General features: G+C 54.4%; 53 protein-coding genes. 22 read left to right on the top strand and 31 right to left on the bottom strand.

Features of this window, described 5'->3' with window-relative positions; translation table 11 throughout:
* The first annotated feature begins 8 nt into the window (after positions 1 to 8).
* Positions 9 to 341, top strand: a complete 333-nt coding sequence (locus tag CWM52_RS13650) for a YceK/YidQ family lipoprotein (protein WP_100684628.1) — start codon at positions 9 to 11, stop codon at positions 339 to 341.
* 1 nt (position 342) lies between these two features.
* On the opposite strand, the gene CWM52_RS13645 is transcribed toward CWM52_RS13650, so the two are convergent.
* From CWM52_RS13645 to dnaA, 6 genes are all read right to left on the bottom strand, one after another.
* Positions 343 to 1,569, bottom strand: a complete 1,227-nt coding sequence (locus CWM52_RS13645; RefSeq protein WP_100684598.1) for a DUF3748 domain-containing protein — start codon at positions 1,567 to 1,569, stop codon at positions 343 to 345.
* 240 nt (positions 1,570 to 1,809) lie between these two features.
* Positions 1,810 to 2,622 (bottom strand): sugar-phosphatase, encoded by an 813-nt coding sequence (gene yidA, locus CWM52_RS13640; RefSeq protein ID WP_100684597.1) that lies wholly within the window; start codon positions 2,620 to 2,622, stop codon positions 1,810 to 1,812.
* Between the two features lie 213 nt (positions 2,623 to 2,835).
* A complete protein-coding gene (gyrB, locus tag CWM52_RS13635) occupies positions 2,836 to 5,250 on the bottom strand; it encodes a DNA topoisomerase (ATP-hydrolyzing) subunit B (protein WP_100684596.1) in 2,415 nt (804 codons plus the stop codon).
* Positions 5,251 to 5,278: 28 nt separating this feature from the next.
* On the bottom strand, positions 5,279 to 6,352 hold the full coding sequence (gene recF / locus CWM52_RS13630; protein ID WP_100684595.1) for a DNA replication/repair protein RecF: 1,074 nt from the start codon (positions 6,350 to 6,352) through the stop codon (positions 5,279 to 5,281).
* Positions 6,353 to 6,496: 144 nt separating this feature from the next.
* Positions 6,497 to 7,597 (bottom strand): DNA polymerase III subunit beta, encoded by a 1,101-nt coding sequence (dnaN, locus tag CWM52_RS13620; RefSeq protein WP_100684593.1) that lies wholly within the window; start codon positions 7,595 to 7,597, stop codon positions 6,497 to 6,499.
* 4 nt (positions 7,598 to 7,601) lie between these two features.
* Positions 7,602 to 9,008: a chromosomal replication initiator protein DnaA gene (gene dnaA / locus CWM52_RS13615; RefSeq protein WP_100684592.1), complete on the bottom strand. Its 1,407-nt coding sequence runs from the start codon at positions 9,006 to 9,008 to the stop codon at positions 7,602 to 7,604.
* A 621-nt stretch (positions 9,009 to 9,629) separates the two neighbouring features.
* On the opposite strand from dnaA, the gene rpmH reads away from it, so the two are divergent.
* The 10 genes from rpmH to CWM52_RS13565 all read left to right on the top strand — a co-directional run bounded on the left by rpmH (position 9,630) and on the right by CWM52_RS13565 (position 17,835).
* Positions 9,630 to 9,770, top strand: a complete 141-nt coding sequence (rpmH, locus tag CWM52_RS13610; RefSeq protein ID WP_004871828.1) for a 50S ribosomal protein L34 — start codon at positions 9,630 to 9,632, stop codon at positions 9,768 to 9,770.
* A 15-nt stretch (positions 9,771 to 9,785) separates the two neighbouring features.
* On the top strand, positions 9,786 to 10,145 hold the full coding sequence (gene rnpA / locus CWM52_RS13605) for a ribonuclease P protein component (protein ID WP_049264554.1): 360 nt from the start codon (positions 9,786 to 9,788) through the stop codon (positions 10,143 to 10,145).
* The gene (yidD, locus tag CWM52_RS13600) at positions 10,109 to 10,366 is read left to right on the top strand and encodes a membrane protein insertion efficiency factor YidD (protein WP_100684591.1); all 258 of its coding nucleotides are present in this window, start codon (positions 10,109 to 10,111) and stop codon (positions 10,364 to 10,366) included. The genes rnpA and yidD overlap by 37 nt, the downstream gene beginning before the upstream one ends.
* 2 nt (positions 10,367 to 10,368) lie before the next feature.
* Positions 10,369 to 12,015 (top strand): membrane protein insertase YidC, encoded by a 1,647-nt coding sequence (gene yidC, locus CWM52_RS13595; protein ID WP_100684590.1) that lies wholly within the window; start codon positions 10,369 to 10,371, stop codon positions 12,013 to 12,015.
* 140 nt (positions 12,016 to 12,155) lie between these two features.
* The gene (gene mnmE, locus CWM52_RS13590) at positions 12,156 to 13,520 is read left to right on the top strand and encodes a tRNA uridine-5-carboxymethylaminomethyl(34) synthesis GTPase MnmE (RefSeq protein ID WP_100684627.1); all 1,365 of its coding nucleotides are present in this window, start codon (positions 12,156 to 12,158) and stop codon (positions 13,518 to 13,520) included.
* Positions 13,521 to 13,700: 180 nt separating this feature from the next.
* On the top strand, positions 13,701 to 14,105 hold the full coding sequence (locus CWM52_RS13585; protein WP_100684589.1) for a GNAT family N-acetyltransferase: 405 nt from the start codon (positions 13,701 to 13,703) through the stop codon (positions 14,103 to 14,105).
* A 118-nt stretch (positions 14,106 to 14,223) separates the two neighbouring features.
* Positions 14,224 to 15,408, top strand: a complete 1,185-nt coding sequence (locus tag CWM52_RS13580) for an MFS transporter (protein ID WP_100684588.1) — start codon at positions 14,224 to 14,226, stop codon at positions 15,406 to 15,408.
* A complete protein-coding gene (gene yidZ, locus CWM52_RS13575; protein WP_100684587.1) occupies positions 15,377 to 16,336 on the top strand; it encodes an HTH-type transcriptional regulator YidZ in 960 nt (319 codons plus the stop codon). The genes CWM52_RS13580 and yidZ overlap by 32 nt, the downstream gene beginning before the upstream one ends.
* Before the next feature lie 157 nt (positions 16,337 to 16,493).
* Complete coding sequence (locus tag CWM52_RS13570) at positions 16,494 to 17,231, top strand: 4'-phosphopantetheinyl transferase family protein (RefSeq protein ID WP_100684586.1); 738 nt, start codon at positions 16,494 to 16,496, stop codon at positions 17,229 to 17,231.
* Positions 17,232 to 17,268: 37 nt separating this feature from the next.
* On the top strand, positions 17,269 to 17,835 hold the full coding sequence (locus tag CWM52_RS13565; protein WP_100684585.1) for an NADPH-dependent FMN reductase: 567 nt from the start codon (positions 17,269 to 17,271) through the stop codon (positions 17,833 to 17,835).
* A 51-nt stretch (positions 17,836 to 17,886) separates the two neighbouring features.
* On the opposite strand, the gene CWM52_RS13560 is transcribed toward CWM52_RS13565, so the two are convergent.
* Positions 17,887 to 19,224: an NCS2 family permease gene (locus CWM52_RS13560; RefSeq protein ID WP_100684584.1), complete on the bottom strand. Its 1,338-nt coding sequence runs from the start codon at positions 19,222 to 19,224 to the stop codon at positions 17,887 to 17,889.
* A gap of 168 nt (positions 19,225 to 19,392) precedes the next feature.
* Between CWM52_RS13560 and yieH the strand changes: the two genes are divergently transcribed.
* Positions 19,393 to 20,058, top strand: coding sequence for a 6-phosphogluconate phosphatase (gene yieH / locus CWM52_RS13550; RefSeq protein WP_100684583.1), 666 nt, complete (start codon positions 19,393 to 19,395; stop codon positions 20,056 to 20,058).
* Between the two features lie 76 nt (positions 20,059 to 20,134).
* Here the strand turns inward: yieH and phoU are convergent, their stop codons facing one another.
* The 7 genes from phoU to glmU form a co-directional block, all read right to left on the bottom strand.
* Positions 20,135 to 20,860, bottom strand: a complete 726-nt coding sequence (gene phoU, locus CWM52_RS13545; protein WP_004869199.1) for a phosphate signaling complex protein PhoU — start codon at positions 20,858 to 20,860, stop codon at positions 20,135 to 20,137.
* Between the two features lie 51 nt (positions 20,861 to 20,911).
* Positions 20,912 to 21,685, bottom strand: a complete 774-nt coding sequence (gene pstB, locus CWM52_RS13540) for a phosphate ABC transporter ATP-binding protein PstB (protein WP_004869200.1) — start codon at positions 21,683 to 21,685, stop codon at positions 20,912 to 20,914.
* A 45-nt stretch (positions 21,686 to 21,730) separates the two neighbouring features.
* Positions 21,731 to 22,621 (bottom strand): phosphate ABC transporter permease PstA, encoded by an 891-nt coding sequence (gene pstA / locus CWM52_RS13535; protein ID WP_100684582.1) that lies wholly within the window; start codon positions 22,619 to 22,621, stop codon positions 21,731 to 21,733.
* Positions 22,621 to 23,580, bottom strand: a complete 960-nt coding sequence (gene pstC / locus CWM52_RS13530; RefSeq protein WP_100684581.1) for a phosphate ABC transporter permease PstC — start codon at positions 23,578 to 23,580, stop codon at positions 22,621 to 22,623. The genes pstA and pstC overlap by 1 nt, the downstream gene beginning before the upstream one ends.
* Before the next feature lie 185 nt (positions 23,581 to 23,765).
* Positions 23,766 to 24,806 (bottom strand): phosphate ABC transporter substrate-binding protein PstS, encoded by a 1,041-nt coding sequence (gene pstS / locus CWM52_RS13525; RefSeq protein ID WP_100684580.1) that lies wholly within the window; start codon positions 24,804 to 24,806, stop codon positions 23,766 to 23,768.
* A gap of 328 nt (positions 24,807 to 25,134) precedes the next feature.
* Positions 25,135 to 26,964 carry a glutamine--fructose-6-phosphate transaminase (isomerizing) gene (glmS, locus tag CWM52_RS13520; protein WP_100684579.1) on the bottom strand — a complete coding sequence of 610 codons (1,830 nt, stop codon included), beginning with the start codon at positions 26,962 to 26,964 and terminating at the stop codon, positions 25,135 to 25,137.
* A gap of 186 nt (positions 26,965 to 27,150) precedes the next feature.
* Positions 27,151 to 28,521 carry a bifunctional UDP-N-acetylglucosamine diphosphorylase/glucosamine-1-phosphate N-acetyltransferase GlmU gene (gene glmU, locus CWM52_RS13515; RefSeq protein WP_100684578.1) on the bottom strand — a complete coding sequence of 457 codons (1,371 nt, stop codon included), beginning with the start codon at positions 28,519 to 28,521 and terminating at the stop codon, positions 27,151 to 27,153.
* Positions 28,522 to 28,866: 345 nt separating this feature from the next.
* Here glmU and CWM52_RS13505 point away from each other — a divergent pair, with 345 nt between their 5' ends.
* Positions 28,867 to 31,038, top strand: coding sequence for a right-handed parallel beta-helix repeat-containing protein (locus tag CWM52_RS13505; RefSeq protein WP_100684576.1), 2,172 nt, complete (start codon positions 28,867 to 28,869; stop codon positions 31,036 to 31,038).
* Positions 30,992 to 31,348 (top strand): hypothetical protein, encoded by a 357-nt coding sequence (locus CWM52_RS26350; RefSeq protein WP_165785391.1) that lies wholly within the window; start codon positions 30,992 to 30,994, stop codon positions 31,346 to 31,348. Before CWM52_RS13505 ends, CWM52_RS26350 begins: the two co-directional genes overlap by 47 nt.
* Before the next feature lie 113 nt (positions 31,349 to 31,461).
* Here CWM52_RS26350 and CWM52_RS13500 read toward each other — a convergent pair whose 3' ends face one another.
* The 13 genes from CWM52_RS13500 to asnC all read right to left on the bottom strand — a co-directional run bounded on the left by CWM52_RS13500 (position 31,462) and on the right by asnC (position 42,958).
* Entirely contained in the window at positions 31,462 to 31,881 is a 420-nt protein-coding gene (locus tag CWM52_RS13500; RefSeq protein WP_004869216.1) for a F0F1 ATP synthase subunit epsilon, read from the bottom strand.
* A 20-nt stretch (positions 31,882 to 31,901) separates the two neighbouring features.
* Positions 31,902 to 33,284 carry a F0F1 ATP synthase subunit beta gene (atpD, locus tag CWM52_RS13495; protein ID WP_004869217.1) on the bottom strand — a complete coding sequence of 461 codons (1,383 nt, stop codon included), beginning with the start codon at positions 33,282 to 33,284 and terminating at the stop codon, positions 31,902 to 31,904.
* A 26-nt stretch (positions 33,285 to 33,310) separates the two neighbouring features.
* On the bottom strand, positions 33,311 to 34,174 hold the full coding sequence (gene atpG, locus CWM52_RS13490; protein ID WP_004869218.1) for a F0F1 ATP synthase subunit gamma: 864 nt from the start codon (positions 34,172 to 34,174) through the stop codon (positions 33,311 to 33,313).
* 50 nt (positions 34,175 to 34,224) lie between these two features.
* The gene (atpA, locus tag CWM52_RS13485) at positions 34,225 to 35,766 is read right to left on the bottom strand and encodes a F0F1 ATP synthase subunit alpha (RefSeq protein ID WP_100684575.1); all 1,542 of its coding nucleotides are present in this window, start codon (positions 35,764 to 35,766) and stop codon (positions 34,225 to 34,227) included.
* 12 nt (positions 35,767 to 35,778) lie between these two features.
* Positions 35,779 to 36,312, bottom strand: a complete 534-nt coding sequence (atpH, locus tag CWM52_RS13480; RefSeq protein WP_100684574.1) for a F0F1 ATP synthase subunit delta — start codon at positions 36,310 to 36,312, stop codon at positions 35,779 to 35,781.
* A gap of 14 nt (positions 36,313 to 36,326) precedes the next feature.
* The gene (gene atpF / locus CWM52_RS13475; protein WP_100684573.1) at positions 36,327 to 36,797 is read right to left on the bottom strand and encodes a F0F1 ATP synthase subunit B; all 471 of its coding nucleotides are present in this window, start codon (positions 36,795 to 36,797) and stop codon (positions 36,327 to 36,329) included.
* Positions 36,798 to 36,851: 54 nt separating this feature from the next.
* Positions 36,852 to 37,091 carry a F0F1 ATP synthase subunit C gene (gene atpE / locus CWM52_RS13470; protein WP_000429386.1) on the bottom strand — a complete coding sequence of 80 codons (240 nt, stop codon included), beginning with the start codon at positions 37,089 to 37,091 and terminating at the stop codon, positions 36,852 to 36,854.
* 47 nt (positions 37,092 to 37,138) lie between these two features.
* On the bottom strand, positions 37,139 to 37,954 hold the full coding sequence (gene atpB / locus CWM52_RS13465) for a F0F1 ATP synthase subunit A (RefSeq protein WP_100684572.1): 816 nt from the start codon (positions 37,952 to 37,954) through the stop codon (positions 37,139 to 37,141).
* Between the two features lie 8 nt (positions 37,955 to 37,962).
* The gene (gene atpI, locus CWM52_RS13460; protein ID WP_100684571.1) at positions 37,963 to 38,343 is read right to left on the bottom strand and encodes a F0F1 ATP synthase subunit I; all 381 of its coding nucleotides are present in this window, start codon (positions 38,341 to 38,343) and stop codon (positions 37,963 to 37,965) included.
* Positions 38,344 to 38,957: 614 nt separating this feature from the next.
* Entirely contained in the window at positions 38,958 to 39,581 is a 624-nt protein-coding gene (gene rsmG, locus CWM52_RS13455) for a 16S rRNA (guanine(527)-N(7))-methyltransferase RsmG (protein WP_100684570.1), read from the bottom strand.
* Between the two features lie 115 nt (positions 39,582 to 39,696).
* A complete protein-coding gene (gene mnmG, locus CWM52_RS13450; protein ID WP_100684569.1) occupies positions 39,697 to 41,586 on the bottom strand; it encodes a tRNA uridine-5-carboxymethylaminomethyl(34) synthesis enzyme MnmG in 1,890 nt (629 codons plus the stop codon).
* 381 nt (positions 41,587 to 41,967) lie between these two features.
* Positions 41,968 to 42,408, bottom strand: a complete 441-nt coding sequence (gene mioC / locus CWM52_RS13440; protein WP_100684568.1) for an FMN-binding protein MioC — start codon at positions 42,406 to 42,408, stop codon at positions 41,968 to 41,970.
* Between the two features lie 91 nt (positions 42,409 to 42,499).
* Positions 42,500 to 42,958 (bottom strand): transcriptional regulator AsnC, encoded by a 459-nt coding sequence (gene asnC, locus CWM52_RS13435; RefSeq protein ID WP_100684567.1) that lies wholly within the window; start codon positions 42,956 to 42,958, stop codon positions 42,500 to 42,502.
* 152 nt (positions 42,959 to 43,110) lie between these two features.
* On the opposite strand from asnC, the gene asnA reads away from it, so the two are divergent.
* Positions 43,111 to 44,103 carry an aspartate--ammonia ligase gene (gene asnA / locus CWM52_RS13430; RefSeq protein ID WP_100684566.1) on the top strand — a complete coding sequence of 331 codons (993 nt, stop codon included), beginning with the start codon at positions 43,111 to 43,113 and terminating at the stop codon, positions 44,101 to 44,103.
* Between the two features lie 3 nt (positions 44,104 to 44,106).
* Here the strand turns inward: asnA and viaA are convergent, their stop codons facing one another.
* Together viaA and ravA are read right to left on the bottom strand one after the other, a co-directional pair.
* Positions 44,107 to 45,555, bottom strand: a complete 1,449-nt coding sequence (viaA, locus tag CWM52_RS13425; protein WP_100684565.1) for an ATPase RavA stimulator ViaA — start codon at positions 45,553 to 45,555, stop codon at positions 44,107 to 44,109.
* Positions 45,552 to 47,051, bottom strand: a complete 1,500-nt coding sequence (gene ravA / locus CWM52_RS13420) for an ATPase RavA (protein ID WP_100684564.1) — start codon at positions 47,049 to 47,051, stop codon at positions 45,552 to 45,554. Before ravA ends, viaA begins: the two co-directional genes overlap by 4 nt.
* 217 nt (positions 47,052 to 47,268) lie before the next feature.
* Here ravA and kup point away from each other — a divergent pair, with 217 nt between their 5' ends.
* From kup to rbsR, 7 genes are all read left to right on the top strand, one after another.
* On the top strand, positions 47,269 to 49,137 hold the full coding sequence (kup, locus tag CWM52_RS13415) for a low affinity potassium transporter Kup (RefSeq protein WP_100684563.1): 1,869 nt from the start codon (positions 47,269 to 47,271) through the stop codon (positions 49,135 to 49,137).
* Positions 49,138 to 49,322: 185 nt separating this feature from the next.
* A complete protein-coding gene (rbsD, locus tag CWM52_RS13410) occupies positions 49,323 to 49,742 on the top strand; it encodes a D-ribose pyranase (RefSeq protein WP_100684562.1) in 420 nt (139 codons plus the stop codon).
* A gap of 10 nt (positions 49,743 to 49,752) precedes the next feature.
* Complete coding sequence (gene rbsA, locus CWM52_RS13405; RefSeq protein ID WP_100684561.1) at positions 49,753 to 51,258, top strand: ribose ABC transporter ATP-binding protein RbsA; 1,506 nt, start codon at positions 49,753 to 49,755, stop codon at positions 51,256 to 51,258.
* Positions 51,259 to 51,263: 5 nt separating this feature from the next.
* The gene (rbsC, locus tag CWM52_RS13400; protein WP_004869245.1) at positions 51,264 to 52,229 is read left to right on the top strand and encodes a ribose ABC transporter permease; all 966 of its coding nucleotides are present in this window, start codon (positions 51,264 to 51,266) and stop codon (positions 52,227 to 52,229) included.
* Positions 52,230 to 52,256: 27 nt separating this feature from the next.
* A complete protein-coding gene (rbsB, locus tag CWM52_RS13395) occupies positions 52,257 to 53,147 on the top strand; it encodes a ribose ABC transporter substrate-binding protein RbsB (protein ID WP_100684560.1) in 891 nt (296 codons plus the stop codon).
* A gap of 98 nt (positions 53,148 to 53,245) precedes the next feature.
* The gene (gene rbsK / locus CWM52_RS13390; protein WP_165785393.1) at positions 53,246 to 54,178 is read left to right on the top strand and encodes a ribokinase; all 933 of its coding nucleotides are present in this window, start codon (positions 53,246 to 53,248) and stop codon (positions 54,176 to 54,178) included.
* 12 nt (positions 54,179 to 54,190) lie between these two features.
* Entirely contained in the window at positions 54,191 to 55,174 is a 984-nt protein-coding gene (gene rbsR, locus CWM52_RS13385) for a ribose operon transcriptional repressor RbsR (protein ID WP_004869251.1), read from the top strand.
* Here rbsR and mdtD read toward each other — a convergent pair.
* Together mdtD and CWM52_RS13375 are read right to left on the bottom strand one after the other, a co-directional pair.
* Positions 55,171 to 56,568, bottom strand: a complete 1,398-nt coding sequence (gene mdtD / locus CWM52_RS13380; protein WP_100684558.1) for a multidrug transporter subunit MdtD — start codon at positions 56,566 to 56,568, stop codon at positions 55,171 to 55,173. The two genes, rbsR and mdtD, sit on opposite strands and share 4 nt — an antisense overlap.
* A gap of 12 nt (positions 56,569 to 56,580) precedes the next feature.
* The gene (locus tag CWM52_RS13375) at positions 56,581 to 57,282 is read right to left on the bottom strand and encodes a FadR/GntR family transcriptional regulator (protein ID WP_100684557.1); all 702 of its coding nucleotides are present in this window, start codon (positions 57,280 to 57,282) and stop codon (positions 56,581 to 56,583) included.
* Positions 57,283 to 57,671 lie beyond the last annotated feature (389 nt).

Genomic DNA, 57,671 nt, shown 5'->3' with positions numbered 1-57,671 from the left:
ATGGAAAAATGATGAAAAGCGGTCTGTTAAAGCTAATCCTGTTCAGCGGGATGGTAAGTTTGGGCGGTTGCTCCAGCGTGATGTCACATACCGGCGGAAAGGAAGGAACCTATCCGGGAACTCGCGCCAGCGCGGAAATGCTGGGTAGCAGTGATGCCAACTGGGGAACAAAATCCCTGGCCGCACTTGATATGCCCTTCACCGCGGTGATGGACACGCTGCTGCTGCCGTGGGATATGTTCCGTACCGACAGCTCGATAAAATCGCGCGTCGAGAAAAGTGAGAAAAGCTCGCTGGCGACCAACGCCGTGATTCCACCGGCGGCAATGCCAGCGCCCTGATCTAAACCCCGACGCCGGTTATCCACAGCTGGCGATAGCCATTCACATCTTGCATCCAGGCAAGGTGTTTCCCGTCCGGAGAAAACACCACGGCATCCGCCGAAGGCGGGTTTTCATGATCGGCAGTCAAAAATGTAATTTCACCGCTCCGGGCATGACAGATAGCCATGCGGTTATCCAGCACAAATCCCAGCCACTCCCCTGACGGGTGCCAGTTAAACGCCGATTGAATATCGTTAACATTGTGAGTCAGCTGCCGCAGATCGCGCCCCTGGGGGGAAATCAGCCATAGCTGCACCACACCCGCCTCGTCGCGCATCAGGAAGGCAATCTGCGTCGCCTGCGGGTTGGTCCGTACCCAGTGCCGCGGCGTATTGACCAGCCCCGGATAGCGTCGATGGTGAGTGAATGTTAAACGCCGCTGCATGACTCCGGCCGGCGGTGCTGGCATGGTGGTCTCCGTACCGGCCAGCGGCGCCTCGCCCTGTTGCTTCCAGCCCTGCTCGCTCTGCGGCAACGCCACAATAAACAGCTCAGGGATTCTGGCGCCATTGCTCGACAGCGTATCGCCGATAAATGCCAGCGCATGGTTCCCCACCCAACCCTCTTCGTATGCGCGGTTTATCTCATCGCTACCCGGCACCGGCGTCGGCGTTGTCCGGCTGACCAGAACGCTCCAGTGGCTGCCGCCATATTCACGCGGATGCTGCCCGTCCGGCGTGACCGGGCCATAAGGGGTCGCAACGCCGACGTTTCGCAGGTCAAGGGAGGCCGCGCGTTGGTGCAGGACATGATCGTTATAGGTAAAGCTGACGAACTGCCCGTTTGGGCTATAGACATGAACATGACTGCCGCCGCGCAGCGCGCCCGGCGTATACGGCGCGGTGATATCCATCGCATCAAGGTTGTGCGCCACGCCCTGGTATGTCACCACGCCGCGACGATGGTGGAAATCATACTGCCAGTTTTCATCCGGGTGTTCCGGACCGTGTATAAAGACGTATTTATCCATCGCAGGATGAACGGTCACCACGCCGACATGAGCCCCGTGTTGCGCAGCATAGAGAATTTCGACGGCCCCGGTTTGCACATTGACCCGTTCAATCGTCTTCCCGGTAAAGGAGGCGCCCGACGGACGGACGTCAAAGGCCAGCCACTGGCTGTCCGCAGTCCAGGTTTGCGTATTGGTTAGCTGATGATGGCGGGGAGCAAAGGTGACTTGTTTCATAGAGATACCCTGATGCGCAACGTTCGCATCAGGGTATAGCATCGGACAGAATTAACCTACACGTTTAACATCGCCCACCGGCAGGATACAGGACAGCGCGCCCGGCAATGCGACCGCGGCGATAAAGAGAAAACGGATGTGCGGATCGGCGTGCGATGAGGCAAAACACGGCCTGAGGGGTTCATGTTATGCATCATCAAAGCGGAGTCAGGCCCGAGAACACCGGGCCTGAAGAGCAGGTCAGGATAAAACGTACTTCTCAATCGCCCAGGCCACACCATCTTCAAGGTTCGATTTGGTAATGAAGTTAGCGGCTTCCTTCACCGTCGGAATCGCGTTATCCATCGCCACGCCAACGCCGGCAAACTCAATCATCGCAATGTCGTTTTCCTGATCGCCAATCGCCATGATCTCGTCCTGCCTGATATTCAACGCATCGGCCAGGGACTTCACGCCGGTCCCTTTATTGACGCGTTTATCGAGGATTTCGAGGAAGTACGGCGCGCTTTTCAGCACGGTGTACTTCTCTTTGACTTCCGCCGGAATACGGGCGATAGCCTGGTCAAGGATGACCGGCTCATCGATCATCATCACCTTCAGCAGCTGGATATTCGGGTCCATATTTTCGGCTTCGCAGAAAACCAGCGGAATCGTCGCCACGTAGGACTCATGCACCGTGTAGTAGCTCACATCGCGGTTCGCGGTATACAGCGTATTACGATCGAGAGCATGGAAGTGAGAGCCGACATCGCGGGAAAGTTGTTCGAGATAGCGGTAGTCATCATAGCTCAGCGCGGTTTGCGCCACGGTGCTGCCGTCGCTTGCTTTCTGCACTAATGCGCCGTTGTAGGTGATGCAGTAGTCTCCCGGCTGCTCCATATGCAGCTCTTTCAGATAGCTGTGCACACCGGCATACGGACGGCCGGTGGTGAGCACGACGTTGACGCCGCGCGTGCGCGCCGCAGCAATCGCGGTTTTAACCGCAGGAGAGATGGTATGGTCTGGCAGCAGCAGCGTACCGTCCATATCAATTGCAATCAGTTTAATAGCCATGAGATCCCCAGGTAAGATGAGTCCTGGGCCATGCTAACGCGATTCCGCTCAAAAAACAGCAACAGAAGCAGGGGAAAACGAGGATAGGATCGCAATAAGGGATTCCTCTTTTAGACCCGAGGAATCCCCGCATAGTGAAGCCAGGCGCCCTGTCCGGGCAACATATTCCGCAGCCCCGGCCAGCATCGCGCCACCGGGGAGCAGCGGATGAGCTTAGATATCGATATTCGCCGCTTTCAGGGCGTTTTCTTCGATAAAGGCGCGGCGCGGTTCCACGGCATCGCCCATCAGGGTGGTGAACAGCTGATCGGCAGCAATCGCATCCTTCACCGTCACGCGCAGCATACGACGGCTATCCGGATCCATGGTGGTTTCCCACAGCTGATCCGGGTTCATCTCGCCCAGCCCTTTATAGCGCTGGATAGCGAGGCCACGACGGGACTCTTTCACCAGCCAGTCCAGCGCCTGCTCGAAGCTGGCCACCGGCTGACGGCGTTCACCACGTTCGATAAACGCGTCATCTTCGATAAGCCCACGCAGTTTCTCGCCCAGCGTGCAAATACGACGATACTCGCCGCCGGTGACAAACTCGTGATCCAGCGGATAGTCGGTGTCCACGCCGTGGGTACGCACGCGGATAACCGGTTCGAACAGATGCAGCCCGGCATTTTCGTGAACATCGAATTTCCACAGGCTGCCGTGCTGCTCTTTCTCATTGAGATCGGTCACCAGCGCATTCACCCAGCGGGTTACGGTCTGCTCATCAGACAGATCGGCTTCGTTCAACGTCGGTTGGTAAACCAGCTCTTTCAGCAGCGCTTTCGGGAAGCGACGTTCCATGCGAACAATCATTTTCTGCGTCGCATTGAACTCAGCAACCAGTTTCTCTAACGATTCGCCCGCCAGGGCCGGAGCGCTGGCGTTGGTGTGCAGCGTTGCGCCATCCAGGGCTATCGAGATCTGGTATTGATCCATCGCTTCATCGTCTTTGATGTACTGTTCCTGCTTGCCTTTCTTCACTTTGTACAGCGGCGGCTGTGCAATGTAGACATGGCCACGTTCAACAATTTCCGGCATCTGACGGTAGAAGAAGGTCAACAGCAGGGTACGAATGTGCGAGCCGTCGACGTCCGCATCGGTCATGATGATGATGCTGTGATAACGCAGTTTATCCGGGTTGTACTCGTCGCGCCCGATGCCGCAGCCAAGCGCGGTAATCAGCGTCGCCACTTCCTGAGAAGAGAGCATTTTATCGAAGCGGGCTTTCTCGACGTTGAGGATTTTACCCTTCAGCGGCAGGATTGCCTGGTTCTTACGGTTACGGCCCTGTTTCGCAGAACCGCCCGCCGAGTCCCCTTCCACGAGGTACAGTTCGGAGAGCGCCGGGTCGCGTTCCTGGCAGTCTGCCAGTTTGCCCGGCAGGCCAGCCAGGTCCAGCGCGCCTTTACGGCGGGTCATTTCACGCGCACGACGCGCGGCTTCACGCGCACGGGCCGCATCAATAATTTTGCCGACCACGATTTTGGCGTCAGACGGGTTTTCCAGCAGATATTCATTCAGCAGTTCGTTCATCTGCTGCTCTACCGCCGATTTCACCTCAGAAGAGACCAACTTGTCTTTGGTCTGTGAGGAGAACTTGGGATCCGGAACCTTCACGGAAACTACGGCAATCAGACCTTCACGCGCATCGTCACCGGTGGCGCTGACCTTCGCTTTTTTGCTGTAGCCTTCTTTATCCATGTAGGCGTTCAGGGTACGGGTCATCGCGGCACGGAAACCGGCCAGGTGCGTACCGCCGTCGCGCTGGGGAATGTTGTTGGTAAAGCAGTAGATGTTTTCCTGGAAACCATCGTTCCACTGCAGTGCGACTTCCACGCCAATACCGTCTTTTTCGGTGGAGAAGTAGAAGATATTCGGGTGGATCGGCGTTTTGTTCTTGTTGAGATACTCAACGAACGCCTTGATGCCGCCTTCGTAGTGGAAATGGTCTTCTTTACCGTCACGCTTGTCGCGCAGGCGGATAGACACCCCGGAGTTGAGGAATGACAGCTCACGCAGGCGTTTTGCCAGGATTTCGTATTCGAATTCGATGACGTTAGTGAAGGTTTCATAGCTCGGCCAGAAACGCACCATGGTACCGGTTTTTTCGGTATCACCGGTTACGGCCAGCGGCGCCTGTGGTACGCCGTGGGCGTAGAGCTGGCGGTGAATCTTGTTGTCGCGCTGAATCACCAGCTCCAGTTTCTGTGACAGGGCGTTAACCACCGAGACGCCCACGCCGTGCAGACCACCGGAGACTTTATAGGAGTTATCATCAAATTTACCGCCTGCGTGCAGCACGGTCATGATGACTTCCGCTGCCGATACGCCCTCTTCCGGGTGAATACCTGTCGGAATACCGCGGCCATCATCCTGTACGGAGACGGAGTTATCGCTATGGATAGTGACAACGATGTCTTTACAGTAACCTGCGAGCGCTTCGTCGATAGCGTTATCCACAACCTCGAATACCATGTGGTGCAGACCGGTGCCGTCATCCGTGTCGCCGATATACATACCCGGGCGCTTACGCACCGCATCCAGCCCTTTCAGGACTTTGATACTGGAGGAGTCATAAGAATTCGACATCAACGTTTCTCGCTCATTTAAACTTAAGTTAATCCGTTATTTTACCCTTTTCCACGGTGAACATCTTCGAATTTTTGTCCGACATGTCCATTACGTGCTCAGCGCTGATTGCGCTGACGAAAACCTGCGACTGCGTGGCTTTTAAGCGGCTGGCAAGCAGCCCGCGCCGCGCGTCATCAAGTTCCGAGGCAAAATCATCTATCAGATACAGACAGCGTCTCCCGCTTTCGCGGGTTAAAAACTCCCCCTGCGCCAGTCGTAGCGCGCACATCAGGAGTTTAAGCTGCCCGCGTGACAAAGTATCTTCGACCGGCGCGCCATCGGCACGAATGCGGAAATCCGCTTTGTGCGGGCCGTGGGCGGTGTAGGTCAGCATGCGGTCACGCTCAAAGTTTCTCTCCAGCACTTCGGAATAATCCGTTTCTTTCTCCCAGCCGCGCTGGAAGGAGAAGGTCAGAGAGAACTCAGGTAAAAACTGTTTACAGGTATCCGCCATGTCTTCGACGATAGCGGCGCTATATTCGGCACGCCAGCGACTGATTTGTTCCGCCAGCGGAATCAGTTCCAGATCCCAGGGGCGTATCTGCGCATAGCGGCTGACCTGGCGCAGCGCGGCATTACGCTGCTTCAACAGGCGCTTCAGATTGCTCCAGGCGGTAAAGAATCCAGCTTCATTGTGAAAGCATCCCCAGTCGAGGAACGCTCTTCTGTATTTGGGGCCGCCGTTGAGTAATGTAAACCCCTCCGGTGTAATCAGCTGCATCGGCATCAGGTGCGCCAGCTCCGCCACTTTGTGGCCATCGGTGCCGTCAATACGCACCTTGCTGTCGCCCTGCTTGTCTTTGGTCAGACCGATGGAGGTCTCACGCTCTTCGCCCTGCAGACGCCCGTGCAGCACAAACGACTGCTGCTCGTGGCGAATCACCCGGCCAATTTGCAGGCTGCGAAACGCCCTACCGTGGCCGAGCGTATAAATGGCCTCCAGCACGCTGGTTTTGCCGCTGCCGTTAGCGCCAACCAGGAAATTAAAGCCGGGGGATAAAGCGAGATCCGCATTCTCAATGTTACGGAAATCTTTGATTAGCAGGCGCGTTAGTGACATATCCGGGGTTCTTCAGGCCAGGGCGTAATCGGCGCAGCCAGTTTCAACGCGGACTGCGCACAGACCCTGGAGCGTACACGAAGTACGTGACAGGGGCGAGCACAGCCCAGGTTGAAAATGGCAAGTAAGATAGCCCGATATTCTTTACAAGCGCATAGGCATGACAACGTAGGCGGCCGATTGTGACGCCGCATCCTCAATCTGCACGCTCGATACCGAATCGGTCAGCAAAATACGCACATTTTCGCACTTCAGCGCATTAAGCACATCCAGCACGTAGCTGACGTTAAAGCCGATTTCCATCTCGCTGCCGGAGTAAGAAACGTCGAGAATCTCTTCCGCTTCTTCCTGTTCCGGGTTATTGGCGGTGATTTTCAGCTGATTTTCGCTGACGTACAGGCGCACGCCGCGGAATTTTTCGTTCGACAGAATCGCCGCGCGGGCAAAGGCCTGCTTGAGAATATCGCAGCCCGCATCCAGATGTTTATCCGGATTCTTCGGCAATACCCGGCGATAATCAGGGAAACGACCGTCAACCAGCTTCGATGTGAAGATAAAATCACCGACATGGGCGCGAATATTGTTGCTGCCAATCTGCACGCGCAGCGGCGTATCGCCGCCATCAAGCATGCGCATCAGCTCAATCACCCCTTTACGCGGCACGATCACCGAATGGTTCGGCAATGATTCACCCAGCGGCATTGAACAGACCGCCAGACGGTGGCCATCGGTAGCCACGGTACGCAGTTCGTCACCTTCGGTTTCAAACAGCATGCCGTTTAAGTAATAACGCACATCCTGATGGGCCATCGAAAACTGGGTGGCTTCAATCAGGCGCTTCATGGTCGCCTGCGGCAGGGTCAATTCGACTTCACTCTGCCAGTCATCAAGATTCGGGAAATCGGCAGCGGGCAGGGTCGACAGCGAAAAACGGCTGCGCCCGGAACGCACCAGCATCCGATCGCCTTCCAGCTGAACGGCAATCTCCGCGCCTTCGGGCAGGCCGCGGCAAATATCAAAGAATTTTCGCGCCGGAACGGTCGTTGCACCCGCCTCATGCGGATGAATCAGCGCAACGCGCGCCACCATTTCCATTTCGAGGTCCGTACCGGTCAGCGACAGCGCGCCATCCGAGACCTGAAGCAGCAGGTTACCGAGAATGGGCAGCGTCGGACGCCCCCCTAAGGGACCGCTCACCTGTTGCAGCGGTTTTAATAAATGTTCACGTTCTACGGTAAATTTCATAGCGTCACGAGGATAATGTTCTGATTAAATTGGAAAAGTCTTCTTTAATATCGTGGCTTTCTTCACGCAACTGCTCAATTTTACGACAGGCGTGCAGCACGGTGGTATGGTCGCGACCGCCAAACGCATCGCCGATTTCCGGCAAACTGTGGTTGGTCAGCTCTTTCGCCAGCGCCATCGCCATCTGGCGTGGACGCGCCACCGAACGGGAGCGGCGTTTCGACAACAGGTCCGCTACCTTAATCTTGTAATACTCCGCCACCGTCTTCTGAATATTGTCGATGGTGACCAGTTTTTCCTGCAGCGCCAGCAGATCGCGCAGCGCTTCGCGCACGAAATCGATGGTGATCGCCCGGCCGGTAAAGTTGGCATTAGCGATAACGCGGTTCAGCGCCCCTTCCAGCTCACGTACGTTAGAGCGTAGACGCTTGGCGATAAAGAATGCCACTTCTCCCGGCAGACGAATGTCGTTTTCGTCGGCTTTTTTCATCAGGATCGCCACGCGGGTTTCCAGCTCAGGCGGCTCGATCGCCACCGTCAGCCCCCAGCCAAAGCGGGATTTCAGACGATCCTCAACACCATTGATCTCTTTCGGATAGCGATCCGAGGTGAGAATGATCTGCTGATTACCTTCCAGCAGGGCATTAAAGGTGTGGAAAAACTCTTCCTGAGAGCGCTCTTTATTGGCAAAGAACTGAATATCATCGATCAGCAGGGCGTCGACGGAGCGGTAGTAGCGTTTAAACTCTTCAATGGCGTTGTTCTGTAAGGCTTTAACCATATCCTGAACAAAACGCTCCGAGTGCATATAGACCACTTTGGCGTTGGGTTTGCGCGCCACAATGCCGTTACCGACCGCGTGCAATAAGTGGGTTTTACCCAGACCGGTACCGCCATAAAGGAATAAAGGGTTATAGGCGCCGCCTGGATTATCGGCAACCTGACGCGCCGCCGCGCGAGCCAGCTGGTTAGATTTACCTTCAACGAAGTTGTCGAAGGTGTGCTTAACGTTAACGTTAGAGCGGTAGGTCGGCTCCGCTGGCGCCGGGACGTTATCCCAGCCGGGACGCACGATCGTTGGCGCGACGCGCGCCGTCTGAACCTGCGCTGCCGGTGTGGCGGTCGCAACATGCGTATTTATCGCGCCGCGTTGCGCCTGCACTGCCGGGCGGGTCCCGACTTCAAATCGCAGCTGTGGGGCATCAGCACCGCAAAAATCATTGAGGAGTCCATTGATATTATTGAGGTATTTATCCCTTACCCAATCGAGCACAAAACGGTTTGGCGCATACAGTGCCAACGTGTTATCGCTCAATTCCGCCTGCAACGGGCGTATCCACATACTAAATTCTGTGGCTGGTAACTCATCCTGCAATCGGGCAAGACACTGCTGCCAAAGCGAAAGTGACACGGCGGACTCCACTCGAACATAAAATCGATATAAAGAAAAAAAGAAACAATCGTGATTGTTGGCACACGTCGACAAGACCCGGCATTGGCCGAAAAGCCCCTGCACAAAAGGGGTGACGCGCGAACCGCTATCTGCGGTATTTATCCGATGCGGATCGGTGGATCGCGATCGGGACCGGGGATCATAGCCTAAACTGAGAAAGATATCTTGTATTTCTCAACAGATTCTTCCCTGTTTATCCACAGGAAGGATCGAAGACGGGTAAGTGTAATCGATCCGCAGAGCGGTGAGGCACGATTTCGCCCACATATTGGAAAATTTAATGAGATCGGTTGGTTTAGGGCCTAAACGATCTAACAAAGATCCTTTGCGATCCTTGCGCTTTACCCGTCAGGCCGTATAATCCCCCACCCGGCGCGTAATGCCCGTTTTCCGTCGCCTGTCGCAGGTCATTTTTTGTGCGACAAGATGCGAGAAATAAGGAAAGAGAATTGACTCCGGAGTGTACAATTATTACAATCCGGCCTCTTTAATCACCATCGCTGCCGCGTAAGTCGTTCGAAGTTTGTTCGGGTCTACGCAAAAGTCAGTGAAATTATTCAAGTTTAGGTAGAAACCGCCATGAAACGCACTTTTCAACCGTCTGTACTGAAGCGCAACCGTTCTCACGGCTTCCGTGCACGTATGGCTACTAAAAATGGTCGTCAGGTTCTGGCACGTCGTCGTGCTAAAAGCCGTGCTCGTCTGACCGTTTCCAAGTAATAAAGCTAACCCTGCGTGGTTAAGCTCGCATTTCCCAGGGAGTTACGTTTGTTAACTCCCAGTCATTTCACTTTCGTCTTCCAGCAGCCACAACGGGCTGGCACGCCGCAAATCACCATCCTCGGCCGCCTGAATTCGCTGGGGCATCCCCGCATCGGTCTTACCGTCGCCAAGAAAAACGTCAAACGCGCACATGAACGCAATCGGATTAAACGTCTGACGCGGGAAAGTTTTCGTTTGCGTCAACATGAACTCCCGCCAATGGATTTCGTGGTGGTGGCAAAGAAAGGGGTTGCAGACCTCGATAACCGTGCTCTCTCGGAAGCGTTGGAAAAATTATGGCGCCGCCATTGTCGCCTGGCTCCCGGCTCCTGATAGGCCTTATTCGGGTCTATCAGCGCCTGATTAGTCCGCTACTCGGGCCGCATTGTCGTTTCACGCCAACCTGTTCAAGCTACGGAATTGAGGCATTGCGCAGATTTGGAGTGATAAAAGGCAGTTGGTTGACAATGAAACGCGTATTAAAATGCCACCCTTTACACCCTGGTGGTGACGATCCCGTCCCGCCTGGACCATTTGATACCAGAGAACACTAACGATGGATTCGCAACGCAATCTTCTTATCATCGCTTTGTTGTTCGTGTCTTTCATGATCTGGCAAGCCTGGGAGCAGGATAACAATCCTCAGGCTCAGCAACAGACCACGCAGACTACGACCACAGCAGCGGGTAGCGCCGCCGACCAGGGCGTACCGGCCAGTGGCCAGGGGAAACTGATTACGGTAAAAACCGATGTGCTTGAGCTGACCATCAACACCCGCGGTGGTGATGTGGAGCAAGCGCTGCTTCCGGCGTACCCGAAAGCACTGAAGTCGACTGAACCGTTCCAGTTACTGGAAACCACGCCACAGTTTATCTATCAGGCTCAAAGCGGCTTAACCGGTCGTGATGGCCCGGATAACCCGGCTAATGGAGCCCGCCCGCTGTATAACGTCGATAAAGATGCGTTTGTGCTGGCGGAAGGCCAGGACGAAATCGTCATTCCGCTGACGTATACCGATAAAGCTGGCAACGTCTTCACCAAAACCTTCACGCTGAAACGCGGTGATTATGCGGTGAACGTGGGTTATAGCGTGCACAACGCTGGCGAAAAACCGCTGGAGATTTCTACCTTCGGTCAGCTGAAACAGACGGCCAACCTGCCAACCGCCCGCGATACGCAAACCGGTGGTCTGTCTACGATGCACACCTTCCGTGGTGCCGCGTATTCAACGTCTGAGTCGAAATACGAAAAATATAAATTCGATACCATCATCGATAACGAAAACCTGAACGTCAGCACCAAAGACGGTTGGGTAGCGATGCTGCAACAGTATTTCACCACCGCATGGGTGCCGAGTAACAACGGCATCAACAGCTTCTACACCGCCAACCTCGGCAACGGCGTTGTCGCCATCGGCTACAAATCGCAGCCGGTGCTGGTACAGCCAGGTCAAACCGACAAGCTGGAAAGCGTGCTGTGGGTCGGCCCGGCCATTCAGGACAAAATGGCTGCCGTCGCGCCGCACCTCGATCTGACCGTCGACTACGGCTGGCTGTGGTTCATCTCCCAACCGCTGTTTAAGCTGCTGAAATTCATCCACAGCTTCCTCGGTAACTGGGGCTTCTCGATTATCGTCATCACCTTCATCGTTCGTGGCATCATGTACCCGCTGACCAAAGCGCAGTACACCTCGATGGCGAAGATGCGCATGCTGCAGCCGAAGATTCAGGCAATGCGTGAGCGTCTGGGCGATGACAAACAGCGTCAAAGCCAGGAAATGATGGCCCTGTATAAAGCAGAAAAGGTCAACCCGCTGGGTGGCTGCTTCCCGCTGATTATTCAGATGCCGATCTTCCTTGCGCTGTATTACATGCTGAGCGCCTCGGTTGAACTGCGTCATGCGCCGTTTATCCTGTGGATCCACGACCTGTCAGCGCAAGACCCGTACTACATCCTGCCGATCATCATGGGCGCGACGATGTTCTTCATTCAGAAGATGTCGCCAACGACCGTGACCGACCCGATGCAGCAGAAGATAATGACCTTCATGCCGGTCATCTTTACGGTGTTCTTCCTGTGGTTCCCGTCAGGTCTGGTGGTTTACTATATCGTCAGCAACCTGGTGACCATTATTCAGCAGCAGCTGATTTACCGTGGTCTCGAGAAGCGTGGTCTGCATAGCCGCGAGAAGAAAAAATCCTGATTCGGTGTAGGCCGGATAAGGCGAAGCCGCCATCCGGCAATGCGCGCCGGGTTGCCTGATGGCGCTAACGCTTATCAGGCCTACAATCAAAAGGCGGTCTAATGACCGCCTTTTTTTATTGCGATTTGAAGAGACATATCATGAGCCATAACGACACTATCGTCGCCCAGGCAACCCCACCGGGACGCGGTGGTGTGGGTATCCTGCGCATCTCCGGCCTCAAAGCACGCGACGTCGCACAAGCGGTTCTCGGCAAGCTGCCAAAGCCGCGCTACGCCGATTATCTGCCTTTTAAAGATACCGATGACACGCCGCTGGATCAGGGTATTGCGCTATGGTTCCCCGGCCCGAACTCCTTTACCGGTGAAGACGTTCTGGAACTGCAGGGCCACGGCGGCCCGGTGATTCTGGATCTGCTACTGAAACGAATCCTGACGCTGCCAGGCGTGCGTATCGCCAGGCCAGGGGAGTTCTCTGAACGCGCGTTTCTTAACGATAAGCTCGATCTCGCCCAGGCAGAAGCGATTGCTGACCTGATTGACGCCAGTTCCGAGCAGGCGGCACGCTCGGCGCTGAATTCGCTGCAGGGCGCCTTCTCTGCCCGGGTGAATCATCTGGTGGAAGCGCTGACCCATCTGCGTATCTATGTCGAAGCCGCTATCGACTTCCCGGATGAGGAAATCGATTTTCTCTCCGACGGTAAAATCGAGGCCCAGCTCAACGGCGTGATCGCCGATCTTGATGCCGTTCGCGCTGAGGCCCGCCAGGGCAGCCTGCTGCGCGAAGGCATGAAGGTGGTTATCGCCGGTCGCCCGAACGCCGGGAAATCGAGCCTGCTGAACGCGCTGGCCGGGCGCGAAGCCGCGATCGTGACCGATATTGCCGGCACCACCCGCGATGTGCTGCGCGAGCATATCCATATCGACGGCATGCCGCTTCATATTATCGATACCGCAGGACTCCGCGATGCCAATGATGAGGTAGAACGCATCGGCATCGAACGCGCCTGGCAGGAGATAGAACAAGCCGATCGGGTCCTGTTCATGGTCGACGGTACCACCACCAGCGCCGTCGACCCGGAGGAAATCTGGCCAGACTTTATCGAGCGTTTACCGGCGAAACTGCCGATTACCGTGGTCCGAAACAAAGCTGACGTCACCGGCGAAACGTTGGGTATCAGTGAAGTGAATGGCCACTCACTGATTCGGCTGTCGGCGCGTACCGGTGAGGGCGTAGAGGTCCTGCGCAACCACCTCAAGCAGAGCATGGGCTTCGATACCAACATGGAAGGCGGTTTCCTCGCCCGCCGTCGCCACCTGCAGGCGCTGTCAGAAGCCGCCGGTCATCTGCAGCAGGGCAAAGCGCAGCTGCTTGGCGCCTGGGCTGGCGAACTGCTGGCCGAAGAGCTACGGCTCGCGCAGCAGGCGCTGAGCGAAATCACCGGTGAATTTACCTCTGATGACCTGCTGGGGCGCATTTTCTCCAGCTTCTGTATCGGCAAGTAACGCTTCACCGGCACGCAAGAGTGAGCATCAACTAACCTGCATCAACTTAATGTTTATGCAGGTTTTTTTATTGCCCTGCCAGGGACCTGATCTTTAATCTCGTGTCCCCTACGACTTAAGGTTGCTTCCGGCCACGCGGCATCATTAAATGCGATGAGAACTTCGCTACAGGATACCGCCATGACTTCTGATTACACCGTTATCGAGACCGTCCCGTCGGCAGAGGATTTTTGCCGTTTACGACTGATCGCCGGCATGTCGCCGCGCCCGCTGGAGGGGGTGAAAGCAGGGCTGCCGCGCAGCTGCTATGGCGTGCACATTGTCTGGCAAGGTGTTCCCGTGGGCATGGGGCGCATCGTTGGCGATGGCGCGGTGAATTTCGACATCGTCGATGTGGCGGTCGATCCTGCGCACCAGGGAAAAGGGCTGGGCAGAGCGATCGTGGAAAAGATAGTCAGCTGGCTGGACGCTAACGCCTGCCAGGGCGCCTATGTCACGCTGGTCGCCGACGTCCCCGAACTGTATGCGAAGTTTGGTTTTACTTCCGTGCGCCCGGCCAGCGACGGCATGGCCAAAGTCTGGTAATCCCTCGCAGAACGCAGCGAGGGTTTTTCCTTTCAGGAAATCATTGTTGTCCAAATGGCAACTCGTACTGCCGCGCAATAGCCATTACTCTGTACGCCTCTATTCTTGCGGGGGTCCTATGGCACGCTTTCTTATCTGCAGTTTTGCGCTGGTTTTACTCTATCCATCCGGTATCGATATGTATCTGGTGGGTTTGCCGCGTATTGCGCAGGACCTCGGCGCCAGCGAAGCGCAGCTGCATATTGCGTTCTCGGTTTACCTGGCGGGCATGGCCGCCGCAATGCTGTTTGCCGGCAGAGCAGCCGATAAATCCGGGCGTAAACCGGTCGCCATATTCGGTTCGACGACGTTTATTCTGGCCTCGCTGCTCTGTGCGCAGGCGCAGAGCAGCGATCTCTTCCTGGCGGGGCGTTTTATCCAGGGCATCGGGGCCGGGAGCTGCTATGTCGTCGCTTTCGCCGTGCTGCGCGATACGCTCGACGATCGCCGTCGCGCCAGGGTACTGTCGCTGTTAAATGGCATCACCTGTATTATCCCGGTCCTGGCACCCGTTCTGGGTCACCTGATTATGCTGAAATACCCGTGGCAGAGCCTGTTCTACACCATGACCGGCATGGGGGTGATGGTCGGCCTGCTCTCGCTCTTGATACTGCGGGAAACGCGGCCGACGGCCCCTGCGCATACTCTCGCCGGGCAGAACCCTGCCATGGAGTCACTGCTGAACCGCTTTTTCCTCAGCCGTATCGTCATTACGACCCTCAGCGTAACGGCTATCCTCACCTACGTTAACGTCTCCCCGGTATTAATGATGGAAGAGATGGGGTTCGATCGCGGACACTATTCGATGGCGATGGCCTTAATGGCGCTGGTCAGCATGACGGTGTCGTTCTCAACGCCCTTTGCGCTCACCCTGTTTAAGCCGCGGACGTTGATGCTGACGTCCCAGGTTATGTTTTTTATTGCCGGGACTTTGCTCAGCCTTGCCACCAGCCAGACGGTAACCATGCTCGGTCTGGCGCTGATTTGCGCCGGCTTCTCGGTGGGTTTTGGCGTGGCCATGAGCCAGGCCCTGGGGCCATTTACTCTGCGGGCAGGGGTTGCCAGCTCGGTACTGGGCATTGCCCAGGTTTGCGGCTCGTCGCTGTGGATTTGGCTGGCCGCCATCCTCGGGTTAAGTGCGATGAATATGCTGATCGGGATTCTCATTGCCTGTAGCATAGTGAGTCTTGTTCTGATTCTGGCCGCGGCCCCTGTCCGGGTTGCGCAACATAATGAAGAAACCCCTGTCGAGTCTCGATCTTAATTTATTACTCTGTCTGCAGCTTCTGACCCAGGAGCTCAGCGTGACCCGCACGGCGAAACGCATGAACGTTTCGCCGTCGGCGGTGAGTAAATCATTAGCTAAACTGCGCGCCTGGTTTGACGATCCGCTATTCGTCAAAACGCCGCTCGGGCTGTCGCCGACGCCATTGATGACCAGCATGGAGCAGGATCTGGCGGACTGGATGCAGATGGGTAACCAGATCCTCGACAAACCCCACCACATCATGCCAAGCGGCCTGAAATTCGAACTGGCGGCGGAAACGCCGCTGCTGATGATTCTGTTTAATTCGCTGTCGCAGCAAATCTACCAGCGCTATCCCCAGGCGCTGATCCGCTTGCGCAACTGGGACTACGACTCGCTGGATGCAATTATTCGCGGTGAGGTCGATATCGGCTTTTGCGGACGTGAAACGCATCCGCGCTCACGGGAGCAGCTCAGCCAGCTGCCGTGGTATATCGATTTTGAAGTCCTGTTTACCGACCTGCCTCAGGTCTGGCTGCGCGCGGATCATCCGGCGCTCAATGAAGAGTGGAATCTGGCGACCTTTCTACGTTATCCCCATATCAATATCAGCTGGGAGCAGAGTGATACCTGGGCGCTGGACGACGTTCTTCACGATCTGGGGCATAAACGCACCGTTGCGTTAACCCTGCCGGGGTTTGAACAATCGCTGTTTATGGCCGCCCAGCCAAATCACACGATGCTGGCCACCGCGCCGCGTTACTGCCATCACTATAACCGACAGCACCATCTACCGCTGGTGTCGCGCCCGCTTCCGCTGGAGCCGCTATTGCTGGAGAAAACGCGGGTGCCCTTTACCCTGCTCTGGCACAAACGCAACAGCGACAACCCGAAGATAGTCTGGCTCAGAGAAACGTTTAAGCGACTCTATGCGGACCCCCTCTGACGCAATTTATCCTGCCATCTCTGTCTGACTGCGCAAGAAATTGTAAAAATCGCGCAAATCACTTTTCAAGGGGGGATTTCCGCATTAAAACCTATCAATACCAGGTGATAATAGATCCTCACAACTTTTTCTCTGACCATTAATCACGGAGCGACGAATGGCAACGCATTTTGCAAGAGGGATACTCAGCACCAGGGAGCCGCTATCGACACGACTGTCCGCGGCCTGCCATCAATCCGCACAGCGCTTGCCAGAATACCGCCAGGCCCGCTATCGCGCATCACGTTCACTGCTCGCCGAACTGTTATTTATGCTGTATGGCATTAGCGAGCTCCCCGAAATCATCAGCGAAGAGAACGGCAGACCCGTTTTTCGCGATCCCCACCTGCCCCGATTTTCCATTTCCTATGCCGGAAACATTGTCGGCGTAAGCCTGACGACGGAAGGCGATTGCGGGCTGGATATGGAGCTTCAGCACGCCTCGCGCGGCATCCACCCGCTGCACGACGCCAACCGCGACGTATTCAGCAGCAATGAGAATTTATGGATTAACATCCAGAACGACCCTGACGAAGCCCGCGCCCAGCTGGTGGCGCTGCGCCGGAGCGTGCTGAAGTTGACCAGTGAAGCCCCGGTCCATCTGCAGCTGCTCCCCGGCGCGGGTCGGCTACGGACCACCAACATACTGCCTGTAGAAGCCCTGTGCGATGCAGAAACGCTACTGGTCTGGTCGATCGCCGCCACGCCCGCCATCGGCCGGCTTAAAGTCTGGGAATACAATAGTCAGGAAGGCTGGCGTAGTCTGCCGGATGCACCGGTGCGCGCGAAAGAGTCCTCTGCCCGTCTGATGCGCTTTACCAGCCTGCCCATAGAAAAAGCACTCTCCCTCAACTGACCGGTCCGTCCGGCCACCATGATGCAAAGGAGCAATCATGTCTGATACGTTGAAAGTTGTTACGCTACTCGGAAGTCTGCGCAAGGGGTCTTTTAATGGCATGGTCGCACGCACCCTGCCAGGCATTGCGCCGGCGGGCATGGAGATCGCCGCGCTGCCGTCGATTGGCGACATTCCGTTATATGACGCGGATATCCAGCAGGAAGACGGATTTCCGCAAAGCGTGCAGGATATTGCGCAACAGATTCGCGAAGCCGACGGCGTTGTTATCGTTACGCCCGAATATAACTATTCCGTTCCCGGCGGCCTGAAAAACGCGATTGACTGGTTGTCGCGCCTGCCAGAACAACCGCTGTCCGGGAAACCGGTTCTGATTCAAACCAGCTCGATGGGCGCGATTGGCGGCGCGCGCTGCCAGTATCACCTGCGTCAAATTCTGGTGTTCCTCGATGCGATGGTGATGAACAAACCTGAGTTTATGGGCGGCGTGATTCAGAACAAGGTCGATCCGCAGTCGGGAGAGGTGGTTGATCAGAGCACGCTCGATCATCTGAGCGGACAGCTGAGCGCCTTTGGCGAGTATATTCAGCGAGTGAAAGCGTAAAAAAAGCCCGGCAGCGCTGTGGACTGCCGGGCTTTTCATGATGCGCGACGCTTAGTGTGCGTCGATAAACACGATTTTCAGCACGAACAGCAGCGAGACGATAATCACGCACGGACTGAGATCGCGCAGGCGACCGGTACCTATCTTCATCACGCAGTAAGAGATAAAGCCTAACGCAATCCCTTCGGTAATCGAGAAGCTGAACGGCATCATCACGGCGGTCACAAAGGCCGGCACCGCTTCCGTCAGATCGTCCCACTTCACGCGCGACAGGCTAGATGTCATCAGCACGCCCACATAGATCAGCGCGCCAGCTGCGGCATACGCCGGCACCATGCCCGCCAGCGGCGACAGGAAGATAACCAGCAGGAACAGAATCCCCACCACCACCGCCGTCAGGCCGGTACGTCCGCCCACGGAAACACCGGAGGAAGATTCGATATAGGCGGTCACCGAAGAGGTGCCGATAAAGGAGCCTGCTACCGATGAGATGCTGTCGACAAACAGCGCCTGTTTCATGCGCGGGAATTTGCCTTTTTCATCGGCCAGACCGGCTTTATCGGTCACGCCGATCAAGGTTCCGGAGGAGTCGAACAGGTTGACCAGCATAAAGGAGAAGATGATCCCCGCCAGACCGAGGTTCAATGAACCGGCCAAATCCACATGGCCAATCACCGACGTAATGCTCGGCGGAGCGGAAACAATACCGGTGTAGTGAACATCGCCCAGCATCCAGCCCAGCAGCGTCGTGACGATGATGGAGACCAGCACCGCAGCATGAATGTTACGCGAGGCGAGAATAGCGATAATAAAGAAGCCGAGAATCCCCAGCAGCACGCTATGGGAGGTCAGGTTGCCGATGCTCACCAGCGTGTCTTTGTTTGCGACGATCACGCCGGCATTTTTCAGCCCCATCATGCCGATAAACAGCCCGATGCCGCTGGTGATCCCCACGCGCAGGCTGACGGGAATATTGGCGATCATCCAGTAACGTACGCGGAAAATCGTCAGCAGCAGCAGACCGACGGCGCCCCAGAAGATAGCGCCCATTCCCACCTGCCACGGCAGCCCCATCGCCTGGACGACGACAAAAGCGAAGAAGGCGTTCAGCCCCATTGCCGGCGCCAGCGCAACCGGCAGGTTAGCAAACAGCCCCATCAGAATACTACCGAAGGCGGCGATCAGGCAGGTCGTCACAAAGACAGCGCTGGTATCCATACCCGCTACGCCAAGAATTTGTGGGTTAACGAAAACAATGTAGACCATTGTCAAAAAGGTGGTGAAACCTGCTATCGCTTCGGTACGTGCCGTCGTGCCGTGCTCACGTAGTTTGAATACGCGCTCCAGCAGACCCTGGCCAGAAGACTGGCTGGTTTGTTGTTGACTCATTATCGGTTTCCGAACAAAAGGAGGGAAAATTCGTCGCTATCCTATACCAAAATGCGACACCGGGGGCAGTTGTATGGTAATTTTTTTCATTGTATTTGCCTGTACGGCAACGATTGCGTCTTGTGAACAGGCAGGACGAAAACGTTAACTTGTTAAAATGGAAACGGCATGTCCCAAATAGAAGCCCTGTTTTTCGACTGCGACGGCACGCTGGTCGACAGCGAAGTGATCTGTTCGCGCGCCTATGTTCACATGTTCAAAGCATTCGGCATTACGCTGGATTTAGACGAGATCTTTAAGCGTTTCAAAGGCGTAAAGCTCTACGAGATCATTGATACCATCAACGAAGAGTACGGCGTCAATCTACAAAAACCAGAGCTCGAACCGCTCTACCGTGCCGAAGTCGCGCGCCTGTTCGATTCTGAACTGGAAGCGATTGCCGGAGCGGAAACGCTGCTGGATGCGGTCAGCGTGCCGATGTGCGTGGTCTCTAACGGCCCGGTCAGTAAAATGCAGCACTCGCTGGGAAGAACCGGCATGTTGCGCCATTTTCCCGACCGACTGTACAGCGGTTACGATATTCAGCGCTGGAAACCCGATCCGGCACTGATGTTCCATGCGGCAAAAGCTATGAACGTTAACGTCGAGAACTGCATTCTGGTGGATGATTCCAGCGCAGGCGCTCAGTCCGGGATTGAGGCGGGAATGGAAGTGTTTTACTTCTGCGCCGATCCGCACAACAAACCGATCGATCATCCCAAAGTGACGACCTTTACCGATTTAGCACAGCTGCCCGCATTGTGGAAAGCGCGTGGCTGGAACATTACGCGATAATTGCCGGAGCCCTGGAGGCAGCTTACCGCGCCTCCGTAGCCCCGGTAAGCGTAGCGCAACCGGGGAGCCGTGGTGATTACTCTTTCGGGTCTTTACCCGCCAGCAGCTTATCCAGCTCGTCGCCGCCAACGTGACGGAAATCCTGGCCCTTCACGAAGTAAAAAATATATTCGCAAATATTCTGGCAACGATCGCCGATACGCTCGATAGAACGGGCGCAGAACAGCGCGGTCAGCACGCTTGGAATCGTACGTGAATCTTCCATCATATAGGTCATCAGCTGACGCACGATGCCCTCATATTCCTGATCCACCTTCTTATCTTCGCGATAGATACGCACGGCCTCGTCAAGATCCATGCGAGCGAAGGCATCCAGCACGTCATGCAGCATCTGCACGGTATGACGCCCCAGTGATTCCAGGCTGACCAACAGCGGCTGGTGCTGCTGGGAGAACTTCTCCAGCGCGGTGCGGCAAATTTTATCCGCCACATCACCAATACGTTCCAGCTCGGCGATAGTCTTGATAATCGCCATGACTAAACGCAGGTCGCTGGCGGTTGGCTGACGCTTGGCGATGATGCGCACGCAGGCTTCATCAATAGCCACTTCCATCATGTTGACCTGCTTATCGCCATCAATCACGCGTTTTGCCAGATCGCTGTCCTGATTATGCATCGCCGTGATCGCATCAGACAGCTGCTGTTCCACCAGCCCACCCATGGTCAACACCTGGGTGCGGATATACTCCAGTTCTGCATTGAACTGGCCGGAAATATGTTTGTTAAGATTTAGGTTGTCCATGGTGTCTCCTGAATGCCCAACGGGTTAGTTCCTGTGAAAGCAGAAGGGCAATCAACCGTAGCGGCCAGTAATATAATCTTCAGTTTGTTTCTTCGCGGGCTTAGTAAACAGATCGTCCGTGTTACTGAACTCAATCAGCTCGCCAAGATACATAAATGCCGTATGGTCTGAACAACGCGCAGCCTGCTGCATGTTGTGGGTAACGATAACGACGGTGTAATCCTGTTTCAGTTCGGTGATCAACTCTTCAATGCGTCCGGTGGAGATCGGGTCCAGCGCTGAACACGGCTCATCGAGTAACAGCACTTCCGGGCGAATCGCGATGCCGCGCGCGATGCACAGGCGCTGCTGCTGACCGCCGGAGAGAGAATATCCGCTCTGATGCAGTTTATCTTTAGTTTCGTTCCATAATGCGGCTTTGGTCAAAGCCCACTGCACGCGCTCGTCCATATCGGCACGCGACAGCTTTTCAAACAGACGAACGCCAAAGGCGATATTGTCATAAATCGACATCGGGAATGGCGTCGGCTTCTGGAATACCATGCCGACTTTGGCACGCAGCAGAGCGATATCCTGAGTATTGGTCAGGATGTTATCGCCATCCAGCAGGATTTCGCCTTCCGCGCGCTGCTCCGGGTAGAGCTCGAACATTTTGTTGAACGTGCGCAGCAGGGTCGATTTACCGCAGCCTGACGGGCCGATAAACGCCGTAACCTGGTTTTTGGTGATATCCAGGTTGATGTTTTTCAGGGCATGGAATTTTCCGTAGTAGAAGTTCAGATTACGAACTGAAAGTTTACCCGGGGTCGCATTCGCCATACTCATCAATCTCTTCCTCATTCGGCGCCGCATTTCGCCGCGCCGCAAAAATTAACCGTGTTTATTCTTCGCGAAAACCACGCGCGCCAGAATGTTCAGCAGCAATACGCACAGGGTGATAATCAGTACCCCGGCCCATGCCAGTTGCTGCCACTCCGCGAACGGACTCATGGCAAATTTGAAAATGGTCACCGGCAGATTGGCAATCGGCTGCATCATATCGGTGCTCCAGAACTGGTTGGAGAGCGCGGTGAACAGCAGCGGCGCCGTTTCCCCGGCGATACGTGCGATAGCCAACAGGATCCCCGTCATGATGCCGGAAACTGAGGCCTTCAGGGTGATCGCAGAAATCATTCTCCACTTCGGCGTGCCCAGCGCATAGGCCGCTTCACGCAGGCTGTCCGGCACCAGTTTCAGCATATTTTCGGTGGTACGAATCACGATAGGCACCTGCAGCAGCGCCAGGGCGATAACCCCAGCCCAGCCGGAAAAGTGCTGCATCTGTGCCACCACGATGGTATAGACGAACAGGCCGACCACGATGGATGGCGCGGAAAGCAAGATATCGTTAATAAACCGAATCACTTCCGCCAGCACAGACTTACGCCCGTATTCCGCCAGATAAATGCCCGCCATAATACCCAGCGGCGTACCGAAAATCGTCGACCACAGGATCAACAGGCCGCTACCGGCGAGGGCATTCGCCAGACCACCGCCCGCGGTGTTCGGCGGCGGGGTCATTTCAGTGAACAACGCTAGCGACATTCCATCGAAGCCGCGCGTAATGGTGGCCATCAGGATCCACACCAGCCAGAACAGACCAAACGCCATCGTCGCCATGGAAAGCGTCAGGGCGATACGGTTCTTCAGCCGGCGTTTAGCCTGCATTTTACGGCGGGACTCCGCCAGCTCAGCGGTCGTTTGCAATTCGATCGTTGCCATTAGCGTGCCCCCTCATTCTTAGCGAGGCGCATAATCATCAATTTAGACGCTGCCAGAACAATAAAGGTGATAACGAACAGAATCAGCCCCAGCTCCATCAGCGCCGCCACGTGCAGGCCGGTTTCCGCTTCGGCAAACTCATTCGCCAGCGCGGAAGTAATACTGTTCCCCGGCATATACAGCGAAGCGCTATCCAGCTGGTAGGTGTTGCCGATAATAAAGGTTACCGCCATCGTTTCACCCAGCGCGCGCCCCAGACCGAGCATCACGCCGCCGATAACCCCGTTCCTGGTAAACGGCAGAACGATACGCCAGATGACCTCCCAGGTCGTACAGCCGATACCGTAGGCCGACTCTTTCATCATCACCGGCGTTTGTTCAAAGACATCGCGCATAACGGCGGCGATGTACGGAATAATCATGATGGCCAGAATGACGCCCGCCGCCAGAATCCCGATACCAAATGCCGGACCGGCAAACAGCGCGCCCACAAACGGAATCGTCGACAAGATGTTGCCCACCGGTTCCTGGAAGTAGGTGGCAAAAAGCGGAGCAAAGATAAACAGGCCCCACATGCCGTAAACGATACTAGGGATAGCCGCCAGCAGTTCAATGGCGATGCCAAGAGGGCGTTTCAGCCAGGCAGGGGAGAGTTCCGTCAGGAACAGCGCGATACCAAAACTCACCGGAACGGCGATCAGTAGCGCAATAAATGAAGTGACCAGCGTCCCGTAGATAGGCACCAGCGCACCGAAAATCTCGTTGGGCGCATCCCACTCTTTGGTCCACAAAAAGGAAAAACCAAACTTCTGAATGCTTGGCCATGAAGAGATAATGAGGGAAACGATGATGCCGCCCAGCATCAATAGCACAATCAGCGCAGCCAGTTTAACCAGCACGCCGAAAATAATGTCACCCTTTTTCCCCGGAGGGTTAAATGCCGGCTTGGTTGCAGCCATAAGTTACTCTTTCTGTTTGGGCCTGGAAGCGTGCATTTTATCGAGCCTCCAGGCTAACGTAATGCTATACCCTAAATAATTCGAGTTGCAGCAAGCTTGTGAATCCCCAGGAGCATAGATTCACTATGTTCACTGGGGTAAGCAAGTGCAGCCAAGGCAGCTGCGGCTCAAAGTATGACGGGTATTTAGTACAGTGCTTTACCGCTGCTGTCTTTCACGTTGGTTTTCCATGCAGCGCGAACCTGCTGAACCACGCTTTCCGGCAGCGTTGCGTAATCCAGAGCGTTAGCTTCTTTACCGCCGTGTTTGTACGCCCAGTCGAAGAACTTCAGCACTTCAGCAGTCTGTTCTGGTTTGGTCGCAGCTTTGTGCACCAGGATAAAGGTGGTTGAGGTGATCGGCCATGCTTTCTCACCTTTCTGGTTAGTCAGATCCTGTGCGAAGGATTTGCTCCAGTCGATACCTTTAGCCGCGTTAGCGAAGTTATCTTCAGTCGGGCTGACCGGCTTGCCATCTGCGGAAAGCAGTTTGGTGTAGGCCAGGTTGTTCTGCTTAGCATAAGCGTATTCTACGTAGCCAATGGAGCCCGGCAGACGTTGAACGAAAGCGGCGATACCGTCGTTACCTTTACCGCCCAGACCGGTCGGCCAGTTTACGGTAGAACCTGCACCGATTTTCGATTTCCACTCTTCATTCACTTTGGACAGGTAGCTGGTGAAGACGAAGGAGGTACCGGAACCATCAGCGCGGCGAACCACGGCAATGTTCTGTGAAGGCAGCTTCAGGCCCGGGTTGAGTTTAGCGATCGCTTCGTCATCCCATTTTTTAATTTTACCGAGGTAGATATCACCGAGGGTTTTGCCATCCAGCACCAGTTCGCCGGATTTCACGCCAGGCAGGTTAACCGCCAGCACCACGCCGCCAATCACGGTCGGGAACTGGAACAGGCCTTCCTGAGCCAGTTTGTCATCGGCCAGAGGAGCATCAGAAGCACCGAAATCAACGGTGTTAGCAATAATTTGTTTTACACCACCGGAAGAGCCAATGCCCTGGTAGTTCACTTTATTGCCGGTTTCTTTCTGATAGGTATCAGCCCATTTGGCATACACCGGTGCAGGGAAAGTTGCGCCCGCGCCAGTCAGGCTTGCAGCTGCAAATGCAGAGAAAGCGCTCATCGATAAGGTCGCGGCGACAACTGTTGCGACGGTGGTACGCATAACGTTCATAATGTCTCCTGCTGGATTCGTAAATCGTTGTTTCGAGGCTATGGTGAGCAAAATAGGACAAAGAGGTGACAGTAAAATGTACGAATTATTACAGTTTTATGACACCCAAAAAGACAGCGGAGTGATGAAAATAAAAACAATATGAATCATAGCGTTACTTATTTAAGTGACCGCGGGATTGCAGAAAAATTTTCTTTTTATGACACTAAAAATCGTAGTCGAAGATGACGGTTTGTCATCAACCTCTTTCCGCCAGAGCGGTACAAAAGCGATCGCCAGAAGCCAAAAAGGGCCGCCGGATGGCAGCCCTTATACGATAGGTGTTGGCTTATTCTACGGTGACTGATTTTGCCAGGTTACGCGGCTGGTCAACATCAGTGCCTTTAATCAGCGCAACGTGATAGGCCAGCAGCTGTAGCGGCACGGTGTAGAAGATCGGCGCAATCACCTCTTCAACATGCGGCATTTCGATAATGTGCATATTGTCGCTGCTGTTGAAACCCGCCTCGCCATCGGCGAAGACATACAGCTGGCCGCCGCGCGCGCGAACTTCTTCAATGTTGGATTTCAGCTTCTCCAGCAATTCGTTATTCGGCGCCACGACGATCACCGGCATTTCGGCGTCAATCAGGGCCAGAGGACCGTGCTTCAGTTCGCCGGCCGCGTAGGCTTCCGCGTGGATATAAGAGATCTCTTTCAGCTTCAGCGCCCCTTCCAGCGCGATCGGATACTGATCGCCACGGCCAAGGAACAGCGCATGGTGCTTATCGGAGAAGTTCTCGGCCAGCGCTTCAATACGCTTATCCTGCGACAGCATCTGCTCAATACGGCTCGGCAACGCCTGCAGCCCATGCACGATATCATGCTCAACGGCAGCATCCAGACCTTTAAGACGCGCCAGTTTTGCCACCAGCAGCAGCAATACGGTCAGCTGAGTGGTAAAGGCTTTGGTCGAGGCTACGCCGATCTCAGTGCCCGCTTTAGTCATCAGCGACAAATCGGACTCGCGGACCAGAGAAGAACTCGCCACGTTACAAATAGCCAGCGATCCCAGATAGCCCAGCTCTTTTGACAGACGCAGCGCGGCCAGCGTATCCGCGGTCTCACCGGACTGGGAAAGCGTGATCATCAGGCTGTTGCGACGCACCGCCGATTTGCGATAGCGGAATTCAGAGGCGATTTCAACATCGCATGGTACGCCCGCCAGCGCTTCAAACCAGTAACGAGAAACCATGCCGGAGTTATACGAGGTACCGCAGGCCACTATCTGGATGTGTTCAACCTGAGACAGCATTTCGTTAGCATGCGCGCCCAGCTCGCTGAGATCCACTTCACCATGGTTGATACGCCCGGTGAGGGTGTTTTTGATGGCATTCGGCTGTTCGTAAATCTCTTTTTGCATATAGTGGCGATAAATACCTTTATCGCCCGCATCATATTGCTGGTTGGATTCGATATCCGGACGTTTTACTTCCGCGCCAGACTTATCAAAAATCACCACGGAGCGGCGGGTCACTTCGGCAATATCGCCCTCTTCGAGGAAGATAAAGCGGCGGGTCACCGGCAGCAGCGCCAGCTGATCGGAAGCAATGAAGTTTTCCCCCATTCCCAGACCGATGACCAGCGGGCTACCAGAACGCGCAGCCAGCAGAGTTCCCGGATCCCGGGCATCCATAATCACCGTGCCATAAGCACCGCGCAGCTGTGGAATAGTCCGCAGAACGGCGTCACGCAGCGTGCCGCCTTGCTTCTGCTCCCAGTTTACCAGGTGAGCAATCACCTCGGTGTCGGTCTCAGAGGCAAAGACATAGCCGCGGGACTGCAGGAGTTCACGCAGCGGTTCGTGGTTTTCGATGATACCGTTATGGACCACCACAATGTGTTCAGAAACATGCGGATGCGCGTTACCTTCAGACGGCTCACCGTGCGTTGCCCAGCGGGTATGGGCAATGCCCGTACCACCGTGTAACGGGTGCTCTTCTACCGCCTGAGCCAGCATCTGGACTTTACCGAGACGACGAACGCGGGACATATGCCCGGCGTTATCAACCACTGCCAGACCGGCAGAGTCATATCCACGGTATTCCAGACGACGTAAACCTTCGAGAAGGATTTCAGCAATATCACGCTGCGCGACTGCGCCAACAATTCCACACATAGTTAAATTTCCTGATAATGGCGTTATGCCATGCGTTGTCGCTGACCTGTATTTGCCCGCATTACGGGCGCCCCGAGCCTTGTAGAGAGTGGGGTTATTTTTATGGTCCTGCCTGCGGACGGGGACCTGTATTGATCCTCTCATCCTGGTTCGCCGGGCGGTTTCCCCCCGGCGACAATCCAAAAATTACTTCTTCTTCACCGGACGCTGCCAACCCTGTTTATGGACCTGCGGCACACGGCTTAAAACCAGTTCGTTGTCGGCAATATCGCGCGTGACCGTCGTACCGGCGGCAATCGTGGCACCTTTACCCACGGTCACCGGCGCCACCAGCTGGGTGTCGGAACCGACAAACACATCGTCGCCGATGATGGTTTTAAATTTATTCGCCCCATCGTAGTTACAGGTAATGGTACCGGCGCCGATATTCACATTGTCGCCGATTTCCGCGTCGCCGAGATATGAGAGATGCCCGGCTTTCGAGCCTTTACCCAGCCGCGCTTTTTTCATTTCTACGAAGTTGCCGACATGCGCGCCTTCCAGCAGTTCAGCACCTGGACGCAGGCGCGCGAACGGCCCGATGGTGCAGGCGGCCTGCAGATGAGCATCTTCCACCACCGAATACGGGCTTATCTCACAGTCATCGCCAATGGTGCTGTTTTTGATCACGCAGCCGGCGCCTATCTTCACGCGCTCGCCCAGTACCACGTTTCCTTCGAGGATAACGTTAGTATCAATCTCTACATCGCGCCCATGTTTCAGGGTACCGCGGAGATCGAAACGCGCCGGATCGCGCAGCATCACGCCCGCCAGCAGCAGTTTTTCCGCCTGTTCGGCTTGATAAACGCGCTCCAGACGCGACAGCTGCAGACGGTTGTTTACCCCTTCAACTTCGCTTAAGCGCTGCGGATGAACGGCAACGATTTCACGCCCTTCCTGATACGCCATGGCGATAATATCAGTGATGTAGTATTCGCCCTGCACATTGTTGTTCGTCAGCTTCGCCAGCCAGCGTTTTAAATCCGCCCCACCCGCGATCAAAATTCCGGTGTTAATTTCCTGAATCTGACGCTGCGCATCGCTGGCATCTTTATGCTCAACGATGCCGGTAACCTGGCCATTTTCACGGGTAATGCGACCATATCCGCTCGGATCGTCCAGTTTCACCGTCAGCAGGCCAATACCGCCCTGCGGCTTCGCCGCGCGCAGGCGTTGTAGCGTATCAACGGAAATCAGCGGAACATCGCCGTACAGCATCATGATGTCTTCATCATCACGGAAGAACGGCGCCGCCTGTTGCATGGCATGACCGGTACCGAGCTGTTCAGCTTGTAAGACCCAGTTAAGATTATCTTCATGCAGCGTCTGGCGCAGCAGATCGCCACCGTGCCCGTACACCAGATGTACGGCCGAAGCACCGAGATCTTTAGTTGCATCAATAACATGCTGCACCATTGGTTTCCCGGCCAGGGAGTGCAGCACCTTAGGAAGATCGGAATACATGCGGGTCCCTTTGCCTGCGGCAAGGATAACCACGCTCATCGCACTGTTTGACATACGCATCCTGACAACGATTAGAACGAAAAGTAAAAGCCTTTCACGTTGAAATATCTACATATTTTTCATCATGAAACGAGACGAGGATAAACCGCCCTGGCTCAACGCTATACACCATTTTATGGCGCTATTTTTCACCACTGCAAATCAGTTTATCTCCTGAAAAACCACATACGGGAGATAAATCCCTGCTATCCCACTGCTTTTCCTGTTTTTTTGACACCTGAATAAAGCAAAGCAATAAAATAAAACATGGTTTCAATATTAATTAATTGTGACGCGTAAAATAGAAACGCCATTTCATTATTATGATAATGCTGCTCAATAATTACCCAGGAGACAAAAATGAATAAAAAAATACCTTTGGCATTAGCCCTTTGCAGCACAATTATCGCATTACCGCTGCAGGCTGACGAGCAGCATGTCTGGCGAAGCATCGCTTTTGGTCAATCAACTGACGTGAATTTTTCCTCCAACGTGCTGCCGGAAAAAACTGGCGTTAACGACGTAACGATAGCAGGAAAAAAACTGGCTCCGCAGGATGTTGCCAATCTCCAGGCTCCCGTCACGCTTGAGAGTCGGGGTGGAAAAATCGCCAACTCCCATGACGGTCTGACCTTCTTTTATACCGAACTACCGGCCCGGCAGAATTTCATCCTGCAAGCCACGGTGACGGTGGAGCAATTTGGTCCGGAAAATAGCGCCCTTCCGGCAGCACAGGAGGGCGCAGGGCTGTTGGTTCGCGATGTTCTCGGCCAGCCGCGGCAGCAACCTTTGGTGGTTGGCTACGAAGAGTTTCCGGCGGCATCCAATATGGTCATGAACGCGATTATGACTCAGGATAAAAAAGATCGCTCGCACGTCAAACTCCAGGCTATCGCCCGGGAAGGGATCACTCGCCCCTGGGGAAACCCAGGCTCGACTATCAACCGGCTGAGCTATAAAGAGAATATCGATCTTAAGCAGACACCGGACTTCCAGCTCAGACTCGAACGTACCAATGAGGGATTTGTGACATCATGGGCCCCGGTCGGCAGTGATAAGTGGGTCAGCCAAACAGTGCCTCATGCCGATCTGATAACCCAACAGGATAAAGACAGCTACTACGTTGGCTTTTTTGCCTCACGTAACGCCAGAATCACCGTCAACCATGCATCTCTGGTGACATCCCCGGCGAATACCGTTGCTTCACAGCCCTATGTTGCCAAAACCTGGCCGGTCGTGATGCAAATCGCCTCGGGCGCAAAAAGCCAGAGCGCAGATTACGTATTGCAGGCGCGGGCCAGCGCCGATGGCGATTTCACGGTTCGTCAGGATGAGGTGACGCTAGGGATAAATAAAAAGGTCAAGGCTGGCGCGATGTTTACGCAGCCCGCGACGCTCAAAGAGAAAAGTACCTTCGAGATTGTTTTTACCCCCGCCAGTAGCCAAAAACCCATTACGCAAAGCCTGACGGTTGAACGCAGCTCCCGCGTTGAAGGGAATACGCTGCATGTCTCTCCTGAAGGTCAGGCTGACGCCAAAGGGACGCTTGATTCTCCGCTCGACCTCTCCACCGCGCTCGATTTGTTGCCTCCGGGCGGAAAGATTATCCTGGCCGCCGGGGATTATCCGCAAACGGTGATTCCGCTGCCAGCCAGCGGGCTTAAGGAGCAGGGAAAAACGCTGCTGGCCGACGGCAAGGCGGTTATCCATGGCCTGCTGCTGGATGCGAACTACTGGCATATCAAGGGTATCTCAATAACAGACAACAGCCTGCGCATCCAGGGCAGCCATAACCTGATCGAGAACGTCACCGCCTACAAAAACGAGGATACCGGGATCCAGATCTCCTCCCCGGACAAAACTGGTCGCCCGCTGTGGACCAGCTACAACCGGGTCGTGAACTCAGAATCCTACGGCAATGAGGATCCCGGTAAGATTAACGCCGATGGCTTCGCCGTAAAAATGCGGGTAGGGGAAGGTAATCGCCTGCAAGGCTGCTACGCACACGACAATATCGATGACGGATTCGACCTGTTTAACAAAATCGAAGACGGCGCCAACGGTGTTGTGGTGATCGAGAATTCAATTGCCCGCAATAACACCAGTAACGGTTTTAAACTCGGTGGGGAAGGGCAGCCGGTTGCCCACGAAATACGTCACAGCATTGCCATCGGCAACCATCTTGACGGGTTCACGGATAATTTCAATCCCGGCAAGCTGGTGGTGGCCAATAACGTCGCGGTAGATAACCTGCGCTTTAACTATCTCTTCCGCCCCAGCCCTTACGGTAAGCCAGAGACTCAAGGGATCTTCAGCAACAATCTGTCACTGCGCAGCCAGCCGGGAAAATATGATGATGCCGTGGTCGGCAATATAGCAGACAACAACTACTTTATGCGCGAGGGGAAAAGCGTTAACGCTGAGGGGAAAACCATACAGAGCGCCGATTACCAGTCCCTGACGCTGCCGGATCCGCTGCTGCGTCATGCCGATGGCAGTTTTGCCAGCGGAGATTTTCTCAACCGTCGTTAATGAGTGCGCTTTATCCGGCAGAGAAAAACACAAAGGCCGCCCTCGGGCGACCTTTTTCGTTCTTTCGTTCTGCTTCACACCGCATGTGTTGTCGTTGTCGTTAGCGGTACAGCGCAAATGCAGAGCGGCTGGCGACTTAGTGATTGAAGGTACCGAAAGTGACGTTCATAGCACTGAAGAAAGCGATGATTTTGTTAAGCAGTTTCATGATGACTTCCTGGATAAAGAATGTGTTCTGGTAAATTATTTTTGTGATACAAATCACAAAAACAAGTCTACGCTTCATTTTTTAACCGATCAACAGAAATGAGACGTCAATCACAAAAAAAATAAAATACCATTTTAGTTTTGATAAGTTTGAAAAGAAAGCATAAAAAAAGCCAGCCTGGAAACCAGACTGGCTTTTTAACTTTCAAGCCGGTGTTACATCGCTTTTTTGGTCAACTCGATAACGCGCAGTTTGGCGATCGCTTTGGCCAGTTCCGCGGACGCCTGAGCGTAATCCACGTCGCCGTGAGAGCTGTTAATGTGCTCTTCCGCTTTACGCTTCGATTCCAGGGCTCGCGCTTCGTCGAGATCCTGGCCACGAATAGCCGTATCAGCCAGAACGGTCACGCTACCAGGCTGCACTTCTAGAATGCCGCCGGACAGATAGATAAACTCTTCATGACCGTGCTGTTTAACGATGCGAATCATACCAGGCTTAATGGCGGTGAGCAGCGGTGCGTGACCCGGGTAAATCCCCAGTTCACCTTCACTACCCGTTACCTGGATTTTCTCGACCAGACCGGAGAACATTTGCTGCTCCGCGCTGACGACATCCAGGTGGTAAGTCATTGCCATATCACCCTCCGATTAAGGCGTTAAAGTTTTTTGGCTTTTTCCACGGCTTCGTCGATAGAACCGACCATGTAGAACGCCTGCTCTGGCAGGTGATCGTATTCGCCTTCCATGATGCCTTTAAAGCCACGGATGGTGTCTTTCAGGGAGACGTACTTGCCCGGAGAACCGGTAAATACTTCTGCCACGAAGAACGGCTGGGACAGGAAGCGCTGAATCTTACGCGCGCGAGCTACCACCAGTTTGTCTTCTTCAGACAGTTCATCCATACCGAGGATGGCGATGATGTCTTTCAGTTCCTGATAACGTTGCAGCAGGGACTGTACGCCACGCGCGGTGTCGTAGTGCTCCTGACCCACAACCAGCGGATCCAGCTGACGGCTGGTGGAGTCCAGCGGGTCAACGGCCGGGTAGATACCCAGAGAGGCTATCTGACGGCTCAGTACCACGGTTGCATCTAAGTGCGCAAAGGTGGTGGCTGGTGACGGGTCAGTCAAGTCATCCGCAGGGACGTATACGGCCTGTACGGAAGTGATAGAACCGGTTTTGGTGGAGGTGATACGTTCCTGCAGAACACCCATCTCTTCCGCCAGGGTCGGCTGATAACCTACCGCTGAAGGCATACGACCCAGCAGTGCGGATACTTCAGTACCGGCCAGGGTATAACGATAGATGTTATCGACGAACAGCAGAACGTCACGACCTTCGTCACGGAATTTCTCAGCCATGGTCAGGCCGGTCAGCGCAACGCGCAGACGGTTTCCCGGCGGCTCGTTCATCTGACCATAAACCAGGGATACTTTATCCAGAACGTTGGAGTCGGTCATTTCGTGGTAGAAGTCGTTACCCTCACGAGTACGTTCACCTACGCCCGCAAACACGGAGTAACCGGAGTGCTCGATCGCGATGTTACGGATAAGCTCCATCATGTTTACGGTTTTACCTACGCCCGCACCACCGAACAGACCCACTTTACCGCCCTTAGCGAACGGACACATCAGGTCGATAACTTTGATGCCGGTTTCCAGAAGTTCCTGAGAGCTGGACAGCTCTTCATAGGACGGAGCTGCACGGTGAATAGCCCAACGCTCTTCTTCGCCGATGTCGCCTTTCATATCGATCGGCTGACCCAGCACGTTCATGATACGACCCAGCGTTGCTTTACCAACCGGGACTTCGATCGGGTGCTCAAGGTCTTTAACTTCCAGACCACGACGCAGACCGTCGGAAGAACCCATGGCGATAGCACGTACGATACCACCGCCGAGCTGCTGCTGAACTTCCAGCACCAGGCTCTCATTACCATTCTGTACCTCAAGAGCATCGTACACGCGCGGTACGGCATCCTGAGGGAATTCGACGTCAACCACGGCGCCGATTACCTGGACAATTTTTCCAGTAGCCATCTTGAATCCTCTACGAATTAACCTGGTTATACCGCGGATGCACCACCGACGATCTCGGTGAGTTCCTGAGTAATGCTGGCCTGACGAGCTTTGTTGTATACCAACTGCAGCTCTTTAATCAGGCTGCCGCCATTATCGGTTGCGGCTTTCATCGCCACCATACGTGCGGCCTGCTCGCTGGCCAGGTTTTCTACCACGCCCTGATAAACCTGGGACTCGACATAACGGCGCAGGAGGGTATCCAGCAGCGCTTTCGGGTCTGGCTCATACAGATAATCCCAGGATTTACGCTTCAGCTCAGCATCTTCTGATGCCGGTAACGGCAGCAGCTGAGTGATGGTCGGAGTCTGGGACATGGTATTAATAAATTTGTTGCTGACAACGTACAGCTTGTCCAGACGGCCTTCATCATAGGCCTGCAACATCACTTTTACCGGGCCGATCAGTTCGGACAGCGATGGGTTATCCCCCATGCCAGTCACCTGGGCGACAATATTGCCGCCGACGGAACTAAAGAAAGATACGCCTTTAGAGCCGATCATTGCGATGTCGCACTGAACGCCTTTATCGGACCATACTTTCATATCTGCCAGCACTTTCTTGAACAGGTTAATGTTCAAGCCGCCGCACAGACCACGGTCGGTCGACACCACCAGGTAGCCCACACGTTTAACGTCGCGTTCTTCCAGGTACGGGTGCTTATATTCCAGATTACCGTTTGCAAGGTGACCAATCACTTTGCGCATGGTATCTGCATAAGGACGGCTGGCCGCCATGCGCTCCTGCGATTTACGCATTTTGGAAGCGGCGACCATTTCCATCGCTTTAGTGATCTTTTGCGTGTTCTGGACGCTTGCGATCTTACTACGTATCTCTTTTGCGCCGGCCATGAACTTCTCCTCAATGCCTTGCGGCCTGCCCTAAGGCAAGCCGCCAGACTTTACCAGGACTGGGTTGCTTTAAAGGAGTCGAGGATGCTTTTCAGCTTGCCTTCGATCTCGTCGTTATAGCCACCGGTCTGGTTAATCTCTTGCATCAGCGGAGCGTGGTCACGGTCAACGTAAGCCAGCAGAGCGGCTTCGAAGCTACCGATTTTCGCCAGTTCCACATCTTCGAGGTAACCGCGTTCAGCAGCAAACAGGACCAGACCCTGCTGTGCTACAGACATCGGCGCATACTGTTTCTGTTTCAGCAGCTCGGTTACTTTCTGACCATGGCTCAGCTGTTTACGGGTTGCTTCATCCAGATCGGATGCGAACTGAGAGAACGCAGCCAGTTCACGATACTGCGCCAGCGCGGTACGGATACCACCGGACAGTTTCTTGATGATCTTGGTCTGAGCAGCACCACCCACACGGGATACGGAGATACCCGGGTTAACCGCAGGACGAATACCAGAGTTAAACAGGTTGGTTTCCAGGAAGATCTGACCATCGGTAATGGAAATTACGTTGGTCGGAACGAACGCAGAAACGTCACCCGCCTGGGTTTCGATAATCGGCAGCGCGGTCAGGGAGCCGGTTTTACCTTTGACTTCACCGTTGGTGAACTTCTCAACGTATTCCGCGTTAACGCGGGATGCGCGCTCCAGCAGACGGGAGTGGAGGTAGAACACGTCGCCCGGGAATGCTTCACGTCCTGGCGGACGACGGAGCAGCAGGGAAACCTGACGGTAAGCAACAGCCTGTTTAGACAGGTCATCGTAAACGATCAGCGCATCTTCACCGCGGTCGCGGAAGTATTCGCCCATTGCGCAACCGGCATACGGTGCCAGGTATTGCAGTGCAGCAGATTCAGAAGCGGTCGCCACGACAACGATAGTGTTGGACAGCGCGCCGTGCTCTTCCAGTTTACGTACCACGTTAGAAATGGTGGACGCTTTCTGGCCGATAGCCACGTAGACGCACTTGATACCGGAATCACGTTGGTTGATGATCGCATCGATTGCCATCGCGGTTTTACCGGTCTGACGGTCACCGATGATCAGCTCACGCTGGCCACGGCCGATTGGAATCATGGCATCGACGGATTTGTAACCGGTCTGTACCGGCTGATCGACGGACTGACGTTCGATAACGCCCGGAGCGATAACTTCGATTGGCGAGAAGCCATCATGCTCAACCGGACCTTTACCGTCGATAGGCGCACCCAGGGTGTTCACCACACGACCCAGCAGGCCGCGGCCAACCGGAACTTCAAGGATACGGCCAGTACATTTAACCTTCATGCCTTCGGCGAGGTCGGCGTACGGACCCATCACCACCGCACCTACGGAGTCGCGCTCCAGGTTCAGTGCGATAGCGTAACGGTTACCCGGCAGGGAAATCATCTCACCCTGCATACAATCGGCCAGGCCGTGGATGCGGATAACACCGTCACTGACGGAAACAATAGTACCTTCGTTGTGAGCTTCGCTCACCACATTGAACTGAGCAATGCGCTGCTTGATCAGTTCGCTGATTTCGGTGGAATTCAGTTGCATGCTCCAGTCCCCTTAAGACTGCAAGACGTCTGCAAGGCGATCAAGACGGCCGCGTACGCTACCATCAATGACCATATCACCCGCACGGATGATAACACCTGCCATAACAGACTTATCGATTTTGCAATTCAGCTTAACTTTGCGTGACAGACGTTTTTCCATCGCGCCGACGATCTTCTCAAGCTGTGCTTCACTCAACCGGGAGGCAGAAATAACATCTACCTCTGCGGTTGCCTCACTGGCAGCGCGCAGGTGAATGAACTGCTCAAGAACATCCGGGAGCACTTGCAGACGACCATTTTCAGCCATAACCCGAATCAGGTTCTGGCCATTTTCGTCCAGTTGCTCACCGCATACCGCAATGAACGCGTCAGAGAGCGTTTCCGGCGCCAGAGCACCGGACAGAAGCTCTGCCATTTGTTCGTTTTTAGTCACTTCAGCAGCAAACGCCAGCATATCCTGCCAGCGTTCGACACTTTTGTGTTCGACGGCAAAGTCAAAAGCTGCTTTGGCGTAGGGGCGAGCTACCGTTACAAATTCAGACATCAGCCCCTCCCTCCTTACAGTTCAGCGACAAGTTTGTCCACGATGTCGCTGTTAGCAGCTTCATCCACGGAACGTTCGATGATCTTCTCGGCGCCAGCAACAGCCAGGATTGCGACCTGCTTACGCAGCTCCTCGCGAGCACGTTTACGTTCGGCATCAATTTCAGCCTGCGCCTGTGCGACGATTTTGGTGCGTTCCTGTTCTGCTTCAGCTTTAGCTTCGTCCAGCATCTGAGCGCGACGCTTGTTCGCCTGCTCGATGATGACCTGGGCTTCCGCTTTCGCTTTTTTCAGCTGGTCGGTCGCGTTGGCCTGTGCAAGGTCCAAATCTTTCTTAGCGCGTTCTGCAGAAGCCAAACCGTCGGAAATCTCTTTCTGACGCTTTTCGATGGCAGCCATTAAAGGCGGCCATACGTACTTCATGCAGAACCATACGAAAAGAACAAACGCGATGGCCTGGCCGAGGATTGTTGCGTTCATGTTCACAGCACAATACCTCTTAAATTAACTCTGTGGCTTAGGTTTCTTTCGAACAACTTACTACGCGACAGCAAACATCACGTACAGACCCAGACCTACAGCGATCATCGGGATAGCATCCACCAGACCCATAACGATAAAGAACTGAGTACGCAGCAGAGGAATCAGATCCGGTTGACGCGCTGCGCCTTCCAGGAATTTGCCCCCGAGGATGCCGATACCGATCGCAGCACCGATCGCCGCCAGACCCATCATCACAGCGGCAGCCATGTACAGCAGATCCATATTCAGGTTTTCCATGACAGTCTCCAGTTTGTTTCAGTAAAAACGTAGTATGTTGGTAAAAATCAATGCTCTTCAGATGCCATCGACAGATAGACGATCGTCAGAACCATGAAGATGAAGGCTTGCAGCGTAATAATCAGGATGTGGAAAATGGCCCATGGCACATTCAGAACCCACTGTGACCACCACGGCAGCAGACCAGCAATCAGAATGAAAATCAGCTCACCGGCATACATGTTGCCGAACAGTCGCAGACCCAGTGAAACCGGTTTGGACAGCAGGCTTACCCCTTCAAGGATTAAGTTGACAGGAATGAACGCCCAGTGATTGAACGGCTGCAGCGTCAGTTCTTTAACGAACCCACCCACGCCTTTCATTTTGATGCTGTAGAAAAGAATCAGGATAAACACGCCAAGCGCCATCGACAGGGTGATGTTCACGTCAGCAGACGGAACCACGCGCAGTGCGGGCAGGCCGAAAATGTGTTCACCGATGTACGGAATCAGGTCGATTGGCAGCAGGTCCATCAGGTTCATCAGGAATACCCAGACAAACACGGTGAGGGCCAGCGGAGCAATCAGCTTGCTCTTGCCATGATACATGTCTTTGACGCTGCCATGGACGAAGCCGATGGTCATCTCGATAGCCGTCTGGAGTTTACCAGGAACACCGCTGGTCGCTTTTTTGGCAACGCTACGGAAAATGGTAAGGAACAACAGACCGAGCACCACTGAGAAGAACATGGAGTCAATGTTGAGCGTCCAGAAGGTGGCCGGGGGGTTGTGCGGATCCACCAGCGAGAAAGTACGCAGATCAATCTGAAGGTTGTTCAGATGGTGACCTATGTATTCCTGCGGCGTCATATTTTCTGCAGCCATGATGCCTTTTACCCTTTGTTGTTAATTACAGCTGGTGCCAGAATTTGTACCACCAGCACCAAAACCCACGTCACTATCAGCGGCATGAATACCACTTTGAATACGGCCAGCGCCACCGCGAGGAGGGCAAAGGTCAGCAACACCTTAAAAGCTTCGCCGAAGGCGAAGGTCCAGGCCACATGGCCTTTAGATGGTGTATGCGCCTGATGACGCCAGGCAAAAATCATAAACAACATGTTTGGCAAAACAACCGCCAAACCTCCGCATACTGCGGAGATGCCCCAGAAGGGGTCTTTTAGGCTGAACAGCAGTCCACTTGCTATTACTGCCAGTAACTGAATAAACAGAAGCTTACGAGCAACGTTTCGACTCAAGAGCGACACAGACATCACGTTTTTACTCCTGCTCCCTTCGAGGTATGTCGCGTGTCGTATAAAACGTCCTTTAAGACGAAGAGTCAAGCATCAAAAAGCGGACAAATTATACGGTGACGCCCCGTGATTTCAAACAATAAGTAGCAAAATAGTGAATAAATGTTTAATTATTTTCCAGCAGGCAACTTTTCCTGCATTTTGCCAATCTGTGAGCCGTCATACGAAACTGCAAATACTGAGAAAACACAGAGATTAAAGCGTGCACCAGATCACATATTAAACATTTTAGAGTAAAGCGAATTAATTCCATTCATAAATTGTCTGTTTTCATCTTTTTGATATTAAAGATAAAAAATGAGCAGTTTTTATAAAACAACCGCGCATACAATGAAAACCTTTTATTGACATTTATAATAAATATTTAACATCCGTATGCCTTGCCAGTCGCTCGATTTTTAGCGTCCTGATATTTTCAATGTTGACTATTTTACGAGTAAACCAACCGTCAAAGTTAACCCTGGGATAACCCATGGTAAAAACATGGTTAAAAGGCGCCGCGAATAGCGCGCAGTGACATTTATTTTTGTAACATGCGGCGGTCTGATTTTTTTCACATTTTTTGATAAAAACTAAATCATTTTTGGCTTAATAACCACCAGGTGACGCTCCCCTTCCAGCGCAGGAACATGCAACCTGATAATCTCGCTGACGGTGTATCCTTCGGGAAGATTTGCCATTTCATCTTCCTGAGCCACTCCTTTCAACGCATAGAAACAGCCGGTTTCTGACGGCAGATGATGGCACCAGCTGACCATGTCGTTCAGCGAGGCAAATGCGCGGCTGATGACGCCATCGAACGGCGGTTCTGCGGGGAAATCTTCCACGCGGCTCTGTACCGGGACGATATTCTCCAGTTTTAACTCATGCTGGACCTGGCGAAGAAAACGCACGCGCTTGCCGAGGCTGTCCAGCAGCGTGAAATGTGCTTGCGGGAGCACTATCGCCAGCGGGATTCCCGGTAGCCCTGGTCCTGTTCCAACGTCGATAAAACGCGTTCCCTGCAGGTACGGCGCAACAACAATGCTATCGAGGATATGGCGAATCAGCATCTCATTCGGATCGCGAACGGAAGTCAGATTGTAGGCTTTGTTCCACTTATCCAGCATGCCAACATAGGCCACCAGCTGGTTTTTCTGGTGATCGGTGAGCGAAATACCGGCCTCAGCCAGCAGACGAGAAAGTTTGTTGAGCACGTTCAGTACCTGTCCAGAAATAATGAGCCCGGAGGCGATGACGCTTACCGGGCCGGTGAATCAAAAAGGGCGGAGAAGCAGCCTGCTATCCGCCAAATTCCGCCTGTCGGGGCAATCAGGCGCTGCGGCGCAGCATCCCCTGCTTTTTCAACCAGACCAGCAAAATAGAAATCGCCGCTGGCGTGATGCCGGAAATACGCGAAGCCTGACCGATTGAAGACGGTTTGTGATCGTTAAGCTTGGCAATCACTTCATTCGACAACCCGATCACCTGACGATAATCAAGCGTTGCCGGCAGGATCGTATTCTCATTACGCTGCTGTCTTTCGATCTCTTCCTGCTGACGAGCAATATATCCTTCGTACTTCACCTGGATCTCAACCTGCTCAGCAGCCTGCGCATCTTCCAGGCCCGGCGAGAACGGCGACAGCTGAACCAGCTGCTCATAGGTCATTTCCGGACGACGGAGCAAATCTTCCCCGCTCGCTTCGCGAGACAGTGGCGCAGACAGATGCGCATTGACTTGTTCCACGCTGTCTGCCGCCGGGTAAACCCAGGTGGATTTCAGACGTTGACGCTCAAGCTCAATGCTTTCCAGCTTCTCGTTGAACCGCGCCCAGCGTTCATCATCGACCAGGCCCAGTTCGCGCCCCTGTTCCGTCAGACGCAGATCGGCGTTATCTTCGCGCAGCATCAGACGATATTCGGCGCGTGAAGTAAACATCCGGTACGGTTCTTTGGTTCCCAGCGTACACAGATCGTCGACCAGCACACCAAGGTAGGCTTCTGAACGCGCCGGCGCCCAGCCCTCTTTTTCCGCTGAGAAACGACCGGCGTTCAGACCGGCAAGCAGTCCCTGAGCAGCGGCTTCTTCGTAACCGGTGGTGCCGTTAATCTGTCCGGCAAAGAACAGACCGTGGATATATTTGCTTTCCAGCGTCGGCTTCAGGTCACGCGGGTCGAAGAAATCGTACTCAATAGCGTAGCCTGGACGAACGATTCTGGCGTTCTCCATACCCTGCATTGAGCGAACAATCTGCATTTGTACGTCAAACGGCAGGCTGGTGGAGATACCGTTCGGATAAATTTCGTTAGAGGTCAGCCCTTCCGGCTCGAGGAAGATCTGGTGCTGGTTGCGATCGGCAAAACGCATCACTTTATCTTCGATCGACGGGCAGTAGCGCGGACCGATCCCTTCAATCACCCCGGCATACATCGGGCTGCGATCGAGATTATTGCGGATCACATCGTGGGTTTTCTCGTTGGTATGGGTGATATAGCACGGTACCTGCTGCGGATGCTGAGCCGCATTGCCCATGAACGAGAAAACCGGCATGGGGTTATCACCATGCTGCTGCGCCAGAACGCTGAAATCGATGGTACGGGCGTCAATACGCGGCGGCGTCCCGGTTTTCAGGCGACTGACCCGCAGCGGCAGCTCACGTAAACGGCGAGAAAGCGGGATCGACGGCGGATCGCCTGCGCGGCCACCGCTGTAGTTATCCAGCCCGATATGGATCTTGCCGTCAAGGAAGGTGCCGACGGTCAGGACCACCGCTTTAGCGCGGAATTTCAGTCCCATCTGGGTAACGGCGCCGACAACCCGATCGTTTTCGACAATCAGATCCTCCACCGCCTGCTGGAAGATCATCAGATTTGGCTGGTTTTCCAGCGCCGTGCGCACCGCCTGACGATAGAGCACGCGGTCTGCCTGAGCTCGTGTCGCCCGTACCGCCGGGCCTTTGCTGGCGTTTAGTATCCTAAACTGAATGCCTGCCTGGTCGATCGCTTTCGCCATCAGTCCGCCAAGCGCATCCACTTCTTTTACCAGGTGTCCTTTCCCAATGCCGCCAATCGCCGGGTTGCAGCTCATCTGCCCCAGGGTGTCGATATTGTGTGTCAAAAGCAGGGTCTGCTGACCCATCCGCGCCGCGGCCATCGCGGCCTCAGTGCCTGCATGACCCCCGCCAATGATGATGACGTCAAAAGGATCCTGATAAAACATGGTGGTATGCCTCGCATAAAGCGGTTTGAAAATAGATTGAAGCCCGGGCCGTGGATTCTACTCAACTTTAGCCTTTCGAGAAAGCTCCGGGATCTTGAGTATTAAAAAGAAGATCTTTTATTTAGAGATCTGTTTTACTGTGATCTCTTATTAGGATCGAACCTTTCTGTGGATAAGCCCGATCTGCGGTTTAAGATCAAATATTTAAGAAGGATCACTATCTGTGAATGATCGGTGATCCTGTTCCGTATAAGCTGGGATCAAAATGAAGGGTTATACACAGTTCAAAAAGCAGCCACGGCTTATACTTTGGATAACTACCGGTTGATCAGAGCTTTTAAGTGTAGTTATCCACAGACGATCGAACGATCTTTACAAAACTTATAGCAAATCTTTCCAGGATCCGACCCAAATCTCAGCCGGATCTTCCGGAATTTCATGTTCCAGGACATTTATCTTCAGTGTTTCGCCGATCTGTTGTGCACCACATGCCTTCAATGCGCCGTCGATTTTGTCGATGGCACCGCAAAAGGTGTCGTATTCGCGGCTGCCGATGCCGATGGCGCCAAAACGAACGGCGGACAGGTCTGCCTGCTTTTCCTGAAGCGCTTCATAGAACGGCAGCAGATTATCAGGGATATCCCCCGCGCCATGCGTAGAGGAGATAACTAACCAGATCCCCTCGGACTGCAGATCCTCGATCAACGGACCGTGCTGGATTTCGGTGCTGTAGCCCGCCTCTTCCAGCTTTTCAGCCAGATGCTCCGCTACATATTCCGCACTGCCCAGGGTACTGCCGCTGATAAGCGTAATGTCTGCCATGATCGCCTGCTCAATTATTCAGAGTGGCACATTGTACGCTGTGTGAGAGCTGGGATCTACCTGTGGAAAATGTGGGATTAAAAAAGCCCGATCACGGGCGGATAGTCCGCATGATCGGGTTCTGCAGGGAGATCAGGGTCTCGGTGGACTGAATTTCATCGATTGTTTGGATCTTGTTGATAAGTACCTGCTGGAGGGCATCGATCGAGCGGCACATCACCTTAATAAAGATGCTGTAGTGCCCGGTGGTGTAATACGCCTCGGTCACCTCATCCAGCGCGTTCAGCTTTTCCAGGGCGGAAGGATAGTCTTTGGCGCTTTTAAGGATAATGCCGATAAAGCAGCAGACGTCGTAGCCGAGTTGTTTAGGGTTTACGTCAATGCGCGCGCCGGTGATGATGCCCGCCTGTTTCATCTTCTCCACGCGAACATGAATCGTCCCCGGGCTGACGCCAAACTGTTTGGCCAGTTCAGCATAGGCGGTACGGGCATTGGTCATTAACGCTTCCAGAATGCCGCGGTCCAGATTGTCGATCTGATAATTTTCCATAGGTTTTTCTTATGATGCTTGAGGATTCTTTCTATATTAGCCATATATTTTAATGAATCAAAAGTGAACATGGCTTTTTGTTGTTTGATTATTGAATTGGTAGCCATTTTTGTTGCTTAATCAATATCAACAGGACGCAGGAGCCATAAAAAATGAAAACCGCATACATCGCAAAACAACGCCAGATTAGTTTCGTTAAGTCTCACTTTTCCCGCCAGCTGGAAGAGAAACTTGGTCTGATTGAAGTCCAGGCGCCTATCTTAAGCCGCGTAGGAGACGGGACTCAGGACAACCTGTCTGGTTGCGAGAAAGCGGTTCAGGTGAAAGTGAAAACACTGCCAGACGCCAGGTTCGAAGTGGTTCATTCACTGGCGAAGTGGAAACGTCAAACCCTGGGACAACACGACTTCAGCGCGGGCGAAGGGCTGTACACGCACATGAAGGCCCTTCGCCCCGATGAAGACCGCCTGACCGCTATTCACTCTGTCTACGTTGACCAGTGGGACTGGGAGCGCGTGATGGGGGATGGCGAGCGCCATCTCGGTACGCTGAAATCCACCGTTGAGGCTATCTACGCCGGGATCAAAGCGACCGAAGCCGCAGTGAGCAAAGAGTTTGGTCTGGCACCGTTCCTGCCGGAATCGATCCACTTTGTCCACAGCCAGGAACTGCTGAGTCGTTTCCCGGATCTGGATGCCAAAGGCCGTGAGCGGGCGATCGCCAAACAGCTGGGCGCGGTATTTCTGATTGGGATTGGCGGCAAGTTATCCGACGGTAAGCGCCATGACGTTCGTGCCCCGGATTATGATGACTGGAGCAGCACGGGTGAGGGTGAATTTGCCGGTCTGAACGGTGATATCCTGGTGTGGAACCCGGTGCTGGAAGATGCGTTTGAGCTCTCTTCTATGGGGATCCGCGTGGATGCCGACGCACTCAAGCGTCAGCTGGCGGTCACCGGTGATGAAGATCGTCTCAAGCTGGAGTGGCACCAGGCGTTGCTGCGCGGTGAAATGCCGCAGACTATTGGCGGCGGCATTGGTCAATCCCGTCTTACCATGCTGCTGTTGCAGCTGGATCATATCGGCCAGGTACAGTGCGGCGTATGGCCGGCGCAGGTACGTGAAAGCGTTGCCGCTCTGCTGTAACCATTAACGCCGCCAGCGTCGCAGCAGGCGGCTACGTAACCCGGTATCAAAGCGCCAGATATGATCGAAGATGCGCATAATGCCGGGTTTACCATGTACAGACATCGCCACCGCATGAAAGCGATGATGATGCTTGCGCTGTAGCTCCTCTACCTTATTGATCACCTCATCCGGCAGACGCTGGGCAATAAAATCGGAAATCACCACCGCGTCGGCATCGACCCACTGCGGATTTTGCATTCGCTCGATGATGGAACGGAAACAGCTGGCTAAATCCGTGCCGCCGCGAAAACGCTGGCTCAGAAAGCGGATCGCCTGCTCCAGGCCCTGCGGGCCCGTCAGCTCGTAGTGCACGACTTCACTGGAGAACAGCATAATAAAGCAGCGGCGATTGTCGGCCAGCGCCACCCGCATTAATGCCAGGCAAAACGCCTTGGCACACTGTTCGTTGAAACCGCCCATCGAGCCGGAAGTATCGACGCAGACGATAAACGGTCCGCGCGGCTGTTCGTCAAAATCTTGCCGGGTCACCGGCCTCTCGGTGATTTTTTCCCGCCAGGCGTCGCCATGTAAGCGATAGGTCAGCAGCTGCTTTTCTACCAGCTTACGATAGAACTCGAATTCCAGTTCAGTTATCCCCAGCGTCGCCAGCTCCGGCGGGAGCAGGCGCAGGATATCATCGCTCTGTTGCAGGCCATCAACCTGTTCCGGTACCGTTGCCGGCTCACGAACCAGGCTGCGAAAAGCTTCCATCGGCGCATCTTTTTTCGGCACCGATTTGGCTTCCCGCGAGCGGCCTAACTGTTCAGCCAGCTGCATCAGTTCCGGCTGCTGGCTGAGAAAGTCGCCGTAGCGAATGATCAGCTGATAGTCGCCGCGCTTCAGCTCGCCGGCGCTCATATCCCACAGCCGACCCGCGGCGTTATCGTTCTCCACCAGCACCGGCTCTAGCTGCCCGCTGAGGGTCATCCTCTCCTGGACTTCGCTCAGCAGCTGATCGCGTTCTTCATCCAGTAGCTGCTGGTTGAGTGTGGTTGCCTGCACCACCAGGCTCAGACGCCAGCGCTGTAAAAACAGGGTATGGAGCGCGGGCGTGAAGGTGGCATTGTTATCCGCCAGCTGCTGCGCCTGGGCGGCAAACGGCGAGTGCAGTTGATGCAGCTGGCCAAGGATCTGCGGAAGCTGCACGATAAACTGCGAGGTGGAGAGCAGTTGCGAGCGCTGATAGTGCTGTACTTCAATATCCAGCTCAGGCGGGATTGACGTCTCTTTGAGTCGGGCTCTGACGGCCTCTCGCCAGCGCGGAATATCGGCGGCGATAATATTCTTCAGGCGCGGAAATTTTTCGAAGAACACGGCAAGCTGAGGAGAGGCCAGCAGCGCCAGCAGCATCTCTTCGATCATCCCCTCTTCGCTGACTGCCAGCATGACATTCAGCATATCCAGCGTCATGGCTGCCGCGCCTGTTTAATCTGCGCGCCGACGTCCTGCAGGCTGGCTTCAATACGTCCTAGCCAGTCGCCGGGAATAAACAGACATTTTTGCTGTTCGCTAAAGCGGTTATGTTGCTGGTGCCACTCGTCATCCAGCGCTTCCAGCTGCTGGCGGATTTCCACCGGCATGTTTTCTTGCGATTCGCTGCCGGGCAACGAAAGGCGGGAGCCTTGCAGGCTGACGTCGCGAACGACCAGATGCTGGCTGGCATCGACATCGATATTCAGCGGCTGGGCGAAACCAATGCCGTTAAGCTTGCCGCGGATTTCACCGCCTTTTTCCAGCCAGTGCGAGAGTTCTTCGCGGACGAAGGTAATATGAATCACTTCCATATCGTGCAGCTTAAGCGGCTGCTGGAGCAGCAGGGTCAGCGTGGTATCCTTGAGTTCAGACGGTAATTCATAATGCGGCTTACGGCTGAACATCCCGCCGAGGCGCGTGACCTTCAGCGCGGTTTTGTCACTGTGCTGCTGTTGGATTTGGATGCGTCTTTGGGTGATAGCGCCCAGTTTGCTCAGCATGGCCTGCTGCTGCCAGGCATGGCTGGTCATCAAGATCTCCAGCTGCTGCGCCATCAGGTTCATGCTTTCGATATCGTGCCACAGGCAATCTTTCAGCAAAATCAGGTCGATAGGGGCAATCGTATCCCGGCCGCTAAAGAAAGCGCTGGCCTGCAGCAGCCGAATGGCCTTTTTCCAGCGCCGATCCGAGACGTACGGTGAACCGGGTAACGTATCCAGCTGCTGGCGGAGCTGAAAGATAAGTTCAAACACGCTATCCGTGAGCTTCACGGCGCTGATATCCTGCTGCCACTGCCGGAACTCTTCATCGCTGACCTGCAGGCTGGCGGGAACCGGGTTGCTGTTTTCATCCTGCTGGCTTACCAGCATCGAGCGGAAGTTCGTTTTGTCCTGGACCTTATCCAGCCATAAACGGATGAGCATGCGATCGTACAGCGCTTCAAGGCTACTGTCCGTTTCCGGTAATTCGTTCGAAGCCGCCACCAGCAGGCGCATGGGGATTTTTTCTTCTTTCGCCCCGTTGCGAAAATGCCGTTCGTTGATTGCGGTCAGTAAGGTGTTGAGGATAGCCGGGCCGGCTTTCCAGATTTCGTCGAGGAAGACGATTTCGGCTTCCGGAAGATAGCCTGTCGTCAGGCGCTCGTAGCGCCCTTCATCCTTCAGCGCCTGGATGGAGAGTGGGCCAAAAACTTCTTCCGGAGTGGAAAAGCGGGTCATCAGATATTCAAAGGCGCGGGCTTGCTGAAAGGCGAATTTGAGGCGGCGGGCGATCAGGCTTTTAGCGATGCCCGGCGGACCGAGTAAAAAAACGCTTTCGCCGCTGAGGGCGGCAAGCAGGCAGAGTCGTATCGCGTGACTGCGTTCGAACAAGCCTTTTTCGAGGGAGGCGCTGAGCCGGGAAATTCTTTCTGCCAGTAAATGTGATTGAGCCATAATTGAGTTGCGTGCTTTTTCATGTGTCGTTATTGATTCGAGTATAGATGTTTGATTAGGGATGGTAATAGCCTGAAGAATCGATTTATTTTCTTTGAGTCAGGTTAATATGATGTTAGTTAGGGGTACGATTCAGCAAATAATCGTGCATACTGTGCGCTTTTTGTGGGCCAAGGGACTAGGCACACATTTGTTTTATAAACGAAAAGACTAGTCTATGAGCACTGATAATAAGCAATCGCTGCCAGCAATAACGCTGGCGGCTATCGGCGTGGTATACGGAGATATCGGTACCAGTCCGCTGTATACACTTCGGGAATGTCTGTCTGGTCAGTTTGGCTTTGGCGTTGAACGTGATGCTGTTTTTGGCTTTCTGTCGCTAATATTCTGGCTGTTGATCTTTACCGTATCACTCAAATATATCACCTTTGTCATGCGCGCAGATAACGCCGGTGAAGGGGGGATCCTGACGCTGATGTCGCTGGCGGGCCGCAATACGTCCGCGCGAATGACGTCGGTTCTGGTGATTCTTGGCCTGATTGGCGGCAGCTTCTTCTATGGCGAAGTGGTGATTACGCCGGCGATTTCGGTTATGTCGGCGATTGAAGGGCTGGAAATTATCGCCCCTGATCTGGATACCTGGATTGTCCCCATCTCCATTATCGTGTTGACGCTGCTGTTTGCTATCCAGAAGCACGGTACCGGTATGGTCGGCAAGCTGTTTGCGCCGATTATGCTGATTTGGTTCCTGCTGCTGGCGGTGCTGGGCGCGCGCAGCATTATCGCCAACCCGGAAGTGCTGCAGGCGCTAAACCCTTACTGGGCGGTTCATTTCTTCCTTGAATATAAAACCGTCTCTTTTGTTGCGCTGGGCGCGGTAGTGCTGTCCATTACCGGTGTCGAAGCGCTGTATGCGGATATGGGGCACTTTGGCAAACTACCGATTCGCCTGGCCTGGTTTTCGGTGGTACTGCCCTCGCTGGTGCTGAACTACTTTGGTCAGGGGGCGCTGCTGTTGCAGCACCCGGAAGCGATCAAAAACCCCTTCTTCCTGCTGGCCCCTGAATGGGCGCTGATTCCGATGCTGATTATTGCCGCGCTGGCGACGGTTATCGCCTCGCAGGCGGTCATTTCCGGGGTCTTCTCGCTGACTCGCCAGGCGGTCCGTCTGGGTTATCTGTCGCCGATGCGGATTATTCATACCTCGGAAATGGAGTCCGGACAGATTTATATTCCGTTCATCAACTGGCTGCTGTATGTCTCGGTGGTCATCGTGATTATCAACTTCGAACACTCTTCGAACCTGGCGGCGGCGTACGGGATCGCGGTAACGGGAACCATGGTGCTGACCACGATTCTCTTCACTACGGTTGCGCGTAAAAACTGGCACTGGAATAAGTTCTTTGTGGCGTTGTTCTTTATTGCCTTTATGAGCATTGATTTTCCGCTGTTCTCGGCCAACCTCGATAAGATTGTTTCCGGCGGCTGGCTGCCGTTAACGCTGGGTCTGGTGATGTTCACCGTGATGACGACCTGGAAAAGCGAACGTTTCCGTCTGCTGCGTCGGATGCATGAACACGGTAACTCTCTGGAAGCGATGATCTCTTCCCTGGAGAAATCACCGCCGGTTCGCGTACCGGGAACCGCCGTGTATATGTCCCGTGCGTTGAACGTGATTCCTTTTGCGCTGCTGCATAACCTCAAGCATAACAAGGTGCTGCACGAACGTGTGATTCTGCTGACGCTGCGTACTGAAGACGCGCCTTATGTGCATAACGTTCGTCGCGTGCAGATTGAGCAGATTTCACCGTCTTTCTGGCGCGTGGTCGCCAGCTACGGCTGGCGCGAAACGCCAAACGTGGAAGAGGTGTTCCATCGCTGCGGGCTGGAAGGTCTGAGCTGCCGGATGATGGAGACCTCGTTCTTTATGTCGCATGAGTCGTTGATTATCGGCAAACGGCCTTGGTATTTGCGTCTGCGCGGAAAACTGTACCTCCTGCTGCAGCGTAACGCCCTGAGGGCGCCGGATCAGTTTGAAATCCCGCCAAACCGGGTAATTGAACTCGGTACCCAGGTCGAAATCTGATGCTCTGAAGCCCTTCCTCGTGAAGGGCTTTTTTTGCTTTTTTACCCCGCTTCACTTTTCCTTCCCGGCGTTTGCGAAACGTTTCGATGGCGATCACATTTCTCTCTTCTGGTGATGGTTTTTCGTGCGCGTATTGACAATACTTATGACAGCGAAACGTTTCGCTAGTGGAGCAAAAGAGAAAAATGAAAAAAGGCACCGTACTTAACGCTGATATTTCTTCGGTTATCTCCCGCCTGGGTCATACCGATACGCTGGTGGTCTGCGATGCCGGTTTACCGGTTCCCCGCAGCAGCGCGCGCATCGATATGGCATTAACCCATGGCGTTCCCTCCTTTATGCAGGTTCTGGAGGTGGTAACGGCGGAAATGCAGGTTGAGGCGGCGATCCTCGCGGAAGAGATAAAGACTCACAATCCGCAGCTCCATGCGACGTTGCTCACTCACCTTGAGCTGCTGCAGCAACACCAGGGAAACACCATTGACATTCGTTACACCAGTCATGAGCAGTTTAAAAAACAAACCGCAGACAGTCAGGCGGTGATTCGCAGCGGGGAGTGTTCCCCGTATGCGAACGTTATTCTCTGTGCCGGCGTCACGTTCTGAGGTCGCTGATATGGAAGCCTTATTGCAATTAAAAGGGATCGATAAAGCGTTCCCTGGCGTGAAGGCGCTCTCCGGCGCCTCGCTCAATGTCTACGCTGGCCGTGTGATGGCGCTGGTCGGCGAAAACGGCGCCGGCAAATCCACGATGATGAAGGTGCTGACCGGGATCTATACCCGCGATTCCGGTTCACTGCTGTGGCTCGGCAAAGAGATCACCTTCAACGGACCGAAATCCTCCCAGGAAGCCGGTATCGGCATTATTCATCAGGAACTCAACCTGATCCCACAGCTGACGATCGCGGAAAACATTTTCCTCGGTCGTGAGTTCGTCAACCGGTTTGGCAAAATCGACTGGAAAACGATGTATGCCGAAGCCGACAAACTGCTGGCGAAGCTGAACTTACGCTTTAACAGCCAGAAGCTGGTGGGCGATCTGTCGATTGGCGATCAGCAGATGGTTGAAATCGCCAAGGTGCTGAGCTTTGAGTCGAAGGTCATCATTATGGATGAACCCACGGACGCATTGACCGATACCGAAACGGAATCTCTGTTCCGCGTCATCCGCGAGCTGAAAGCGCAGGGGCGCGGGATTGTCTATATCTCTCACCGTATGAAAGAGATCTTCGAGATTTGTGATGATGTGACGGTTTTTCGCGACGGGCAGTTTATCGCCGAGCGCGAGGTGGCCAGTCTGAATGAAGATCTGCTGATCGAAATGATGGTTGGCCGCAAGCTGGAGGATCAGTACCCGCATCTCGATAAAGCGCCGGGGGCGGTTCGCCTGAAAGTGGACAATCTGTGCGGGCCGGGCGTTGAAAATGTGACCTTTTCCCTTCGTCAGGGTGAAATTCTCGGTGTCGCCGGGCTGATGGGGGCTGGCCGCACGGAGTTGATGAAGGTGCTGTACGGCGCATTGCCGCGCACCAGCGGTTCCGTCACGCTCGACGGCCATGAAGTGGTGACCCGTTCCCCTCAGGATGGGCTGGCAAACGGGATTGTCTATATCTCCGAAGACCGCAAGCGCGATGGCTTAGTGCTCGGTATGTCGGTGAAAGAAAACATGTCATTAACGGCGCTGCGCTATTTCAGCCATGCCGGTGGCCGCCTGAAGCACAAAGATGAGCAGCAGGCGGTGGGCGATTTTATTCGCCTGTTCAATGTGAAAACGCCGTCAATGGAACAGGCGATAGGCCTGCTCTCCGGCGGTAACCAGCAAAAAGTGGCCATCGCTCGCGGGCTGATGACGCGACCGAAGGTGCTGATCCTTGATGAACCGACTCGCGGCGTGGACGTGGGGGCGAAGAAAGAGATCTACCAGCTGATCAACCAGTTTAAAGCCGATGGTCTGAGCATCATTCTGGTCTCTTCGGAGATGCCGGAAGTGCTGGGCATGAGCGATCGCATCATGGTGATGCATGAAGGGCATCTCGGCGGTGAGTTCACACGCGAGCAGGCCACCCAGGAAGTATTGATGGCTGCCGCTGTGGGCAAGCTTAACCGTGTGAATCAGGAGTAAAAAAGATGACAACCCAGGCTGTTACTGGTCGCCGCTATTTCACCAAAGCATGGCTGATGGAGCAAAAGTCGTTGATTGCCCTGCTGGTGCTGATAGCGATTGTTTCGACCATGAGCCCCAACTTTTTTACCGTTAATAACCTCTTCAATATCCTGCAACAAACGTCGGTCAACGCCATTATGGCCGTCGGAATGACGCTGGTCATTCTGACCTCAGGGATCGACCTGTCCGTCGGGTCCCTGTTGGCGCTGACCGGTGCGGTTGCGGCATCAATTGTGGGGCTGGAGGTGAATGCGCTGGTGGCGATTGCCGCAGCGCTTGCCTTAGGCGCGGCAATTGGCGCGGTGACCGGCGTGATTGTGGCGAAAGGGCGTGTGCAGGCCTTTATCGCCACCCTGGTAATGATGCTGCTCCTGCGCGGGGTGACGATGGTTTACACCAACGGTAGTCCGGTGAATACCGGGTTTACTGATAACGCCGACCTGTTTGGCTGGTTTGGTATCGGTCGCCCGTTAGGGGTGCCGACGCCGGTGTGGATTATGGCGATCGTCTTTCTGGCGGCCTGGTACATGCTGCACCATACGCGGCTGGGTCGTTATATCTACGCGTTGGGTGGTAACGAGGCGGCGACCCGTTTATCCGGGATCAGCGTCAATAAAGTAAAAATCATTGTCTATTCGTTATGCGGCCTGCTGGCTTCGCTGGCGGGGATTATCGAAGTGGCGCGCCTCTCTTCCGCGCAGCCGACGGCGGGTACCGGCTATGAACTGGATGCAATCGCGGCGGTCGTGCTCGGCGGCACCAGTCTGGCGGGGGGGAAAGGGCGTATTGTCGGTACCTTAATTGGTGCGTTGATCCTTGGCTTCCTGAACAACGGTTTGAATCTATTAGGCGTTTCTTCCTATTACCAGATGATCGTGAAAGCGGTGGTAATTTTGCTGGCGGTGCTGGTAGACAACAAAAAGCAGTAACTAAGAACTCTACAGGACATCTTAACTATGAATATGAAAAAACTGGCGACCCTGGTCTCTGCTGTGGCTCTCAGTGCAACCGTCAGCGCCAACGCGATGGCGAAAGATACCATCGCTCTGGTTATCTCTACCCTGAATAACCCGTTCTTTGTTTCTCTGAAAGAAGGGGCGCAGAAAGAAGCTGACAAACTGGGCTACAACCTGGTGGTACTGGATTCGCAGAACAACCCGGCGAAAGAGCTGGCGAACGTGCAGGATTTAACGGTACGTGGCGCGAAGCTGCTGCTGATTAACCCCACCGACTCTGATGCGGTAGGTAATGCGGTGAAGATGGCTAACCAGGCGAAAATCCCGGTTATTACCCTTGACCGTCAGGCTTCGAAAGGCGACGTGGTCAGCCATATCGCGTCTGATAACGTGCTGGGCGGTAAGATGGCCGGCGACTATATTGCGAAGAAAGTCGGTGAAGGCGCGAAAGTGATTGAACTGCAGGGTATTGCCGGGACCTCTGCGGCTCGTGAACGTGGTGAGGGCTTTAAGCAGGCCGTTGCCGCGCACAAATTCAACGTTCTGGCCAGCCAGCCGGCGGACTTCGACCGTACCAAAGGTCTGAACGTCATGCAGAACCTGCTGACCGCTCATCCTGATGTGAAAGCGGTGTTTGCGCAGAACGATGAAATGGCGCTGGGTGCGCTGCGCGCATTACAAACGGCGGGCAAATCCGATGTGATGGTGGTTGGATTTGACGGTACTCCGGATGGCGAAAAAGCGGTAAATAGTGGCAAACTGGCAGCGACCATCGCTCAGTTGCCAGAGCAGATCGGCGTGAAAGGCGTGGAGACTGCTGATAAAGTGCTGAAGGGTGAGAAAGTGGACGCCAGCTATCCGGTTGAGCTGAAACTGGTCATTAAGCAGTAATATGCGATTCGGACCGGAAACGGTCCGAGGGACAACATAAAAAGAAAAGCAGGGCATGCGCCACCGGAGTCCGGTGGCGCGCTTTCCCGGGAACAGAAATAATGAAAACCTCAGGCAAACTTGTCGTCCTTGGCAGCATCAATGCCGATCACATTCTTAACCTTGAATCTTTCCCGACGCCGGGCGAAACCGTCACCGGCCAGCATTATCAGGTGGCTTTCGGCGGTAAAGGGGCGAACCAGGCCGTCGCCGCCGGGCGAAGCGGCGCGGATATTGCGTTTATTGCCTGTACCGGCGATGACGATATCGGCGAACGCGTTCGCCGCCAGCTTGAGCGCGATCGGATCGATGTTGCGCCGGTACGTGCGGTAAAAGAGCAATCGACCGGCGTGGCGCTGATTTTTGTTAACGCCGAAGGTGAGAATGTCATCGGTATTCATGCCGGCGCTAACGCCGCGCTCTCTGTCGGGCAGGTTGTGGCGGAAGAAGCGCGTATTGCGGGCGCCCAGGCGCTGCTGATGCAGCTGGAGTCACCGCTGGAAAGCGTGCTGGCGGCGGCAAAAATCGCCCATCAGCATCAAACCACCGTTGTGCTCAACCCGGCGCCGGCGCGCGCCCTGTCCGATGAGCTGCTTTCGCTGATAGATATTATTACGCCTAACGAAACCGAAGCTGAAAAGCTGACCGGCATCCGCGTTGAGAACGATGATGATGCGGCTAAGGCGGCCCGTTCGCTGCATGAAAAAGGCATTGGTATCGTGATGATTACGCTTGGCAGCCGGGGCGTATGGGTCAGTCGCGAAGGTCAGGGCCGGCGGATTCCCGGTTTTAAAGTGCAGGCCATCGATACCATTGCCGCGGGTGATACCTTTAATGGCGCCTTTGTGACGGCCTTACTGGAAGGAACTGCGCTGGACGAAGCGATTCGTTTTGCCCATGCCGCGGCGGCGATTGCCGTTACCCGCAAAGGCGCACAGCCTTCCGTACCATGGCGCGAAGAAATCGACGAGTTTTTACGTCAACAGGGGTAATATTTGGCTACCATGAAGGATGTAGCCCGCGAAGCGGGCGTTTCCACTTCAACAGTTTCTCACGTCATTAATAAAGATCGCTTCGTCAGTGAAGCGATTACGGCCAAAGTTGATGCGGCGATTAAAAACCTTAACTATGCGCCGTCTGCGCTGGCGCGCAGCCTCAAATTAAACCAGACCCGGACCATCGGCATGCTGATCACCGCCAGTACCAATCCGTTTTATTCGGAACTGGTGCGCGGCGTGGAACGCAGCTGTTTTGAGCGCGGCTATAGTCTGGTGCTGTGTAACACCGAAGGCGATGAGCAGCGCATGAACCGCAATCTTGAGACGCTGATGCAAAAACGCGTCGACGGTTTGCTGCTGCTGTGCACCGAAACGCACCAGCCTTCACCGGAAATTATGCAGCGCTACCCGTCAGTCCCTACGGTGATGATGGACTGGGCGCCGTTCGACGGCGATAGCGATCTGATTCAGGACAACTCGCTGCTGGGCGGCGATATGGCAACCCAATATCTGATTGATAAAGGATATACCCGCGTCGCCTGTATTGCCGGACCGCTGGATAAAACGCCGTCGCGCCTGCGCCTGGAGGGGTATCACGCGGCGATGGCGCGCGCCGGGCTTCCAGTGATGGAAGGTTATGTCATTACCAGTGATTTCGAGTTTGGCGGCGGATTTAGCGCCATGCAAAAGCTGCTCGCCTTACCCGAGCGGCCGCAGGCGGTCTTTGTCGGTAACGATGCGATGGCCGTTGGGGCCTATCAATCGTTGTATCAGGCCGGGTTACGGATTCCGCAGGATATGGCGCTGGTGGGATATGACGATATTGAACTGGCGCGCTATATGACGCCGCCGCTGACGACTATCCATCAGCCAAAAGATGAACTGGGCGAACTGGCCATCGACGTACTGATTCATCGTATGGCCGACCCGGGTCAGAAACAGCAGCGCGTTCAGCTCACCCCGGAGCTGGTTGTTCGCGGCTCCGTTTAACCCTTATGCCGCTCTTTTATCAGATTGCGGCCGTCTTTCGCTCTTAACAGTATAAATGTCAGCGCCGAAACCACGGTAATCACCCCCATCGTAATAAAGGTGTAGTGAAACTGCTCGACGGTACTGGCATTGCCGAACCCTTCATAAAAACGTAGCACTGCCGCACTAATGGCGACCCCGAGGCTAATGGATAGCTGTTGCGTCACGGCCAGCAGGCTATTGCCGCTACTGGCGTTATCATCGGTTAAATCGGCCAGCGTGATGGTATTCATCGATGTGAACTGGGTAGACATGGCCATCCCCAGTACAAACAGCGGCAGTAAAAGCATCCAGATGGGCATTTCCGGGGACTGGAATGCGAACTGGGCAATCATCAGTCCGATAAAAATGGTGACGCCGACCAGGGTTTTCCGATAGCCGAGCCAGCGTAAAATCTGCGTCACGGTCGATTTCGCGATAATCGACCCGATTGCGGTGGGGGCTATCATGCAGCCTGCGACGATCGCCGGATAGCCAAAACCGACCTGCAACATCAAGGGCATCAGAAACGGCACACAGCCGGTACCCAGACGCGTCGCCAGATTACCGGCAATACCGACCGAAAAGGTGCGCGTCTTAAATAAAGAAAGCGAGATCAGCGGCGACGGGTGGCGACGCGCGTGGCGGATATAGGCCAGCAGTAGCATGACGCTGAGGGCAATGACCGAAAGGGCTATCCAGGTTGCGACGATTTTCTCGCCAAACAGTTCGATGCCGCTGGAAAACAGTACCAGGCTCAACCCAAACAACAGAAAACCGGTGATATCGAAACGCCGGCGCGGCGTGGTGAAATTCGGCATACATTTACGCGCGTAAAGTATCCCGATAATACCGATAGGTATATTAATGAGGAAAATCCAGTGCCAGCTGGCCCAGGTGACCAGCACTCCGCCGAGCACCGGCCCAAGAATAGGGCCAACAAGCCCGGGCATGGTGACGAAGTTCAGTACGGGGAGCAGTTCGCTGCGCGGATAGGCTCTTAATAATGCCAGGCGCGCCACCGGCATCATCATGGCGCCGCCTGTCCCTTGAATCACGCGAAAGATAACCAGCTCCATTAATGAACTGGAAAGGGCACAGGCCAGCGAACCGAGCGTAAACAGGCTGACGGCAATGATAAACACCTTACGGGTGCCGAAGCGGTCGGCTAACCACCCGCTGACCGGGATAAGCATGGCGACCGTTAATGTGTAGCTGATAATGGCGGACTGCATGGCCAGCGGAGAACGGTTAAGGCTATGCGCAATGGCGGGAAGGGCGGTGTTGAGAATCGTGGCATCCAGCGCCTGCATAAAAAAAGCCATGGCGGCAATCCACGGCAGTCCGGCCATACTGCGCCCTTTTTTTTCGCTCATGTGGAACCCTTGTTACTTGCCTGAATGATTTGGTGTGTTCAATAACGTCTGGCAGGCGCTAAGCGCTCGCGGGCCATCGCTATCCTGGATTGCGTCGACAATGGCCTGGTGGAGATCCAGCTTTACCACTTCGTTCTGAGTAATAGAAGTGAAGTAGGTGTGGTAGACCGAATGAAACAGAGAAGCGAAAGCGATCAGGAACGGATTTCCGCTCATTTCATAGATGTGCTCATGCCAGGCCATATCAACTTCTATCCAGCGTTCGCGTAGAAAGCGTTTTTTTAACAGCCCCATCTCTTCCATTAAGGTATTGAGCTGCGCCTTTTGTTCTGCGTTACCAAAGGTAGCCGCCAGAAAACAGGCCTGAGGCTCCAGGCTGCTGCGCATAACCAGGAAATGGTTCACCACCTCTTCAAAGTTATCTTCCGTTAACCACCATGAAAGCAGTTCCTTGTCGAGGAAGTTCCAGCTACTGCGTGGCATGACCCGGGTACCGATACGCGGGCGCGGCAACAGCATCCCTTTGGCGGTAAGCGTCTTAACCGCTTCACGTACCGCGGTGCGACTCACGCCAAACTGTTCGCCCAATTCCATTTCGCCTGGAAGAATACTTTCCGGCGGGTATTCGCCGGTCAGGATTTTTTGAGCCAGCTTCTCTGCTAATACCCAGGAGATGTTCTTTTGTGCCGCCAGTTGCTGTGCGCTTAAAGACATAGATGCCGTTCCTTTCTCTTTTTATCTGTATCAGTATGCCATCTGGTGGACTGTTTCGTTGGTTAAAACAGCAAAACGCTGGTTTTTTGCCACGTTATGCGCTGTTTTGGTGAAAAAAGAGACGGTTGAAAAGTTTTTTTTAAACAGGGCTTGTCAACGTCTCAGAACTCCCTATAATGCGCCTCCACTGACACGGAACAACGGCTTACAGGCCGCCGGGTTAGCGGGGTTCAGCGATGAGCACCGACAGAGAAAAGCAAAAATAAATGCTTGACTCTGAATGAGGAAAACGTATTATACGGGACCTCGCGACAGAGCGCTAAGCGCCGTCGCAACTGCTCTTTAACAATTTATCAGACAATCTGTGTGGGCACTCAAAGTGACATGGA

The organism is Raoultella sp. T31 (assembly GCF_002806725.1).
Lineage (GTDB): Bacteria > Pseudomonadota > Gammaproteobacteria > Enterobacterales > Enterobacteriaceae > Klebsiella > Klebsiella electrica.
The sequence above is the reverse complement of the archived record's forward strand: the minus strand, read 5'-3'. Positions and strand labels throughout refer to the sequence as shown.

Coding starts and splice junctions, on each gene's coding strand:
- pstB (WP_004869200.1), bottom strand. CDS start 21,685: ATGAGTATGGCGAATGCGACCCCGGGTAAACTTTCAGTTCGTAATCTG.
- CWM52_RS13650 (WP_100684628.1), top strand. CDS start 9: ATGATGAAAAGCGGTCTGTTAAAGCTAATCCTGTTCAGCGGGATGGTA.
- yieH (WP_100684583.1), top strand. CDS start 19,393: ATGTCCCAAATAGAAGCCCTGTTTTTCGACTGCGACGGCACGCTGGTC.
- atpH (WP_100684574.1), bottom strand. CDS start 36,312: ATGTCTGAATTTGTAACGGTAGCTCGCCCCTACGCCAAAGCAGCTTTT.
- rbsA (WP_100684561.1), top strand. CDS start 49,753: ATGGAAGCCTTATTGCAATTAAAAGGGATCGATAAAGCGTTCCCTGGC.
- CWM52_RS26350 (WP_165785391.1), top strand. CDS start 30,992: ATGCCGATGGCAGTTTTGCCAGCGGAGATTTTCTCAACCGTCGTTAAT.
- pstC (WP_100684581.1), bottom strand. CDS start 23,580: ATGGCTGCAACCAAGCCGGCATTTAACCCTCCGGGGAAAAAGGGTGAC.
- yidD (WP_100684591.1), top strand. CDS start 10,109: ATGGCGCCGCCATTGTCGCCTGGCTCCCGGCTCCTGATAGGCCTTATT.
- CWM52_RS13505 (WP_100684576.1), top strand. CDS start 28,867: ATGAATAAAAAAATACCTTTGGCATTAGCCCTTTGCAGCACAATTATC.
- glmS (WP_100684579.1), bottom strand. CDS start 26,964: ATGTGTGGAATTGTTGGCGCAGTCGCGCAGCGTGATATTGCTGAAATC.
- atpD (WP_004869217.1), bottom strand. CDS start 33,284: ATGGCTACTGGAAAAATTGTCCAGGTAATCGGCGCCGTGGTTGACGTC.
- kup (WP_100684563.1), top strand. CDS start 47,269: ATGAGCACTGATAATAAGCAATCGCTGCCAGCAATAACGCTGGCGGCT.
- CWM52_RS13585 (WP_100684589.1), top strand. CDS start 13,701: ATGACTTCTGATTACACCGTTATCGAGACCGTCCCGTCGGCAGAGGAT.
- atpE (WP_000429386.1), bottom strand. CDS start 37,091: ATGGAAAACCTGAATATGGATCTGCTGTACATGGCTGCCGCTGTGATG.
- CWM52_RS13375 (WP_100684557.1), bottom strand. CDS start 57,282: ATGTCTTTAAGCGCACAGCAACTGGCGGCACAAAAGAACATCTCCTGG.
- mioC (WP_100684568.1), bottom strand. CDS start 42,408: ATGGCAGACATTACGCTTATCAGCGGCAGTACCCTGGGCAGTGCGGAA.
- CWM52_RS13580 (WP_100684588.1), top strand. CDS start 14,224: ATGGCACGCTTTCTTATCTGCAGTTTTGCGCTGGTTTTACTCTATCCA.
- glmU (WP_100684578.1), bottom strand. CDS start 28,521: ATGTCAAACAGTGCGATGAGCGTGGTTATCCTTGCCGCAGGCAAAGGG.
- rbsB (WP_100684560.1), top strand. CDS start 52,257: ATGAATATGAAAAAACTGGCGACCCTGGTCTCTGCTGTGGCTCTCAGT.
- dnaN (WP_100684593.1), bottom strand. CDS start 7,597: ATGAAATTTACCGTAGAACGTGAACATTTATTAAAACCGCTGCAACAG.
- gyrB (WP_100684596.1), bottom strand. CDS start 5,250: ATGTCGAATTCTTATGACTCCTCCAGTATCAAAGTCCTGAAAGGGCTG.
- mnmG (WP_100684569.1), bottom strand. CDS start 41,586: ATGTTTTATCAGGATCCTTTTGACGTCATCATCATTGGCGGGGGTCAT.
- mdtD (WP_100684558.1), bottom strand. CDS start 56,568: ATGAGCGAAAAAAAAGGGCGCAGTATGGCCGGACTGCCGTGGATTGCC.
- rbsC (WP_004869245.1), top strand. CDS start 51,264: ATGACAACCCAGGCTGTTACTGGTCGCCGCTATTTCACCAAAGCATGG.
- yidA (WP_100684597.1), bottom strand. CDS start 2,622: ATGGCTATTAAACTGATTGCAATTGATATGGACGGTACGCTGCTGCTG.
- CWM52_RS13565 (WP_100684585.1), top strand. CDS start 17,269: ATGTCTGATACGTTGAAAGTTGTTACGCTACTCGGAAGTCTGCGCAAG.
- pstA (WP_100684582.1), bottom strand. CDS start 22,621: ATGGCAACGATCGAATTGCAAACGACCGCTGAGCTGGCGGAGTCCCGC.
- yidC (WP_100684590.1), top strand. CDS start 10,369: ATGGATTCGCAACGCAATCTTCTTATCATCGCTTTGTTGTTCGTGTCT.
- atpA (WP_100684575.1), bottom strand. CDS start 35,766: ATGCAACTGAATTCCACCGAAATCAGCGAACTGATCAAGCAGCGCATT.
- CWM52_RS13500 (WP_004869216.1), bottom strand. CDS start 31,881: ATGGCAATGACTTACCACCTGGATGTCGTCAGCGCGGAGCAGCAAATG.
- asnC (WP_100684567.1), bottom strand. CDS start 42,958: ATGGAAAATTATCAGATCGACAATCTGGACCGCGGCATTCTGGAAGCG.
- viaA (WP_100684565.1), bottom strand. CDS start 45,555: ATGACGCTGGATATGCTGAATGTCATGCTGGCAGTCAGCGAAGAGGGG.
- asnA (WP_100684566.1), top strand. CDS start 43,111: ATGAAAACCGCATACATCGCAAAACAACGCCAGATTAGTTTCGTTAAG.
- atpI (WP_100684571.1), bottom strand. CDS start 38,343: ATGTCTGTGTCGCTCTTGAGTCGAAACGTTGCTCGTAAGCTTCTGTTT.
- pstS (WP_100684580.1), bottom strand. CDS start 24,806: ATGAACGTTATGCGTACCACCGTCGCAACAGTTGTCGCCGCGACCTTA.
- ravA (WP_100684564.1), bottom strand. CDS start 47,051: ATGGCTCAATCACATTTACTGGCAGAAAGAATTTCCCGGCTCAGCGCC.
- rpmH (WP_004871828.1), top strand. CDS start 9,630: ATGAAACGCACTTTTCAACCGTCTGTACTGAAGCGCAACCGTTCTCAC.
- phoU (WP_004869199.1), bottom strand. CDS start 20,860: ATGGACAACCTAAATCTTAACAAACATATTTCCGGCCAGTTCAATGCA.
- CWM52_RS13570 (WP_100684586.1), top strand. CDS start 16,494: ATGGCAACGCATTTTGCAAGAGGGATACTCAGCACCAGGGAGCCGCTA.
- CWM52_RS13645 (WP_100684598.1), bottom strand. CDS start 1,569: ATGAAACAAGTCACCTTTGCTCCCCGCCATCATCAGCTAACCAATACG.
- atpG (WP_004869218.1), bottom strand. CDS start 34,174: ATGGCCGGCGCAAAAGAGATACGTAGTAAGATCGCAAGCGTCCAGAAC.
- rbsR (WP_004869251.1), top strand. CDS start 54,191: ATGAAGGATGTAGCCCGCGAAGCGGGCGTTTCCACTTCAACAGTTTCT.
- recF (WP_100684595.1), bottom strand. CDS start 6,352: ATGTCACTAACGCGCCTGCTAATCAAAGATTTCCGTAACATTGAGAAT.
- atpB (WP_100684572.1), bottom strand. CDS start 37,954: ATGGCTGCAGAAAATATGACGCCGCAGGAATACATAGGTCACCATCTG.
- mnmE (WP_100684627.1), top strand. CDS start 12,156: ATGAGCCATAACGACACTATCGTCGCCCAGGCAACCCCACCGGGACGC.
- yidZ (WP_100684587.1), top strand. CDS start 15,377: ATGAAGAAACCCCTGTCGAGTCTCGATCTTAATTTATTACTCTGTCTG.
- rbsD (WP_100684562.1), top strand. CDS start 49,323: ATGAAAAAAGGCACCGTACTTAACGCTGATATTTCTTCGGTTATCTCC.
- CWM52_RS13560 (WP_100684584.1), bottom strand. CDS start 19,224: ATGAGTCAACAACAAACCAGCCAGTCTTCTGGCCAGGGTCTGCTGGAG.